We start from the raw sequence: 51,954 nt of genomic DNA on the forward strand, positions 1-51,954 counted from the left end.
TGGGAACGAACACCTCGTTCAGGGCCACGCCGAGGATCGCTGGCTCATCCGGCGGGCGGCCGGTGTAGGTGCTGTGGTAGATCGGTTTTTCGCGGCGGGTGATGCGCTCAACGGTGAACACCGGAAAACTGTCGACTTCGTTGTAATAGCCGGTATGGTCGCCGAACGGGCCTTCCTCGGCCATCTCGTCCGGGTGGATCACCCCTTCGAGGATGATTTCGGCACTGGCCGGTACTTGCAGCTCACTGCCCCGGCACTTGACCAGTTCGGTGCGCTGGCCACGCAGCAGGCCGGCAAAGGCGTATTCGGACAGGCTGTCGGGCACCGGGGTGACCGCGCCGAGAATGGTTGCCGGATCGGCGCCCAATGCGACCGCGACCGGAAACGGCTGACCGGGGTGCTTTTGCTGCCACTCGCGAAAATCCAGAGCGCCACCGCGATGGCTGAGCCAGCGCATGATGACCTTATTGCGACCGATCACCTGCTGGCGGTAGATGCCCATGTTCTGCCGCTCCTTGTGCGGTCCCTTGGTGACGACCAGGCCCCAGGTGATCAGCGGGCCGGCATCGCCTGGCCAGCAGGTCTGCACTGGAATGCGACCTAGATCAACGTCATCGCCTTCTTCGATTACCGCCTGGCAGGGGGCATCACGCACCACCTTGGGCGCCATGGACAGGACTTTCTTGAAGATTGGCAGTTTCGACCAGGCGTCCTTCAGGCCCTTGGGCGGGTCGGGTTCCTTGAGAAACGCCAGCAGCTTGCCGATCTCACGCAGTTCGCTAACGTCGCTGGCACCCATGCCCATGGCTACCCGCCCGGGGGTACCGAACAGGTTGCCAAGTACAGGCATGTCGAAGCCGATGGGGTTTTCGAACAGCAGGGCCGGGCCGGCCTTGCGCAGGGTGCGGTCGCAGATCTCGGTCATCTCCAGCACCGGTGAAACCGGGGTCTGGATGCGTTTCAGTTCACCGGCCTTTTCCAGGCCCTTGATGAAATCGCGCAGGTCGGAATATTGCATCTCAGCTTCAAGCCTCAAGCGGCAAGCTGCAAGCAGTCCGTGGATCGCTCCAGCTTGGGGGTGGTCAGATGCGCATTATGCCGGTAAAGCGGTCTGCCGGGTGGCAGAAAGTGCAACAGGCTGCAAGTGCGGTTAACACCTGCAGCCTGTGACTGGGCGTACAGCTTAGTTTTTACTGCGCTTCATCGACTGGAAGAACTCGTCGTTGGTCTTGGTGTCTTTCAGACGGTCGAGGAGGAATTCGATGGCGGCGATTTCATCCATGGAGTGCAGGATCTTGCGCAGAATCCACATCCGTTGCAGTTCGTCGTCGCTGGTCAGCAGTTCTTCGCGGCGGGTGCCCGAGCGGTTGATGTTGATCGCCGGGAATACGCGTTTCTCGGCAATCTTGCGATCCAGGTGGATCTCCATGTTGCCGGTGCCCTTGAATTCTTCGTAGATCACTTCGTCCATCTTCGAGCCGGTATCGACCAGCGCGGTGGCGATGATGGTCAGGCTGCCGCCTTCCTCGATGTTACGCGCGGCACCGAAGAAGCGCTTGGGCTTTTCCAGGGCGTGAGCGTCGACACCACCGGTCAGGACCTTGCCGGAGCTCGGGATCACGGTGTTGTAGGCGCGGGCCAGACGGGTAATGGAGTCGAGCAGGATGATCACGTCTTTCTTGTGCTCGACCAGGCGTTTGGCTTTCTCGATTACCATCTCGGCAACCTGGACGTGGCGGCTCGGCGGCTCGTCGAAGGTTGAGGCGACCACTTCGCCGCGCACGGTGCGTTGCATCTCGGTCACTTCTTCCGGGCGCTCGTCGATCAGCAGTACGATCAGGTGGCATTCGGGGTTGTTGCGTGCGATGTTCGAAGCAATGTTCTGCAGCATCAGCGTCTTACCGGCCTTCGGCGGGGCTACCAGCAGGCCGCGTTGGCCTTTGCCGATCGGGGCGCACAGATCGATGATGCGTGCCATCAGGTCTTCAGTTGAGCCGTTGCCGGCTTCCATCTTCAGCCGTTCGTCCGGGAACAGTGGGGTCAGGTTCTCGAACAGGACCTTGTTCTTGGTGTTTTCCGGCCTGTCGAAGTTGATCGAGTCAACTTTGAGCAGAGCGAAGTAGCGTTCACCATCCTTGGGAGGGCGAATCTTGCCGGAAATGGTGTCACCAGTGCGGAGGTTGAAGCGGCGGATTTGGCTGGGAGAAACGTAGATGTCGTCGGGGCCGGCGAGGTAGGAGGAGTCGGCCGAGCGGAGAAAACCAAAACCATCCTGCAGAATTTCCAAAACGCCATCGCCGTGAATATCTTCGCCGCTCTTGGCGTGCTTCTTGAGTATGGCGAAGATCACATCCTGCTTGCGTGATCGGCCCATGTTTTCAAGGCCCATCTGGTCGGCGATTTCAAGCAGTTCGGAAATGGGTTTTTGTTTGAGTTCAGTCAGATTCATAGGGTCGGTTAAATAGTGAGTTTTCGGCAGGACGGGTTTGTCCGAAGTCGCCCAGGTGAATGGGGGACAGTGATTCAAAGGATGCTAAGTAGGGAAGCCACAGCCGCAGGGAGCGGCAAGGGATTGGGCAAATCTAACACTGCCAGGCGACGACGTCCAGCCTGTATGCATAATCCCCGGCCGAAGCCGGGGAGAAGCGGGTCACAGATTGCTGTCGAGGAACGCAGCCAGCTGTGACTTGGACAGGGCGCCGACCTTGGTAGCTTCGACATTGCCGTCCTTGAACAGCATCAGAGTCGGGATGCCACGCACGCCGTACTTGGGCGGGGTATCGGTGTTTTCGTCGATGTTCAGCTTGCAGATTTTCAGCTTGCCTTCGTAATCCTTGGCGATTTCGTCAAGGACCGGTGCGATCATCTTGCACGGGCCACACCACTCTGCCCAGTAGTCGACTAGTACCGGGGCGTCGGACTTGAGGACTTCGGCCTCAAAGCTGCCGTCGGTGACATGCACGATCAAATCACTCATGTGTCTCTCCAAGGGAAATAAGGGTTGGAATGGCGTGCATCATAGCACCACCGTGCGGCCAAGCGGAAGGCGAGTCGGTTTGCCGCAGCGAGTGGGCAAAGGCGCGGGTTGCAGTGTTAGAATCCGGACAGACTTTTCAAGGGACATTGGTATGGCACAGACAGAACTGGCCGACTTTCCATTGATCGCCGCAATTGACCTGGGCTCCAACAGTTTCCACATGGTGCTGGCCAGGGTTGATCACGGCGAGATCCGAATTCTTGAGCGCCGCGGGGAAAAGGTCCAACTGGCCGCCGGGCTCAATGAGCTGGGCGAACTGAGTGAAGAGGCGATGCAGCGTGGGCTGGATTGTTTACGCCGTTTCGCCCAGTTGATCAGCGGCCTGCCCGATGGTGCGGTACGGATCGTCGGTACCAATGCCCTGCGTGAGGCGCGCAACCGGGCTCAGTTTATTCGTCAGGTGCGGCAGATTCTCGGTCATCGGGCTGAGGTGATTTCCGGGCGCGAAGAGGCGCGGCTGATTTATCTGGGGGTTTCGCACACCCTGGCCGATGATGCCGGCAAGCGCCTGGTAGTCGATATCGGTGGTGGCAGTACCGAGTTCATCGTTGGTGAGCGCTTTGAGTCGCTGCTGCGTGAAAGTCTGCATATGGGCTGTGTGTCCTACAGCCGTGACTTCTTTGCCGACGGGCGGATTTCAGCTGCCCGTTACGCCCAGGCCTATACCGCCGCGCGCCTGGAGCTGATGAATATCGAACAGGCCATCAGCCGTCTGGGCTGGCAGGAGGCGGTCGGCGCATCTGGGACCATTCGTGCCGTGGGCTTGTGCATTCAGGCGGCCGGGCGTGGTCAGGGCGAGGTAACGCTTGAGGGTTTGCAATGGCTCAAGCGCAAGGTACTCAAGGCCAGCCATGTCGACAAGCTGGAGCTGGATGGGCTCAAGCCAGATCGGCGGCCGATTCTGCCGGCCGGTCTGGCGATCCTTGAAGCCCTGTTTGACGCTCTGGGGGTACAAAGCATGACACATTCAGAAGGGGCGTTGCGTGAGGGCGTGCTGTACGACCTGATAGGCCGCCACCAACACGAGGATGTGCGTGAGCGAACCCTGAATGCGCTGGTCGAACGTTGTCATGTCGATCTGGAACAAGCAGCCCGGGTCGAGGCCAAGGCCATCAGCTTGCTGGGTAAGGTCAACGGGGCCTGGGGACCGTTCGATGCCAAGCAGGTCGAGCTGCTGCGTTGGGCTGCCCGGGTTCACGAAGTGGGGTTGGATATTGCCCACAATCAGTACCACAAGCACGGCGCCTATCTGATCGAGCATGCCGACCTGCCGGGATTTTCACGCCAGGACCAGCAGGCGCTGGCGTTACTGATCCGTGGTCAACGGCGCAATTTGCCATCGGCTGAGCGGCTGAGCGAGTTCGGCGATGACTCTGGCTGGCTGTTGCGGCTCTGTATGCTGCTGCGTCTGGCCATCCTCTATCACCACATCCGAGGCTTTCAGGATATGCCGGCCCTGACGGTCGAGGCCGGCGATGACTTCCTGATTCTGAACTTCCCGGACGGCTGGCTCGAGAGTAATCCCCTGACCCAGGCCGATTTCGCTCAAGAGGCCCAGTTCTGGGCCAAGATTGGTTATACGCTGACAGTGCGCTGAGGCGAGCTGGCCAGCTTTTCCAGCAGTGTCATCTGTGCACTGCGCGGATTCTGATTGCCGGTCGGGCTTGAACGCAGATAGCTGCCGTCAGGCTGCAGAATCCAGCTCTGGGTATTGTCGCTGAGAAACACCTGCAACTCCTGCTTGGCGCGGCTGACCAGTTTCTTGCCTTCCAGCGGGAAGCAGGTCTCCACCCGGTTATCCAGATTGCGTTCCATCATGTCGGCGCTCGATAACCAAACCTGCTCCTGGCCTTCATTGAGGAAGTAATAGACCCGGCTGTGCTCCAGGAACCGACCGATGATCGAACGGACCGTAATGTTGTTCGACACCCCGGGAATGCCCGGGCGCAGACAGCACATGCCACGCACGATCAGATCGACCTTGACCCCGGCCTGCGAGGCCTTGAACAGCGCCTTGATCACCTTGGCATCGGTCAGAGCGTTGACCTTGGCGATGATGTGCGCGGGCTTGCCGGCCTGGGCATTGAGGGTTTCGCGGTTGATCAGCTCAAGCAGTCGTTTCTTCAGGGTGAAGGGCGCCTGCAGCAGTTTCTTCATGCGCAGGGTCTTGCCCATGCCGATCAGCTGGTTGAATAGTTTGTGCACGTCTTCAGTCAGGGCCAGGTCTGAGGTCAGGATGCTGTAGTCGGTATACAGCCTGGCGTTGCCGGCGTGATAGTTGCCGGTGCCAAGATGGGCATAGCGGCACAGGGTTTTGTCCTCGCGGCGCAGGATCAGCATCATCTTGGCGTGGGTCTTGAAGCCGACCACGCCGTAGATCACTACCGCTCCAGCCTGCTGCAAGCGGCTGGCCAGTTGCAGGTTGGATTCCTCGTCAAAGCGTGCACGCAGCTCGATCACCACCGTGACTTCCTTGCCATTGCGTGCGGCATCGACCAGAGCGTTGACGATTTCCGAGTTGGCACCGGTGCGATACAGGGTCTGCTTGATTGCCAGTACGTTGGGATCCTGGGCGGCCTGGCGCAACAGATCGACCACCGGGCTGAACGATTCGTAGGGGTGCAGCAGCAGGATGTCCTGCTTGCTGATTGCCTGGAACAGGTTGTCGGCACTCGAGAGTAGCTTGGGAATCCCCGGGCTGAACGATGGGAATTGCAGATTGGTGTGGTTGGTCAGGCCGGTGATCGAGAATAGTCGGGTCAGGTTGACCGGGCCGTTGACCTCGTACAGCTCCGACTCGCTCAGACCGAACTGCCTGAGTAGAAAGTCTGTCAGCGGCTTGGGACAATTGTCAGCGACTTCCAGACGTACCGCATCGCCGTAGCGACGTGACAGCAGTTCGCCGCGCAGGGCCCGGGCCAGATCATCGACCTCGTCCGGGTCGACGATCAGGTCGGCGTTGCGGGTCAGACGGAACTGATAGCAGCCCAGCACCTTCATGCCGGGGAACAGGTCGTCAGCATGGTCGTGAATGATCGAGGACAGGAACACGAAGTTGTCACCGCCGTCGCACAGTTCGTCTGGCAAGCGGATCAGCCGTGGCAGTGAGCGCGGTGCCGGGATGATCGCCAACCCCGAGTCGCGGCCGAAGGCGTCCACGCCCTCGAGTTGAACGATGAAGTTCAGGCTCTTGTTGACCAGCAGCGGGAACGGATGGGTGGGGTCAAGGCCAATCGGGCTGATGATCGGAGCCACTTCCTGGCGGAAGTAGCGGCGGATCCACAGGGTCTGCTTGTGGGTCCACTGCCGCCGGCGCACGAAGCGAATGCCGTGTTCGGCCAGTTGCGGCAGCAGTACGTCGTTGAGCAGGGCGTACTGGCGGGCCACCTGCTGGTGGGCGATTTCGCTGATCTTGCTCAGTACCTGTTGCGGTTGCAGACCGTCGGGCCCGGTCTGCTCGCGGGCGAAGGTGATCTGCTTTTTCAGCCCGGCGACGCGGATTTCGAAGAACTCGTCGAGGTTGCTGGAAAAAATCAGCAGGAACTTCAGGCGCTCGAGCAGCGGATAGGATTCATCCAGTGCCTGCTCGAATACCCGGATATTGAACTGCAACTGCGACAGTTCACGATGGATATACAGCTCCGGGGCATTGATGTCGGCCGGGGTTACCGGTTCGACCGCTGCTGGGGCGGAAACACTGTGGACCACCCGGGCTGGCGCCTCACTGGTCTCTAGCTCACTGGTTGCAGCCAGTTCGTCCTGGTCAGTGGGTACGCTCTTGAGTTCCTGCATGACATCCTCGATAACTTGGGTTACTCGCGGTCGCGCAACTGGCGGGCCGCAGTCTTGGCAAAATAGGTCAGGATAGCGTCGGCCCCGGCGCGCTTGATCGCGGTCAGAGATTCGAGAATCACCGCTTCGCTGAGCCAGCCGTTGGCGATGGCGGCCTGGTGCATGGCGTATTCGCCGCTGACCTGATAGACGAAGGTCGGCACCTTGAAGGTGTTCTTGACCCGGTGAACGATATCCAGATAGGGCATGCCCGGCTTGACCATGACCATGTCGGCACCCTCGCTCAAATCCTGGGCCACTTCGTGCAGCGCTTCGTCGCTGTTGGCCGGGTCCATCTGGTAAGCCGCCTTGTTGCTCTTGCCGAGGTTGGCGGCTGAGCCGACTGCGTCACGGAACGGACCGTAGTAGGCGCTGGCATATTTGGCCGAGTAGGCCAGAATCCGGGTGTTGACGTGTCCGGCGGCTTCCAGGGCCTGGCGCATGGCGCCGACCCGGCCGTCCATCATGTCCGAGGGGGCAACAATGTCGGCGCCGGCTTCAGCATGCGAAAGCGCCTGTTTGACCAGTACCTCGACAGTGATGTCGTTAAGCACATAGCCGTTTTCATCAATGATGCCATCCTGGCCGTGGGTGGTGAACGGGTCCAGGGCCACGTCGGTGATAACCCCCAGTTCGGGGAAGTGGGCCTTGAGTTCGCGTACTGCGCGCTGAGCCAGACCGTCCGGGTTGTAGGCCTCGGCGGCATCCAGAGATTTGCGCTCCAGCGGTGTGACAGGAAACAGCGCTACGGCTGGGATTCCCAGTTTGACCAGTTCGGCGGCCTCTTCCAGCAGCAGATCAATCGACAGTCGCTCAACACCGGGCATAGAGGCTACTGCTTCGCGCTGATTGCGACCTTCAAGCACGAATACCGGGTAAATCAGGTCGTCGACACTCAGGCAAGTCTCGCGGACCAGGCGGCGGGTGAAGTCATCGCGGCGATTGCGACGCAGGCGGCTCAACGGAAACTGGCGGCTGGCTGGTTCGAAACTCACTGGAACTCCCGGGGTGTCACAGACACCTGTCTGGTTTACGTTATACGTCCAGATTATGACGGAATTGCGACAGCAAGCGTAAGGCCATCTGGTCCTCTTGGTCGGTGCTGGGATGGCGGGCGAGTTCGACCCGGTTGCGGCCCATTGCCTTGGCGCGATAAAGCGCCGCATCGGCAGCGGCCAGCAGCGTCTCGAAAGCGTAGCCATGATGTTCCGAGCAGGCCACGCCGAGGCTGATGCTCAGTGGCACCTCGTGGTCGGCCAGTTCCTGGGGCTGCAGGCCGACGCTGCGGCGGATGCGCTCGGCCACCTGACCGGCACTGTGCGTGTTCAGGCCGGGTAAGATCAGGGTGAATTCTTCGCCGCCAAAACGGCCGAGCAGGTCGTCGCTGCGTAATTGCTGACGGATGCGTGCGACCATATGACACAGCACTGCATCGCCGATCTGATGGCCGAATTGGTCATTGACCCGTTTGAAGTGGTCGGCGTCGAGCATGATCAGAGTAATCGGCTGCTGGGTTTGGCTGGCGTGTTCTAGCTGAGCCTGGGCCTGTTGCGAGAAGCTGCGGCGGTTGAGAGTGCCGGTCAGGGCGTCGCGTTCGGATAGTCGGCGCAGGTTCAGGGTGCTGCGATAGTGGCTCATCAGGATGAAGCCGCCGGCAATGCCGATCTGGGCCACCATCACGGCCAGCAGGGTCAGGTGCTGTAACGGGCTATCGGCCATCGGCTGGGCGGGCATGGCATCGTTGAGGCTGGCGATCGCCCGGACCATCAGACCAAAGCAACATAACAGGGTCAGAATACCGGTGAACCAGTAGGCGCCACGCAGGGGCGGTTCAACCTTGATCAGCAGTTCGCGGCTGCATAGCAGGCAGAGCAGGGCAAAACCCAGCGAGCTGACGCTGACCCGGGCAACCAGGCTGTCGATGGGAAAGCGCAGCAGCCAGAGCAGGAGCATCATCAGTAGTGCGCTGGCAATGGGCACGGCTCGGGGTTGGCTGAGACCTTTGAATGCGCGGATACCGAGCCAGATTATGCCCAGTCCGCCAGCCATCAGGCCATTGGCGAGGATGACCGACAGGCCGTGATGCAGGTAATCCTGATTGATGTTGAGCAGCAGGCCGAGCATCAAGGCGCTATTGCCCAACGCCCAATGCCGCAGTCCCTGCTGGTTGTCGGCATGCCAGGCGGCCATGCACAGCAGCAGGGTCATGCTCAGGGTGACCAGTGACAGGGTTATCGCCAGAGTGGTGATATCCAGTTCCACAGACATGCGGACACATCCTTGTCCGGAGCTAACCGGATCGCTGCAAGCGGCCAGGAGCTACAACCTATTCAGCCTAGTCGCTGAACGGTATTGGGGAAAGCGGCCTGGCGCCCTGTTGTTGGCAAAGTGTGCGGTGGTCTACAAAACGGCTGCATTCCACTACGCTCAAAGACTGCATGGGAGAGCGTTGGTTCGCCTGGATATAATGCTCGCCCTGTTTTTTGACCGGCGGTCATGGCGGAAGGTTCTATGCGAGTGTGGCAACGAAATGTACTGACGGGTGGATTGATCGGTCTGTGGCTGTCTGGTCTGGCCTGGGCCTTCTGGTGGTTCGAGGGGCGCTATGTGAAGACCTTTGATCGACCGGCCTTTTTCCACGGTGTGACAGTGACGCCGCCGTTTCCCACTGGTGCGGTGCAGGTGGTGCATGTCTGGCGTTCAGGCTGTCCCTGCAATGCCGGGCATCAGGACTATGTCAATGAAATGAGCGAGCGGTTCGCCGCCCAAGGCGTGCGCTTCGCCCGAGCCGGTCTGGCCGATGATCCTGGCTTGGGCGGGGTGCTCAAGGATCTTCCCTATTGGCCGATACCCGAGGCGTGGGCCAACTGGCCGGGTGCGCCGGCGGTGGCGATTTGGGATGCGACAGGTCACCTGGCCTATGTCGGCCCTTACAGTGACGGCGCGCACTGCAACAGCGACAGCAGTTTTATCGAGCCGGTGCTGGTGGCGTTGCTGCAGGGGCGCTCGGTGGCTATTACCCAGCAGGATACCGTGTCCTGTTTGTGTGATCTGTGAGCCTGAGCGTAACTCCCAAGTGTTACAGCGGGGGTGCTCAGCGGGGTGTTGATGCACCCAGACCCTTGGCCAGCAGTCGATCCAGAGCGTTGGCGAAGCTTTGCTTGTCCTTTTCGCTGAACGGTGCTGGACCGCCGCGTCCGGCCAGCCCGGCGCCGCGCAGTTCATCCATCAGGTTGCGTACGGCCAGGCGTTCGCCAATGCTGGCCTTGTCGTAGACCTGGCCGCGCGGGTTGATGGCGGTGATGCCGCGCCGTACCAGGCCGTCGGCCAGCGGAATGTCGGCGGTGACCACCAGGTCGCCGGCGTTGGCGTGTTCAATGATGTAGTGGTCGGCGGCATCGGCGCCGCCGGGCACTACGACCTGACGCATGCCGGGTGCGGGCGGCAGCCCCAGTGAACTGTTGGCCACCAGTACCAGTGCCAACTGCCGGCGTTTGGCGGCACGCATGACCACCTCGCGGATCGGGCGCGGGCAGGCGTCGGCATCTATCCACAGGGTCATGTGCGCTCCTTTAGCTGCTGAGTTCGGCTTGCAGGCTTTCCAGGGCTTCCTGGGCTTCCAGCCACTGCAGTTCCAGTTCGTCGATTTGCTGGCGACAGGCGCTCTGGTCGGCCAGCAGGGTTTTCAGCTTATCCTTGTTGTCGGCGCTGTAGATGCTGCTGTCAGCCAGCGCCTGCTCCAGCGCGTGCATCCGTTCCTGGGCCAGGCCCAGCTGTTTTTCCAGCTGGTCGGCGGACTTCTTCAGTGGCGCCAGCTTTTGTCGTAATTCGGCGGCCTGCCGGCGCAGGGCCTTGGGGTCCTGGCGCGCTGTCGGGTTGTCGGTCTCGGCCGGCTGGGCGTTTTTGGCCTGCTGTTGGCGGAACTGAGCCAGCCAGCGGGTATAGCTGTCCAGGTCCTGGTCGTAGTTTTGCAGCTTGCCATCGGCCACTAGCCACAGCTCGTCGGTGGTGGCACGGATCAGGGCGCGGTCGTGGGAGACCAGCAGCATGGCGCCTTCGAATGCCTGCAGGGCGATGGTCAGGGCATGGCGCATGTCCATGTCCAGGTGGTTGGTCGGTTCGTCGAGTAGCAGCAGGTTGGGCTTTTGCCAGGCGATCAGGGCCAGTGCCAGGCGGGCCTTTTCGCCGCCGGAGAAGTGCCTGACCGGTTGATCGATGCGCTCGCCGCGAAAGTCGAAACCGCCGAGAAAGTTGCGCAGGCTCTGTTCACGTTCCTGTGGCGCAATCCGAGCCAGATGCAGCAGTGGACTGGCCTCGGGGTCCAGGCTTTCCAGTTGATGCTGGGCGAAGTAGCCGATGGCCAGGTGCTCGCCGGTCTTTAGTTCGCCTGCCAGCAGCGGCAGTTCGGCGGCCAGAGTCTTGATCAGGGTTGATTTGCCGGCGCCGTTGGGGCCCAGCACACCGATCCGGGCACCGGGCGCCAGTTGCAGCTTGACGTCACTGAGGATCGGTTTGGCGCCATAGCCGAGAGTGGCTTGCTGCAGGTCTAGCAGCGGGGTGGACTGCTGGTCGGCCTCGCGGAAGCTGAACTCGAACGGTGAGTCGATATGGGCCGGGCTCAGGGCCTCCATGCGCTCCAGGGCCTTGAGCCGGCTCTGCGCCTGGCGCGCCTTGCTGGCTTTGGCGCGGAACCGGGCAATGTAGCTTTGCATGTGGGCTCGTTGGGCCTGCTGTTGCTCGAACGCGGCCTGCTGCTGGCTGAGACGTTCGGCACGGGTGCGCTCAAACTGGCTGTAGCCGCCGCGGTAGAGGTTGAGCTGACGGGATTCGACATGCACGATATGCTCGACTACGGCATCGAGGAAGTCGCGGTCATGGGAGATCAGCAGCAAGGTGCCGCTGTAGCCCTTGAGCCAGTCTTCGAGCCAGAGAATCGCGTCCAGATCCAGGTGGTTGGTCGGCTCGTCCAGCAGCAACAGGTCAGAGGGGCACATCAGGGCCTGGGCTAGATTCAGACGCATCTGCCAGCCACCGGAAAACTCGCCGACGCGCGCTTCGCACTGGGCTGGGGTAAAGCCCAGGCCGGCCAACAGGGTGCGGGCCCGGCTGTCAGCGCTGTAACCGCCATGGGCTTCCAGTTCGGCATACAGGGTGCCGAGGGCGTTGGCGTCATGGGCCTGTTCGGCGACGGTCAGTCGGCGCTGAATATCGCGCAGGCGCTGGTCGCCGTCGAGCACGTAGTCGACCGCCAGGCGCTCCAGGTCTTCGATTTCCTGGCGCATATGGGCGATCCGCCAGTCGGCGGGGACCTGACAGTCACCAGCGTCGGCGTGCAGTTCGCCGCGCAGCAGGGCGAACAGGCTGGATTTGCCTGCACCGTTGGTGCCGAGCAGGCCAATTTTCTGGCCGGCGTGCAGGGTCAGGTTGGCGTTTTCCAGCAGGCGCATGGCGCCGCGCTGAAGAATGAGGTTTTCGATCTTGATCATGGTCGCGGAGTATATCAGGCGTGGTGAAGCAGGCCCTATAGCGGAGGTGAGATGATGGATGACTTGCAGGGCTATGCTGTCAGGCTGTATCAGCACGAGGGGGTTGAGCCCTTGTTGTTGGCCTTGCAGGACGAGGTGGGGCTGGATGTATTGCTGTTGCTTAGCGCCTGCTGGTTGGGTGCGCGAGGTGTTGCGCCGGCAGCGGTGGACTGGGTTGCGTTGGCTGGGCGCTGTCAGCCCTGGCGCCAGGAACTGATTGAACCGCTGCGTCAGTTGCGGCGCTTGCTCAAGGGTGAGTCGGGAACGGAGTTGCTGCGAGCGCAGGTCAAGGCTTGTGAACTGGAGGCCGAGTGGCTGCAGTTGCGGCGCTTGGCATCCAGTCTGGAGAGCTTGCCGGGGGTGGATAGTCCATGCTGGCTGGCACAGTTGCACGCTTGTTGTCAGGCTCAGGGATCACAGCCCGACCGGGCGCGGTTGTGGCGCCTGGCCGAGTTGTGCCGCGAGCTGTCTGATTAGACGGGCTAGGCGCGGCTACCGCTCAGGCGGCTGTCGTGGGGTTTTTCGCGGCGCGAGCGGGGCGTGGTTTGACTGGAGCATCGCGCTTGTCGATGGCCTGGGTCACCTGGGTGTCGAGCCGGTCGAGGCTTTTGGCCAGGCGCAGGGTCTGGCGTACGTCGCTTTGCAACTGCCGGGTGTACTGCTCGGCGGCGCTGCGTGAGCTGTGCAACTGATCCAGTGCAGCCTGCAATTCGGCGACTTTGGTTCTGGCTTTGTCCAGGCTCTTGCGTCCGGCATCCTGCTGCTCGCGCTCGGCCAGCTTTTCCCGGGCTTCGGCCAGCTTGCCGTCGAGCTTGGCGTGTTGCTGGTTGAGCTTCTCCAGCGCCTTGCGGGCATCGCGCTCGGCCTTTTCGCAAGCCTCGGCCAGGTGTTCGTTGAGAGTACGGGTCAGGGTCTGCAACAGATGCAGTGGGGTGCTGACCCGGGGTTTACGGCCTTTGCTTTGCTCGGTCACGGCGTGCTCCTGCACTCAGGTGGTCAGCATGTCCTTGTGGGCGGTATGCAACACTTCGATCAGGCAGTCCTCCAGTTCGAAGCGCTCATGCAGTAGCCCGCCGAGCTGGCGTAACTCGCTCTGCAGCTCGGTTTCCTCAGCCAGGGTCGCGGCATCGCCGAAACGGTCGTTGAAGGCTACGGCGGTACGGGTGATGGTTTCGATCCGGGGATAAACCTGCTTGATCAGCGCCAGGGCGCCCTCGTCATTGAAGTCTTCGGCTTCGCGGATCAGTTGTTCGTAGATTTCGAAATGTCCAGCCGAGGTGTAGTCAACGAGTATGTCGCAGAACGACTCGAGAATGCGGTCGGGGTGCTGGTCGGGGGCTGGGCGGTCACGTAGTGTAGTGTATTCGAGCACCAGTTGCTTGCGCTCGGCGAGCCAGCGGTCGATCAGTTGATGAACGCCGCCCCAGCGTTCCTGGGATGTAGTGCAGCTCTCCAGCATCTTCCACCTCGGTCTCTTCAAGGTCGGTCGGCCGCAGGTCGGCCGACCGGGTTGATTTGCTGTTCTTCTACCTGTCGCAACAGGATATGCCCTGGCGCCTCACTCATCAAGCTACGAACGTCAGTCTTGGCGACGTAGCAGTTGCACCAGTGCGAACAGGCTGAAGGCAATGAAGCCCAGCAACGTGCCTTCGGGGATGCTCAGGCCGAGAAAAGTCCAGGAAACCTCGGCGCAGTCAGCGGTACCGCTCAGCAGCAAGCTCAGCATTTCCTGAAACGGCAACACGTCAATCATGTAGTCCAGGCTGGGCAGGCAGGCCGGGAGCTGGTCGGGCGGCAGGTACTGCAGCCAGACCTGGCGAGCAGCGATGGCAGCGCCGAACAGTGCGAACACTAGCGTGCCGAGGGCGTAGCCGCGAGAGGCCAGGCGGCGCCGGCCATCGGCCTTGGGCTGGGGGTTATGGATGACTGCCGCCAGGCAGACCAAGCCGATCAGAATTACCGCTACCCGTTGCACGATACACAGAGGGCAAGGCTCCAGTCCCATGCCGTGCTCCATGTACAGGGCAATGGCCATGAGCAGGACGCAGGCGATGAAGGCCAGCAGATAGAGAGGGCGTGAAGCGGGAAGGGTCATGCGTGCATCCGTCTGGTATGAGGGCTGGCGGATACCTTAGAGCATGCCGGGCGAGGTGACAAGAATGCGTTCAGGACACATTTTCGGACACGATTGACCGCATGTGCGGTCAATCGTGTCGGGGCGATCAGGCGTTGGCCTGTTCCTCGGCCTGGCGGCGCTGTTCGGCCTGGGCGAACAGGGCGTCGAAGTTGACCGGTGACAGCATCAGGGGAGGGAAGCTGCCACGCAGGACCAGATTGTCGATCGCTTCGCGGGCGTAGGGGAACAGGATGTTCGGGCAGAAGGCGCCCAGAGTGTGGCGCATGGCCGCTTCATCCAGGCCGCTGATGGCGAAGATGCCGGCCTGCTGAACTTCGGCGATAAAGGTGGTTTCGTTGTTGTCGCCATTGGTGACAGTGGCCGACAGGCTCAGAACTACCTCAAAGATGCCGTCTTGCAACTGATTGTGACGGGTATTCAGGTCCAGATTGACCTGCGGGTTCCACTGGCTCTGGAACACGGCGGGGGCCTTGGGCGATTCGAAGGACAGGTCTTTGACATAGATGCGCTGCAGGCTGAACTGCACCTGCGGCTGGTTGCCCTGGGCGCCGTTAGCGGCTGAATTGTTCTGGTTTTCCTCGGCCATGTTCGGTCCTTAATACGATTGTGTGTTGGTTAGTGTATCTGGGGTCAGGCCAGCAGCTTATCAAGTCTGCCACTGCGCTCAAGCAGCATCAGATCATCGCAGCCGCCGACATGGGTGCCCTTGATCCAGATCTGCGGCACTGATGTCCGCCCGGCCAGGCGTGCCATCTCGGCGCGTAGCGCCGGCTGGCCATCGACGATGATTTCCTGATATTGCACCTGCTTGCTGTCGAGCAACTGCTTGGCGCGGATGCAGAACGGGCAATAGTTGCTCGAATAGATGATCACGTCGGACATGGCTTACTTGACCAGAGGCAGACTGTCGGCGCGCCAGCCGCTGATGCCGCCGGACAGCCGGCTGACATTGTTGAAGCCGGCGGCCTTGAGCTGTTTGGCGCACGGGCCGGCATGCTGGCCGTTGGCGCAGACCAGGATCAGCGGTTTGTCCTTGTGTTTTTCCAGCTCAACCAGGCGCTTGGCCAGGCTGTCATGCGGAATGTTGAGCGAATCGACGATATGGCCAGCGGAGTATTCCTTTTTCGCCCGCACATCGACCACCAGGGCATGTTCGCGGTTGATCAGCGCAGTAGCCTGCTGGGTGGTCAGCACTTTGCCGGCCTTGCGCCCTTCGGTGACGATCAGCAGGGTCAGTACTACCAGAAAGGCGGTGGTCAGAATGTAATGGTTGCCGATGAACTCGATAAGTTGCTGAAAAAACTGCATTGAAGAGGTTTCCGGATGAATAAGAAAGTGGGCCAGTATACACAGCCTGTACGTTGTGCAGAACCTTTGCTCCCGGGCTTGCCGGACTGTGTCGATTGACTGGCTGCATAAGCCCTATTGGCTGGGCTGCATGACAGGCCGCATGCGGACAAGTAAACTGTGGCCAATCCGGCGGGCCGTCCCGAGTGCGGGCCCGCATCCCGTTTTCAGTTAATGATCTGCGAGTTGAGTCCTTATGACCACAGTTGCCCCCAAACCCCTGGTGCTGATGATCCTGGATGGCTTTGGCTACAGCGAGTCGCCCGAGTCGAACGCCATCATGGCTGCCACTACCCCAGTCTGGGATCGGCTTTGGGCTGAAGCTCCACGCACCCTGGTTTCGGGGTCGGGAATGGATGTGGGTCTGCCGGACGGGCAGATGGGCAACTCGGAAGTCGGTCACATGAACCTGGGTGCCGGACGCATCGTCTACCAGGACTTTACCCGGGTGACCAAGGCGATTGCCGATGGCGACTTCTTCAGCAACCCGCAGATTTGCGCGGCGGTCGATCAGGCGGTAGCCGGTGGCAATGCCGTGCATGTGCTTGGGCTGTTGTCGCCGGGCGGCGTGCACAGCCATGAACAGCAACTGGTGGCGATGGTTGAGCTGGCGGCTCAGCGCGGTGCCGAGCAGATTTACGTACATGCCTTTCTTGACGGCCGCGACACCCCGCCCAAGAGTGCCGAGCCTTCACTGCACCTGCTCGACAACACCTACCAGCGCCTGGGCAAGGGCCGCACTGCCAGTCTGATCGGCCGCTATTTCGCAATGGACCGCGACAACCGCTGGGATCGGGTCGAGGCGGCTTACAACCTGATCGTCGATGGCAAGGCTGAATTCACTGCGGCCAATGCCGTCGATGGTTTGATGGCCGCCTATGAACGCGGTGAAAGCGACGAGTTCGTCAAGGCCACCAGTATCGGTGAGCCAGTCGCGGTGGCCGATGGCGATGCAGTCGTGTTCATGAACTTCCGGGCCGACCGGGCCCGTGAACTGACCCGGGCCTTCGTTGAGCCGGCGTTCTCTGGTTTCGAGCGCGCCCGGGTGCCGCAACTGTCGGGGTTCGTCATGCTGACCCAGTATGCCGCCGATATTCCGGCGCCTTGTGCCTTCCCGCCGGCCAGCCTCAACAATGTGCTGGGCGAGTATCTGGCCAAGCAGGGCAAGACCCAGCTGAGGATTGCTGAAACCGAAAAGTACGCGCACGTCACCTTCTTCTTCTCCGGTGGCCGCGAAGAGCCGTTCGAAGGTGAAGAGCGGATCCTGATTCCCTCGCCACAGGTCGCTACCTATGACCTGCAGCCGCAGATGAGTGCGCCGGAAGTTACCGACCGGATCGTCGAGGCCATCGAACAACAGCGTTACGATGTGATCATCGTCAACTATGCCAACGGCGACATGGTTGGCCATACCGGGGTGTTCGAGGCAGCGGTAGCGGCGGTCGAGTGCCTGGATGGCTGCATTGGTCGCATTGCTGAGGCGCTGGCCAAGGTCGGTGGCGAGGCGCTGATTACCGCTGATCATGGCAATGTTGAGCAGATGGCTGACCACAGTACTGGTCAGGCCCATACCGCGCATACCTGTGAGCCGGTGCCGTTTGTCTATGTTGGTCCGCGTCAGGTCAGCCTGCGTGATGGTGGCATCCTCTCGGATGTGGCGCCCACCGTACTGACCCTGCTCGGGCTGGAGCAGCCGCCGGAGATGACTGGCCGCTCGATCGCCAGTCTGAATTGAGCCTGCGCGTATGCTGAGGCCATGGTGCTGGCGTATTGGGGTAGCGTTGCTGCTGGCAGCACTGGTCGGCGCGCCAGCGCTGCAGGCTGAGCCGAGCGATTCGCGCGAGGCCCGGGCCGAGCTGCGTCAGACCCAGCAGGAGATCGACCGGCTGAAGAAAATGCTGGACAGCCTGAAGCAGGAAATGGGCGGGCTGGAAGCGGATCTGCAGAAGAGCGAGAGCGAAATTGGCCGGCTGCGGCGCGAAAGCGGTGAACTGGAGCGCCAGATTCGCGAAGGTGAAAGCCGGCTGCGTGACCTGCGCGGCCAGGCCGCGGCCCTGCAGGTGGCGCTGGAGGCCCAGCAAGAACAGATTGCCAGGCAGCTACGGGCTGCCTACATGGCCGGCCAGCAGGATTACCTCAAGGTTATGCTCAATCAGGACGATCCGGCGCGGATGGCGCGGATGCTGCGCTATTACGAATATGTCGGCCGGGCCCGGGTCGATGAGATCGAGCGCTACACCGACACCCTGACCCAGATCCGTCAGGCCAGTGCCGCGATTGCCTCCGAGCAGGCCGGTCTGCAGCAGAACCGTGAGCAACTGGCCAGTCGCGAGCAGGCGCTGCAGGGCGAGCAGCAGAATCGTAACCGGGCGCTGGCCGGGTTGCGCAGTCGCAGTCAGTCGCAGAGCGAGCAGCTCAAAAACCGCGAGGCCGAGCGTGAGGCTTTGACCAATCTGATCAAGCGTTTGGACGAAGCGGTCACCAGTATCCCTACGCCCGCCGGCAACCTGCCTTTCGCCCAGGCGCGCGGCAAGCTGCCACTGCCGGTACAGGGGCAAGTTCAGGCTCGTTTCGGCAGTCAGCGTGGCGAGGACGCCCGGCTTAAATGGGATGGCCTGCTGATCGGTGCCAACGAGGGCGCACCGGTACATGCCATTCATGGTGGCCGGGTGGTGTTCGCCGACTGGCTGCGGGGCTCCGGGCTGTTGCTGATCCTGGATCACGGCGACGGTTATCTGAGTCTATATGGACATAACCAGAGCCTGCTGCGCGAGGTTGGCAGCTGGGTTCAGCCCGGTGAAGCGATTGCTACCGTGGGGCGCAGTGGCGGGCAGTCGAGCCCGGCGCTGTATTTTGCCATTCGCCACCAGGGCCGCGCCCTTGACCCGCTGGCGTGGTGTATGCTGTCTGGATAAAGCGGGCTGTGAATGTTCCCCGCTAACAGTGCCTTGGGAGAAGATGATGACCGTTGTGCGTACCCTGTTCGCTGCCGGCTTGAGCCTGGCGCTTGGCGTGGCCTCACTCCAGGCCCAGGGACAGGAGTCGGCGGCGCCGTTGCCGCTCAATGAGCTGCGTACCTTTGCCGAGGTGCTGGACCGGATTCGTAGCGCCTATGTTGAACCGGTGGACGACGCCACGCTGCTGGAGAACGCCATTCGCGGCATGCTTGAAGGGCTTGATCCGCATTCGGCTTACCTGGAGCCGGAGGCCTTCCAGGGCCTGCAGGACAGCACGACCGGGCAGTTTGGCGGGCTGGGCATCGAGATCGGACAGGAGGACGGCTTCATTCGGGTTATTTCGCCGATTGACGATACGCCGGCGGCCCGTGCCGGGATTGAGGCGGGTGATCTGATCATCAAGATCGACGATCAGCCGGTCAAGGGCATGAGTCTGGTCGATGCGGTCAACCTGATGCGCGGCGAAGCCGGCTCCAAGGTCACCCTGACCCTGGTGCGCGGCACCGGTAGCCCGTTCGAGGTGGAGCTGACCCGGGCGGTGATCCGGGTTGCCAGTGTGCGTTCCGAGGAGCTGGAGTCCGGTTATGCCTATTTGCGTATCACCCAGTTCCAGAACAATACCGGCGATGAGGTGCGTCGCAGCCTGGGCAGTCTCAACCCCAATGGCGAGCTCAAGGGACTGGTGCTGGATCTGCGCAACAACCCTGGCGGGGTGCTGCAGTCGGCGGTCGAGGTGGCTGACAGCTTTCTCGATCAGGGCCTGATCGTCTATACCCAGGGACGTCTGAGCAATGCCGAGATGCGCTTCAGTGCCACCAGCAACAATCCCAGTCGCGGCGTACCGCTGGTGGTGCTGATCAATGGTGGCTCGGCCTCGGCCTCGGAAATCGTCGCCGGCGCCCTGCAGGATCACGCCCGGGCGGTGATCATGGGTACCGACAGCTTCGGCAAGGGTTCGGTTCAGACGGTGTTGCCGCTGAACAATGACCGGGCGCTGAAGCTGACCACCGCGCTGTATTACACCCCCAATGGTCGCTCGATCCAGGCCCAGGGCATCGTGCCGGATATCCATGTCGAGCGCGGCCGGGTTACTCAGGAGCGGGAGGAGGCCGGTTATCGCGAGGCTGACCTGCAGCGCCACCTGGGCAACATCAACGGCGAGGAGCGCACTACCCGGCAGGTGCAGGCCGAGCGCAGTGAGCGGCGCCAGGATACCGATTATCAACTCAGTCAGGCCCTGAATCTGCTCAAAGGCTTGAATATCACCCGCAGTCGTCAATGAGGCTGTTGCTGTTCGGGCTGCTGGCTCTGCTGGCAGCCTGCTCGGACGCGCCTGCCCCTGCCGAGATACCAGCCCGCGACGCTGAGACGGAACTGCAGATTGAGCTGCAAGAGTCGCCACCGCCAGCGCTTGCTGGTCGCGGCGATAGCGCTGACTGGATGGCTATCGAGCATGCGGGCTGGCCCGAGCGGCCAGCCGAGGTGTTGGCTCCAGTGCTGCCTGATCCCGGTCCTGTGCTGGCTATCATTATCGACGATGTTGGTCATGCTTATGCCCAGGGCCGGCGGATCATCGATATGCCGGTACCAATCGCCCTCGCGATTTTGCCGCATACCCAGTTTGCCCAGCGGCTGGCGCAGGAAGCCGCCGAGGCCGGGCGCACGGTCATGCTGCATCAGCCGATGGAAAACGGCGCCGGGCTGGATATCGGCCCGGGTGGTCTCTACAGCGGTATGCCCGAGGAAGAGTTTGACCGGGTGCTGCGCGACAACCTCAACAGCTTTGTGCCGATTCAGGGGCTCAACAACCACATGGGCAGCCGTCTGACTGCCGAGCGTGAGCCGATGGACCGGCTTATGCATCATCTGCAGGGGCGTCAGTTGTTCTTCATTGATAGCCGTACCACCGCCGCGACCCAGGCGGCGTTTGCTGCCGAAGCGGCCGGTGTACGCCATCTGTCGCGTGATCAGTTTCTCGATCATGTGCGTGAGCCTCAGGCGATTGCCGCGGCCTTTGAGCAGGGGCTGCGGCTAGCTCGGCAGAATGGTCAGGCGCTGCTGATCGGGCATCCCTACCCGGAAACCCTGGATTATCTGGAGCGGGTATTGCCGGAACTGGAAGCGCGTGAAGGGGTGCGGGTGGTTGGTGTTGAGGAGCTTTTAGCGCGCAAGTACGCGCGCTGAGAGCGGTATCGCCGTGGACGATACCGCCTGGTCCGGTTACAGGCGCATTTCGATGCCGCGTGCCGCCATATAGGCCTTGGCTTCGGCGATGCTGTATTCGCCAAAGTGGAAGATGCTCGCCGCCAGTACCGCATCGGCGCCGCCCTGCAGTACGCCGTCCGCCAGATGCTGGAGGTTGCCGACCCCGCCCGAGGCGATCACCGGGATGTGCAGCGTATCGCTGATGGCGCGGGTCACGCCCAGATCGTAGCCGCTCTTGACCCCGTCCTGATCCATGCTGGTGAGCAGGATTTCGCCGGCGCCCAGATCCTCCATCTTCTTGGCCCAGGCCACGGCATCCAGACCGGTCGGCTTGCGCCCGCCATGGGTGAAGATTTCCCAGCGCCCGGGCTCGCCGTCGGCCGAAACCCGCTTGGCGTCAATGGCTACCACGATGCACTGTGAGCCGAAGCGGTCGGCAGCCTCGCCAACGAACTCCGGGTTGAATACCGCCGCAGTGTTGATCGAGACCTTGTCGGCGCCGGCGTTAAGCAGGTTGCGGATGTCCTGCACGGTGCGCACGCCGCCGCCGACGGTCAGCGGAATGAACACCTGGCTGGCCATGCGCTCGACCGTGTGCAGGGTGGTATCGCGTTCCTGGTGGCTGGCGGTGATGTCGAGGAAGGTGATCTCGTCGGCACCCTGCTCGTTGTAGCGCCGGGCGATCTCAACCGGGTCACCGGCATCGCGGATATTCTCGAACTTGACGCCCTTGACCACGCGACCGTTGTCGACATCGAGGCAGGGGATGATGCGTTTGGCCAGGGGCATTGCAGTTCTCCGGGGTGAGAAGGTTGATTCTACAGTTGGCGGCTGTCCGGCATGGCGTCATTGCGAGGCGCATCAGCGACGTGGCAATCCATGTCTGTGCTGCCAGGGTCGCATGGATTGCCGCGCCTTCGGCTCGCAATGACGTTACCGAGTGCCGGCCTTCGGCTCGCATGACGTTGGCGGGTGCCATGCTTTCGGCTCGCAATGACGGCCTGGGGCGGCTGAGGCTGTTCAGCCCTGCGCGCGGTCGCACAGGGCCTGCGCCTCGGCCACATCCAGCGTGCCTTCGTAGATGGCGCGGCCGGTGATGGCGCCGATGATGCCGGGGGCGTGGGCGTCGAGCAGGGTCTGGATGTCGCCAAGATTGTGGATGCCGCCGGAGGCGATCACCGGAATCGAGGTGGCATTGGCCAGCGCGGCGGTGGCCTCGACATTGCAGCCCTGCATCATGCCGTCTTTGGCGATGTCGGTGTAGACAATCGCGGACACGCCATCGGCTTCGAAACGCTTGGCCAGATCGATGACCTGAATGCTGCTGACTTCGGCCCAGCCATCGGTGGCGACAAAGCCGTCTTTGGCGTCCAGGCCGACGATCACCTTGCCGGGGAAGGCGCGGCAGGCCTCGCCAACGAATTCCGGCTGCTTGACCGCCTTGGTGCCGATGATCACGTAGCTGACTCCGGCCTTGACGTATTCCTCAATGGTTTCCAGCGAGCGGATGCCACCGCCGATCTGGATCGGCAGATTCGGGTAGCGCCGGGCGATGGCGGTGACCGCCTCACCGTTGACCGGCTTGCCCTCGAAGGCGCCGTTCAGATCGACCAGGTGCAGGCGCCGGCAGCCGGCGTCTACCCATTTGGCGGCCATCGCGACCGGGTCGTTGGAGAACACCGTGGCATCGTCCATCAGGCCCTGGCGCAGGCGTACACAGGCGCCGTCTTTGAGGTCGATAGCGGGGATGATCAGCATCAGTTTTTCCTTTGGAAACAGCGTGAGCGTACGGCTCGCAGCTCGGGTTATTACCAGCGCCCGTCCCAGGCCAGAAAGTTCTGCAGCAGTTGCAGGCCATTGGTATGGCTTTTTTCCGGGTGGAACTGGGTGGCGAAGACATTATCGTCGGCCACGGCGGCGGCGAAGTCGACCCCGTAGTGGCAACGCCCGGCGACGTGCTTGCCCGGGTCGGCGTAGAAACTGTGGACGAAGTAGAAACGCGCGTCCTGCTCGATGCGGTGCCACAGCGGGTGGTCGATGGTCTGCTTGACCTGATTCCAGCCCATGTGTGGCACTTTCAGGCGCTGGCCGTCGGCCTCGCGCAGTTCGTCACCGAAAAACCGTACCTGGCCGGGGAACAGCCCGAGGGCGTCGACGCCGCCATTCTCTTCGCTGTGTTCGAGCAGCATTTGCATGCCGACACAGATGCCGAGCAGGGGCTTGTCGGCGGCGACCTGGCGCACGACCTGATCCAGGCCGAGCTGGCGCAGTTCGCTCACGCAATCACGAATGGCACCGACGCCGGGCAGGATCACCCGGTCGGCGGCGAGAATCCGTTCGGCATCGCTGGTCACTTCGACCTGGCGGGCACCGACATGCTCCAGCGCCTTGGCGACCGAGTGCAGATTGCCCATGCCATAGTCGATAACGGCAACCACGGACATCAGAGGCAGCCCTTGGTCGAAGGCATCATGCCACTCATGCGCGGGTCCAGTTCCAGGGCCATGCGCAGCGCCCGGCCAAAGGCCTTGAACACCGTCTCGATCTGGTGGTGGGTGTTGACCCCCTTCAGATTGTCGATGTGCAGAGTCGCCTGGGCGTGATTGACGAATCCCTGGAAGAATTCCATGAACAGATCGACATCGAAGCCGCCGACGGTGGCACGGGTATAGGGCACATGCATGTGCAGGCCGGGGCGACCGGAGAAATCGATCACCACGCGTGACAGCGCCTCGTCCAGCGGCACATAACTGTGGCCGTAGCGGCAGATGCCCTTCTTGTCACCGATTGCCTTGGCGAAGGCCTGGCCGAGGGTGATGCCGACGTCCTCGACGGTGTGGTGATCGTCGATGTGCAGGTCGCCGCGGCAGTGGATGTTGAGGTCGATCAGACCGTGTCGGGCGATCTGGTCGAGCATGTGCTCAAGGAAGGGCACGCCGATATCCAGGTCCGCCTGGCCGGTGCCATCGAGGTTGATGGACACCTTGACCTGGGTTTCCAGGGTATTGCGCTCGACGCTGGCCTTACGCTCAGCCATGGCAGTTCTCCGCTGAATAATCTATCAAGGGCGTGCATTATACGGTTTGCGCCGGATAGGGGCTACTGGCGGGCCGATCAGGATTGACTATCAGGGGGACAGAGCAGACCAATGGTGGATGTCGAGGTGGTGGTAGTGGGAGCCGGGGTGGTCGGGTTGGCGATTGCCCAGTGCCTGGCTGCTGCTGGGCGCGAGGTGCTGGTGCTGGAGCGTGAGCCCTGGCCGGGGCAGCACGCCTCTAGTCGCAACAGCGAGGTGATCCATGCCGGGATCTACTACCCGCCAGGTTCGCTCAAGGCCCGCTTGTGCCGCGAGGGGCGTGATCTGCTGTATGCCTGGTGTATCGAGCGTGGGGTGGAGCATCAGCGGATCGGCAAGCTGCTGGTGGCGGTTGAGGAGAACGAGTGTCCGGCGTTGGCGCGGCTGCAGGCCAATGCGCGGGCCAACGGAGTCGAGCTGCAAGCGCTGAGCGGTGCCGAGGTGCTGGCGCTGGAACCGGAATTGCGGGCGGTGGCTGGGTTGTTTTCGCCGCTGACCGGCATCATCGACAGTCACGCCCTGTTGCAGTCGTTCGAGACTGCACTGCAGCAAGGCGGTGGTCAACTGAGCCTTAATACCGAGGTCAGACGCTTGCACCCTCAGGCAGATGGCTGGCAGGTTGAGGGCGACAGCGCAGGCCAGGCCTTTAGCCTGCGCTGTCGCTGGCTGATCAACAGTGCCGGGATCTTTGCCCAGGCGCTGACTCGGAGCATTGACGTCGAGCTGCGAACCGTACCGGCCTTGCACCTGTGTCAGGGGCGTTATTTCAGTTACAGCGGCCGTTCACCCTTTCGTCATCTGGTCTATCCAATGCCAGAGGTCAACACCGCCGGGCTGGGGGTGCATGCGACGCTGGATCTGGGCGGGCAACTGCGTTTCGGCCCGGATGTGCGCTATGTCGATAGCCTTGATTATCGGGTTGATCCGCAGCTGCGCGAGCAGTTTGCCAGGGCCGTGCAGCGCTATTGGCCTGGCTGCCAGGCCGAGCGCCTGCAGCCGGGTTATGCCGGTGTCCGCGCCAAGCTGTCCGGGGCCGGGGAACCGGCTGCCGATTTCATTCTCCAAGGTCCTGCCGAGCATGGCCTGGCCGGGCTGATCAACCTGTTCGGTATCGAGTCACCGGGGCTGACCGCCAGCCTGGCCATCGCCAATGAGGTCGCGGTCCGGCTCGGCAGGCTTTAAGCTAGGCTGAATCTAAAGCAAACATAGCTGCACGAAAGTCAATTTAGCTCGGTTGCCGCTGACCTGTTCTGGACCGTTAGATGCCAGGGATGGCATCTACGAGCCCCCAGGGACGGGTTCACGGCGTGTCCAGAACAGGTCAGCGGCAACTGAGCCAACACGGAACTCATCGAGTCAGTGTTTACCTAGCAACCAAGGAGAGAGCGATGAAGTCGCTGGCCAAACTGATAGGTCTGGTGGTGTTCGGGGTAGTGGTACTGGCGGTCGGGATTCTGTTTTTCCTGACCCGGATGTTCGACCCGAACGACTACAAGGAACACATCCAGCAAGCCGCACGGGACAAGGCCAGTGTCGAGCTGACCCTGGGCGGAGATATTGGCTGGTCGCTGTTCCCCTGGCTGGGTATCGAGCTCAAGGATGTTGGCGTTGCGCCGTTGCATGATCCTGATCAGCCCTTGGCCCAGGTTGGTTCACTGGGGCTGGGCGTTGAAGTTCTGCCGCTGCTGCGTCGGCAGTTGCGTATGAGCGACGTGATCCTCGACAGCGTCAGTCTCAATCTGATCAAGGATGCCGACGGCAAGGGCAACTGGGAGTCCATCGGTCAGTCGGCCGAGTCGCCCGCGCGCACGCCACAACCGCCAGCCGAGACCGAGCCGCCAGCCCGTCAGCCAGCGCCGCAGACCACTGCAGGCGAGCTGGATATTTCCATCGAAAGTGTGCGCATTACCAATGCGCGGATTCACTACGAAGACCGCCAGAGTGGTGAGCGCCTGCAGTTCGAGGATGTCAACCTGAGTACCGGGGCACTGGTCGAAGGTCAGCCGTTCGATCTGGCCTTTCTTGGGCTGATGCTCACCGAGCAGCCGGTCATGCGCACCCGCATCGATCTCAAGGGGGTAGCGCAGTTCGATCTGGGGCTCAAGCGTTACCAGCTTGAGGCGCTTAATCTCAAGATCGACGCCAGTGGTGAGCCGTTCTCCGGGCGGGCGGTCAGTCTGCAGTTGCAGGGTGATGCGCTGGTCGACCTGGCTGCCCAGGTGGCGGAGCTGAACCAGATGCGCCTGAGCCTGGCCGACATGCGCGCCACCGGGCAACTGCGGGCCAGTGAGCTGGACAAAGCCTTGAAGCTCGGTGGCCAGCTCGATGTGGCCGAATTCAATGCCCGCGAGTTGCTGCGCTCGCTCGGCCAGGAGGTGCCGGAAACTGCCGACCCGCGAGCACTGGAAAAAGTGGCTCTGACTGCACGACTCAATGGCAGCAGCAACAGCCTGATGCTGGAGCAGCTCAAGCTGGTGCTCGATGGCACCGAACTCAGTGGCAGTTTGGGAGTAGCTGACTTCGAGCGGCAGGCCCTGCGCTTTCAACTGACGGGCAACCAGTTGAATATCGACAACTACCTGCCGCCGAGTGAGAAGCCCACAACCTCGGCGGCCCCGGCCGGACGCCCGGGTGGCAGCAGTTCGACGGCTGAGCCCGAGCCCTGGAGCGATGAGCCGGTATTGCCGCTTGAGTTGCTGGCGCGGCTGGATGTCGATGGCAGCCTGGATCTGCAGCAGGTGCGTCTGACCGAGCTGGATATCGCGCCGTTCAAGGCGGCTGTGGTGGCCCGCAATGGCCGGGTCCGGTTGAATAATCTTGAGGGCGGGGTGTTTGGTGGCCAGTTCAAGGCTTCGGCTGAGATCGATACCCGCCAGACGCCGGTCAGCCTGAGTGTCAGCAAGCAGTTGACCGGTATGGACTCGCTGGCGGTGCAACGTGCCTATGAGGTCGCCGAACAGTTTCGCGGCCGGCTGGACCTGACCCTTGAGGCGCGCTCAAGCGGCAACAGCATCAAGCGCTGGATCGAAACCATGAACGGTAATGCCCGTTTCAGTGTCAGCGACGGTGCTCTGCTCGGGGTCAATCTTGAGCAGCAGTTGTGCCGGGCCATTGCCCTGGCCAACCGGCGCAGTCTGAGCGAAGCGCATGGCAGCGAAGATACCCCGTTCCGCAGCCTGAACGGCAGCTTCCGGATCGTCAGCGGTAAGGTCAGCGGTGATGATCTGGTCGCCGCGCTGCCGGGTATCCAGGTCAAGGGCCGGGGCGATATCGATCTGCCGCCGCAGCGTCTGGACTATCGCCTGGGGCTGTTGCTGGAGGGCGATACCCGGGAAATGCCGGATCCGGCCTGCCAGGTCAATCAGCGCTATGTTGGCATCGAGTGGCCAGTGCGCTGCCGTGGCTATCTGCATAATGCCGCCAGCAGTTGCAACGTGGATACCGATGGTGTGGCCCAGATTGCTGCCCGGTTGGTGGGCAGTGAGGCACAGCGCAAGGTTGAGGAGCGTCTGCAGGAGCGCCTGGGCGATCAGGCCCCGGCCGTGCGCGAGACCATTCGCGGGCTGTTCAACCGGTGAGTCCTGAAGCTTTTTCCCAGGCGGTATTGCAGTGGTACGACAGCCACGGGCGCAAGGATCTGCCCTGGCAGCAGGGGATTACCCCGTATCGGGTCTGGGTGTCGGAGATCATGCTGCAGCAGACCCAGGTGGCGACGGTGATCCCCTATTTCGAGCGCTTCATGCAGGTGCTGCCGGATGTGTTCGCCCTGGCCGCCGCGCCGGCTGACGAGGTGCTGCATCTGTGGACCGGGCTTGGCTACTACAGTCGGGCGCGTAACCTGCACAAGGCCGCGCAGCTGGTGGTGCAGCAGCATGACGGCGTGTTTCCGCACGACCTGGAGGCCCTGACTGAGCTGCCGGGGATCGGCCGCTCCACGGCCGGCGCCATCGCCAGCCTGAGCATGGGGTTGCGCGCGCCGATTCTGGACGGCAACGTCAAGCGGGTGCTGGCGCGTTATCACGCGGTCGAGGGTTGGCCTGGTGAAACCCGGGTGCAGGCCCAGTTGTGGCAGTTGGCCGAACGCTATACGCCGCAGCAACGGGTCAATCACTACACCCAGGCGATGATGGATCTGGGGGCCACGCTCTGTACCCGCAGCAAGCCGATGTGCCTAGTGTGTCCGCTGCAAGCTGGCTGTCAGGCCCGAGTGCTTGGTCAGCCTACGGCTTATCCGCACTCCAAGCCGCGCAAGGCATTGCCGGTGCGCCAATGTGTAATGCCGCTGCTGGTCAATTCGGGTGGTGACATCTGGCTTGAGCGACGCCCCGATTCGGGGCTCTGGGGTGGGCTTTGGTGCCCGCCTCAGCTCGATGATGGTGCACAGTTGGCTGACTGGCTCCAGCAACGTGGCTGGCAGGCTGGTGAGCCTGCGGTGCTGGAGCCGCTGCGCCACACCTTCAGTCATTTCCACCTGGATATACAGCCTCTGTTGTTGCAGGTCGGGCCTGGCGCTGGCGTGGCCGAGGGCGGGCAGGTCTGGTATAACCTGCGCCAACCGTCCCGCCTGGGCCTGGCCGCACCGGTCAAGAAACTGCTCAAACGGGTCGCCCCGCTGATCGACAAGGCTTGAGAGGAGTCTTCACATGACACGCACCGTGATGTGCCGCAAATACAAGCAGGAGCTGCCGGGTCTGGACCGGCCGCCGTATCCAGGGCCCAAGGGCGAGGCAATCTATCAGGACGTGTCCAAGCGTGCCTGGGACGAGTGGACCGCCCATCAGACCATGCTGATCAACGAGCGGCGGCTGAACATGATGGATCCGGAGGATCGCAAGTTCATCCAGCAGGAGATGGAGAAATTCCTGTCCGGGGAAGAGTACGCCCAGGCTGAGGGCTATGTGCCGCCAACCGAGTGATTCTGCTAAGCGGCTGAAAAAATAAAATATTTTTGTCCGGCCCGCTTGACAGTTCTAAGCATAAACCGTTTAATAGCGGCCCTGTCGCCCAGGTAGCTCAGTTGGTAGAGCAGGGGATTGAAAATCCCCGTGTCGGCGGTTCGATTCCGTCCCTGGGCACCATGATTAAAAAGCCCGCTGGCCTTGCCAGCGGGCTTTTTTTATTGCCATGGATCAGCGTTCACCATGCTGGCCTGTTTAATCTGGAAAGACTTTTGCATGCAAATTCGAGACATGACCCGATCAGGGTTCTTGGTCATGTCGGGAGCCTGTGCTAGTTTTGCCGGATGACAGGAAGATTGCAGAAGGAACTGTCGGTCAGCCGGCACCGGGTTCCGGTTCAATGAACATGACGCCAACGGCGTCCGACTGGATAACGACAAGTGACACCCCCTGCTCTGGAAGTACGTAACCTGCATAAACGCTACGGCGACCTTGAAGTACTCAAGGGCGTCGATCTGATCGCCCGGGACGGTGACGTGATCTCGATCCTGGGCTCATCCGGCTCCGGCAAGAGCACCCTGTTGCGTTGCATCAATCTGCTGGAGAACCCCCATGCCGGGCAGATCTTTGTTGCCGGCGAGGAACTCAAGCTCAAGTCTGGCAAGGATGGCGCACTGGTTGCCGCCGACAACAAGCAGATCAATCGCCTGCGTGCGCGGGTCGGCTTCGTGTTTCAGAGCTTCAACCTGTGGCCGCACATGAGCATTCTCGACAACATCATCGAGGCGCCGCGCCGGGTGTTGGGGCAGTCCAAGGCCGATGCGATTGCCGCCGCCGAGGTGTTCCTGGAAAAGGTCGGCATTGCCGACAAGCGTCATGCCTTTCCGGCCCAGTTGTCTGGCGGTCAGCAGCAACGGGCAGCGATCGCCCGGACCCTGGCCATGCAACCACGGGTGATCCTGTTTGATGAACCGACCTCGGCACTTGACCCGGAAATGGTCAACGAAGTGCTGTCAGTGATTCGGGCGCTGGCCGACGAGGGGCGTACTATGCTGTTGGTGACTCATGAAATGGGCTTTGCCCGCCAGGTGTCCAGTCAGGTGGTATTTCTGCACAAGGGGCAGGTCGAGGAAATCGGCACCCCGGAGCAAGTGTTCGAGCATCCGAAATCGGAGCGCTGCAAGCAGTTCATGTCCAGCCATAGGTAAGGAGCAATACCGATGAAAAGCTATAAGAAGATCCTGATGGCCGCTGCGGCCGCCGTGTTTATCAGCGCTCCGGCGCTGGCTGCCGAGAAACTGCGGATCGGTACCGAAGGTGCCTACCCTCCCTTCAACCTGATCGACAGCAGTGGCAACGTGGTTGGCTTCGATATCGATATCGCCATGGCCCTGTGCGAGAAGATGGAAGTTGAGTGCAGCATTGTTACCTCGGACTGGGATGGCATCATTCCGGCACTGAACACCCGCCGCTTCGACTTCCTGGTCGCTTCCATGTCGATTACCGACGAGCGCAAGCAGGCCGTTGATTTCACCGAGCCCTACTACACCAACAAGCTGCAGTTTGTTGCTCCCAAGTCGTCCGACTTCCAGACCGACGAGGCCAGCCTCAAGGGCAAGACCATTGGTGCCCAGCGGGCGACCATCGCTGGTCAGTGGCTGGAAGACAACCTGGCCGGAGTGGTCAATATCCGCCTGTACGACACCCAGGAGAACGCTTACCTGGATATGAGCTCCGGACGCATTGATGGTGTGCTGGCCGACAACTTCGTGCAGTACGAGTGGTTGCAGAGCGATGCTGGCGCCAACTTCGAGTTCAAGGGTGAGCCGGTCTTTGACAACGACCAGATCGGTATCGCCGTGCGCAAGGGTGATCCGCTGCGTGAGCGTCTGAACAAAGCGTTGCAGGAAATCCTCGAAGACGGAACCTACGAGCAGATCAACGCCAAGTACTTCCCCTTCAGCATTTATTGATCCGGCTGGCCGGGCCTGATGGCCCGGCCGTTCTGACGAGCGCCCATGTTCGATTTACACGGCTTTGGTCCGGCCCTGCTTGACGGGACCTGGATGACCATTCGTTTGTCCCTGGCAGCGGTTGCCCTGGGCCTGGTATTAGGCCTGCTCGGGGCCAGCGCCAAGATCTCCGACAAGATGCTGTTGCGTGGCCTGGGTGGTTTTTACACCTCGGTGGTACGCGGTGTGCCGGAAACCCTCTGGGTTCTGATGGCCTACTTCGGCACGGTGTCATCGCTGAACTGGCTGGGTAGCCATTTCGGCAATCCGGAATTCAGCTTCAGCCCCTTCGTGGCTGGCACCCTGGCCCTTGGTCTGTGTTTTGGTGCCTACGCTACCGAGGTGTTCCGCGGAGCGCTGCTGTCGATTCCGCCCGGGCAGAAGGAAGCCGGGCTGGCGCTGGGCATGTCGAATCTGCGTATTTTCTGGCGCATTACTCTGCCGCAACTGTGGCGGGTGGCGTTGCCGGGGCTGGGCAACCTGTATCTGATCCTGCTCAAGGATACCGCACTGGTTTCGTTGATTACGCTCAATGAACTGATGCGCCAGGCGCGTATTGCCGGGCAGGCGACCCGTGAGCCCTTTACCTTCTTCTTTGCCGCCGCGCTGATCTATCTGGCGCTGACGGTGATTATCATGATTGCGCTGCACTGGTTCGAGCGTCGCGCCAACCGTGGCTTTGTGAGGACTGAGCTATGAGCTGGCTGGAGCGTTGGGAACTGGTCGTGCGCTGGTGGCCGCAGCTGTGGAGCGGCGCCCTGATGACCCTGGAGCTGGTCGGCCTGGCAGTGGTGCTGGGGCTGATTCTGGCCATCCCGCTGGGGCTGGCGCGGGCCTCACGGCACTGGTATGTGCGCGTGCTGCCCTACAGCTACATCTTTTTCTTCCGTGGCACGCCGCTGCTGCTGCAACTGTTTCTGGTCTATTACGGCCTGTCGCAGTTCGAGGCGGTGCGCCAGAGCATATTCTGGCCCTACCTGCGTGAGCCCTACTGGTGTGCGCTGATCACCATGACCCTGCACACCACCGCCTATATCGCGGAAATCCTGCGTGGCGCGATTCAGGCCGTGCCGCCGGGCGAGGTTGAGGCCGCGCGGGCTCTGGGCATGTCGCGGCGTCAGGCCCTGCAGTACATCATTCTGCCGCGCGCCATCCGCATCGGCCTGCCAGCCTACGGCAACGAAGTGATCCTGATGCTCAAGGCCAGCGCGGTGGTCTACATGATCACCCTGATGGACATCATGGGCACCGTCCAGACCATCAATTCGCGGACCTACCAGTATGAGCTGTTCTATCTGGTCGCTGGTCTGATGTATCTGGTCATCACCCTGGCCTTCACCCAGGTGTTCAAGCTGATCGAGCGCTGGCTGAAAGTGGACGCCAGCCGCCGGCGCTAAGATCTCATGGACTTTGCGGCCCGGTTCGCCGCACTGGACGCTTGGCTGTGTGAACACCAGGCGCTCTGGCGAGCCAAACCCTTCACCCAACTGACTCTAGCCTGGGAAGCCGACTGGCCGGCATTGGCCGCCTGGTTGCGTGAGCGCAGCCTGGAGCAGGCCGAGCGCGAGCACAATCAGCCCTGGCAGTTGTCGGCACCTGCACCTTTTCCTGCTTTGGCTGCCCAGGCACAGGCCCTGAGTGCGGTCGAAGACTGGAGCGGTGCCGTTGTGGCCGAATTGCCGGAACTGCTGTCCCGGCATATCCCCGGGCGCAAATGGCAGCAAATCACGCGGTTTGCCGCTGCCAGTCGGCAGCGCTGGCAGCGCTCGCCCAGCCACTGGCTTGACTGGTGCGCCGGTAAAGGTCATCTGGGACGCTTGCTGGCCTGGCAAAGCGCTCTGCCGCTGACCTGTCTGGAACGAGATCCCCAGCTCAATTTTGACGGTGCAGCCATGAGTCGGCAGCAGGGCATTGCTGCCCGGCATCTGGATGCCGACGTGCTGCAACCGGCCGCCTGGCAGCAGCTGCGCCCCGAGCACAGTCTGTTGGCACTGCACGCCTGCGGTGAGTTGCACATGACGCTGCTGCGCGAAGGCGCGGCGCGCGGTTGTGCCCAACTGGCGGTCTCTCCCTGCTGCTACAACCGCATCAGCCGCAGCGAATACCAACCCATGTCGCAACGAGCGGCCCGCTCGGCTCTGCGCCTGAGCGAGGAGGACCTGCGTCTGCCACTACAGGAAACCGTGACCTCGGGCCAGCGAGTGCGGCGTCTGCGTGATCAGTCCATGGCCTGGCGCCTGGCCTTCGATCTTTGGCAGCGTCAGGCCCGAGGGGTAGACAGTTACCTCAGTACGCCCTCGCGCCCGGAGAGCGTCATGAATCAAGGCTTTGAGGCTTTTTGTCGCGACATGGCGGCACATCACCAGCTGGAGCTGCAGCCGCCAGCCTGCTGGGCTGAGCTTGAACAGCAGGGCTGGCAACGGCTGGCTGTGGTGCGCAACCTCGAATTGGTGCGGGCCCTGTTTCGTCGGCCGCTGGAAATCTGGCTGTTGCTCGACCGGGCGCTGTTTCTTCAGGAGCAGGGCTATCAGGTGCAACTGGGCCAGTTCTGCCCACCTGCGCTGACGCCGCGCAATCTGCTGATTGTTGCCGAGCGCAACTAAGCGTTTGCCAACATCCTATCACCACACTTCCCACGGCTTGCGCACAGGGTTATCCACAGGAATGGCTGGGTTGTGGTTATCCACGCTTGCTGTGTATAACTGTGTGGGTGACGTCTTGGTAACCTCGTGAAAGCCAGATATTACAAGGCTTTCAGCGCTCTGGCTGAAAAGTGATCTTTGTTGATTGTGCAGAAAAAACAAGGAGTTGAGGGGGCTTTGTCAAGCGCTTTTAGAGAAATAATTCACAACCTTGGTATGGTTGTGCATAGCCTCCTGAAGTCGCAGAAAACCGGTCTGTGGCTTTACACCGACCGCAGTCCCTATATAATGCATCCCGCGCCGGTATAGCTCAGCTGGTAGAGCAACTGACTTGTAATCAGTAGGTCCCGGGTTCGACTCCTGGTGCCGGCACCAATTAAAACAGTAGCATAGGCTCATCGCAATGGTGGGCCTTTGTCGTTTCTGGGCCTTGGGGAACCGTTTGGGGTACCAGATCCTTTATGGAACTGAGTCGCCCGTCTTCGATTTTTTGAAACCAATTTCGCTACCTTTTCGACCTTTCTCCATCGCTCAAATCAGGTGTCATAGGGGCTCCGCAATCACCAGGAGAAAACTATGATCTTAATAACCTTTGCGCACGATCACATCCTTGGAAAGCGTAGGGGGCGATGACGTGATGATGTCTGATGAAGTGCTGAAAACGACGCAAGAGATTTGTGCAAAACTTCAGATCAGCCGACAAACCCTGTGGCGACTGCAGAAATCGCACCCAACGATGCCGGGCCTTTACATGGTTGGAAGGACAGCGCGCTGGTCCGAGCGCGAGCTGATGGAATGGCTTGGGAACGGTGTAAAACACTGAACTCGACGCCCCAGGGAAGGGGCAAACCTGACAGGACGTAAAGACTGCCAAAAAATACTTCCGTTGTGGACGCCTCAGGGCAAAGTCAAAGGCCTACCCAGGCGTCAGCTCTTGAGGTCCTTTTCAGTGCCGTATTTCTTGTCAAGGTGCTTTGCCACATGCCAGCCGATGATGCTGACCAGTGTGAGCAGCCCCACAAGTGTAACTGTAACGTACACGATGGCCATGCCTACTCTCCTCGCTGGATTGCGCTGATTAAATTTACCACAAAGGCAGCAATCAGCATAAAGCTGCGGCAGCTAGGCAAAATGCCACAGCAATCGGGGCTTTTTTGCTATGCTAATGGCCTGGGCCGCAGGACTTTGTTGGTGACGGCTTGCCGTCGCCTCCCCCTGCGGACGTTTCATTCAGCCACCTCTTGGAGTCGTAATGAAACAACACGTGGTGGTTGAGGACTGGGATGGCGATGGCGGTATCCGGATTCCTGACGAAGTTCTGCAGGAAATGGGGCTTGGCGTTGGGGACTCGCTCTACCTGTTCGAGGAGTACATGGGCACAACACGCTGCCTAGTACTCAGCAAGACTCCTCGCAACATTAAGCCGATTGAGAGTAAGGAGGCCTTAGGCAAGGAAGAGTGAACCGATGCCCGCTGCTATGGGGTCCGGTACCTGCAGTAGCCTCTCTGCGACTTTTTGCCGTCGTACCCCACAAAGGTCGCTGTCCCGGGTTTCGTTGTGTGATGCCTGGATTGCCGTTTCTGACGCACATTTAGCTGTTCCGCACCTTACGCTCGCGAAGCAATAATACTCGCCTGCTCATAGATATGCTGACGCCACTCGGTTGGCTCCTGCACATCGATACTGGCCCCGAAACCCATTATCCACCACAGCGTTTGCTGATCGTTCGGCACGCTACCTTTCAGTTGTACCCAGCCTTCGGCATCTGGTTCGGACAGGGTTTGATCCATGCACAGCGGCGTTTCGGCTAGCAGCCAGGCCACCGCTGAAGTGATGCGTGCCACCAGTCTGACCGGCTCTTTGGCCAAGGGAAAGCCAAAGGCCCCTTGGTCTATGTAAGTCTGCACATTGAAGTCCGGGCGAGCCCGATAGAGGCGAGCGCTGGGAGTGACGTTGCGGAATCGATGCAGGGCGAACTGGCGGACATCATCATGCTCATTGACTGTTGCAAGCAGGTACGAGCTGCTGTCACGGGTCACCAGTCCCAGCGGGTGCAGGGTGAAGTTCTTAACCTCACCTTTGACGCGGCTCAGGTACTCGACATCCACAGCATAACTGTTCAGCAGGGCATCGGTGAGCTGTTCCCAGATCGTTGGACTTATCTCGGCGGCTATCAATGATTTGCCATTGGGGATAGCCCGCACACGTTGGCTCCACTGCGCAAAGCCATTCGCTTGCATGCCTTCCAGATGCTTGCGTGCGCCTTGGAACTTGTAGCTGATTTTGTCCATCGCAACCTTTGGCAGAAGTCCCCGAACAGCTTCTTCGGCCAGCACCAGCGTCAGGGCCGTGACGGTATCCAATGCCGGTAGGTCACTGGTGTAGTTCCTCATGTAGCTCCATCGATAAGGTTTTTCATCCTTGCAGCAGGCTAGCGGGAAATGCTTCGCTAGCTTCTCCAGATCGCGCTGTAGTGAGCGGTCCGTCACATGATAGCCTTGTTCCTCAAGGCGCAACTGAATCGTCGTGGTGCTTAGGTTGTACGGGGAGCGAGGCAGCATCTGCAGGATTGCAAGCTGGCGGAACAGGGTGGTGCGCTGACTCATAGATTTGCTCCGGCGTAGGCGGGGTGCGACGTATTTAGTCGCATCATGCCTGTAGGCTGTCGGGCAAGGCAACCTTGGAGAACCGCAATGCATGGAAAGGCCACCATCAATTAGTTTGACCGGCTCATTTCGTGCAAGAAAGGCGAAGCTGCGCGTATCGCGCAGCCTGCCTGCAGGAACTCATGGCCGAGGTGTATGTGGCGGGGGCGGTTGGTTGAAGACACCCAGACCAAATAACGCCACAAGATCGCTCTGGATTGCTTCCCTTTGCCACTAATCTGAAGCATCATCGTGCCAGTAATGATGAGATAACTAAAAGACACGGACCGTTGGTGTAGCGCCTTCTAGACCGGTTATGTGTCGCTGCAGAAGTAAAAGGATGCCCCATGCAAGCCGCCCTCTACGCCCCAGGCGCCCGTGTTGTAATTCGTGACTGTGAGTGGATCGTCCGCCGGGCGGATGCCAGCGATGATGGCGGCTATATCCTCACCGTGGATGGCTTGTCCGAGCTGGTCACCGGCAAAAGTGCCCGCTTTCTCACCCGCCTGGAAGAACAGGCAGACGCCATTCGCGTGCTCGACCCGGCAGAAACCCGCTTTGAACAGGATCTGAGTCCCGGCTTTGAAAAAAGCCGCTTGTTTATCGAAACCCAGTTGCGCCAGATCACCCCGGCAGATGACAAGATCCACCTCGGCCACAAAGCCGCCATGGACCCGGTTCCCTACCAACTGGACCCGGCGCTGCAGGCCCTCAAACAGAATCGCCAACGCATATTGATTGCCGATGCCGTGGGCCTGGGTAAAACCCTCGAAGCCGGCATCCTGATGACCGAGCTGATGCGTCGTGGCCGCGGCAAGCGGATTCTGGTACTGACCCTGAAAAGCATGATGACCCAGTTCCAGAAGGAAATGTGGAATCGCTTCACCATCCCGCTCACCCGACTGGACTCCGCCGGCCTGCAGCGCGTGCGCAACCACATACCCGGCAATCACAACCCGTTCTACTACTACGACAAGTCGATCATCTCCATCGACACCCTCAAGCAGGACAACGAATACCGTCGCCATCTGGAACAGGCCTACTGGGACATTATCGTCATCGACGAGGCACACAACGTTGCCGAGCGCGGCAGCAGTTCCCAGCGCGCCCAGCTGGCACAACTGCTGGCCGGGCGTTCCGACACCCTGATCATGCTCTCGGCCACACCCCACGACGGCAAGGCAAAAAGCTTCGCCAGCCTGATGAACATGCTCGACCCCACGGCCATTTCTGACCCGGACGACTACGCCAGGGAAGACTTTCGTGACAAGGGACTGGTGATCCGCCGCTTCAAGAAGGACATCCGCGATCAGGTGCAGCAGGAGTTCAAGGAGCGACAGGTCAACGACATCTACCTGAAGGCCAGTCTGGAAGAAGAGGCCGCCTACCAGGCCCTGCTGGAGGTGCCCTTTACCTATCGGGGTGAGCACAATGCCGAACGTAATGGCCAACTGGTGCGTATCGGCCTGCAAAAAGCCATTTTCAGCTCACCGGCCGCCGCAGAAGTGTCGGTCCGGCAGCGCATCAAAAAGCTGACCGGCAATGCCAACCCCAGTGCAGACGAACAGCAGGAAGTGCAGGCCCTGCACAGCCTGCTGCTGGCCCTGCGCAACATCACCCCGGCCAGCTTCCACAAATACCGGGATTTGCTCAAGCTGCTCAGCAGCAGGGAGTACGGCTGGAAGAAAACCGACACCGACGACCGTCTGGTGATCTTCAGCGAGCGCATCGAAACCCTCAACTGGCTGCATGGCCAACTGCAGGGCGACCTCAATCTGAAAGATGATGCCATCCGTATTCTGCATGGCGGCATGGGCGACATCGAACAGCAGGCCATTGTCGAGGACTTCGGCAAACCGGAGAGCAAGCTGCGTGTACTACTGTGTTCCGACGTCGCCAGCGAAGGCATCAACCTGCATTACCTGTCGCACCGGCTGGTGCACTTCGATCTGCCCTGGTCGCTGATGGTGTTCCAGCAGCGCAATGGACGGGTAGACCGATATGGCCAGGAACACACGCCGATCATCACCTACCTGATCAACCAGAGCGATAACCCCAAGGTGCGCGGCGACCAGCGCATACTGGAAATCCTCAAGGACAAGGACCAGCAGGCCTACAAGAACATCGGTGATCCGGCCACCTTTATGAAGGTGCATGATCCTGATGCCGAAGCGGCCTTGACCATGCAGGCGATGGCCGATGGCACCGATGCTGCGGCCTTTGACCAGCAATATCAGGCAGACCAGAGCAACGAAGGCGACGACCTGCTGGCGCTATTCCTCAACCCCGAGGCAGCCGCCCCGAAAACGCCCGGGCAACAGGAGCAACACACCGCTGAGCGTTACAGCCTGTTCCCCAGTGACTACGAATTTGCCCGTCAGGCGCTGGAAGCCCTCAACCGCGAGCGCAAGCAGGTCAGTTTCAGCGCCAATAACGAGCGCCAGACCCTGACCCTGACCCCGCCGGACGATCTGGACTACCGCTTTCGCTTCCTGCCACCGGAAATCAGCCCGGAGGACGGCAGCCTGGTGCTCACTGCGGACAAGCAGCGCTTTGCCGAGGAAATCCGCCGCAGCCGGCAGGACGAAAACGCCTGGCCCAAACTGCATTACCTGTGGCCCCAGCACCCGGCCATCGAATGGCTGCAGGACAAACTGCTGGCCCAGGTCGCCCGCCACAGCGCCCCGGTACTGGCATTGCCGGATACCCCACAGGTCAGCGCCGCCCTGCAACCCGGCGAAAGCGTGTTTTTACTCAGCGGTCTGATTCCCAACCGCAAGGCCCACCCGGTGATCTGGCAGTGGTTCGCCATTACCACCCGCAACGGCGCGGTGACGGGCTTGCAAGCGGCCGAAGACTGGCTGAAAACCCTGCAACTGGACAACCGGCTGCCCAACCGTGCCCAGCCAGTCAACCTCGGCCCGCTGGAAGCCCTGCGTCAGCCGGTGATTGACGCAGCCAAAGCCGCCATGCAGCAACGCCAGCAAACCTACAGTGCCGACAGCCAGCCGCGTTTGCAGCAGCAACTGGCCAGCCTGCAAGCCCTGAAAGACCGTCAGGTACGCCAGCTCGATCTGCAACTGCAGGGCTCTGGCCAGGCTGAACACTTCAAGGCCGCCCGCCGCGAAGAACGCATGAGCCGTATCGAGCGCATCTTCGAGGACTACCAGTGCTGGGTCCGCGACACCCTCAGTATCGAGCCGGTGCCCTTTATCCAAATTATCGCCGTGTTCACCCGCGAAAGCGCCTGAACCACAGGATCAACAGGAACACCCCATGGCCGTACACGACAGCGTCGCCACCTTTATCGGACTGACCAACGACAACGAGTTCTTCAGCGCCCACTACCTGGCCGAAGTGTTTCAGGGTGACTTTGCCGACATCATCAAGGACTGGGAGGCGCGTGAAGACGCTGCCAAAGCACAGGGTCAGGCTTACACCACGCCGCACCGCGCCCTGCGCAACCTCAACCAGAGCTACTTCGCCCTGCGCCACAAGCTCAAAAGCGAGCGCAGCGTCGCCGAGCGTATCCGCCTTCAGCGCGAGTTCTACAAAGACCTTCTCGGCACACTCGGCATCCCCTGGCAGCCACAAAACCGCGCTATTGCCCCCAACACCGAACTGCCGGTGCTCAGCGCCATAGGCGACCAGCTTTGGGTGCTCGGCGCACTGGATGCCAACAACGAAGGCGAAGACCCGCTATCGCTGCGCCTGCACAGTAACCAGTTCTTCGGCCCCGGCCCGCACCACGACAAACTGAAAAATACCGACTGGTACAGCATCCTCAACGAGGCGCTATTCCGTCAGGTAGCCGCCCATAACGACAACCCGCCGCGCTGGGTGCTGCTGCTGTCCGACCGTCAGGGCATCCTTATCGACCGCTACAAGTGGTCACAGAACCGCATGCTGCGTTTTGACTGGGAAGAGATTCTCGGCCGCCGCGACGACAACACCCTCAAGGCCACCGCCGTGCTGCTGCACCGCGACAGTCTGGCGCCAACCGAAGGCCAATGCCGCCTCGACAGCCTGGACGAAAACAGCCACAAGCATGCCTTTGCAGTGTCCGACGACCTCAAGTACGCCCTGCGCCAGGCCATTGAACTGCTCGGCAACGAAGCCGCCGCGCAGCTGATTGAGCTGGCCCGCGAGCGCAAGGAGGGCATTTTTACCGGCAGCAACGCCCTGGATGCCGAACAGCTGTCCAGGGAATGCCTGCGCTATATGTACCGCCTGCTGTTCCTGTTTTATATCGAAGCGCGGCCAGAGCTGGGCTACCTGCCCAGCAGCGATGAAACCTGGCGCATGGGTTACAGCCTCGACAGCCTGCGCGATCTGGAAAGCGTACGGCTGACCACCGAAGACAGCCGCCGCGGGCACTACTTCCACCACAGCCTGCAACGCATGTTCGCGCTGATTTATCAGGGCCACAGCGGCAATCGCCAGGCCGACCAGCTGCACGCCAGCACCACCAACGCCTTCTCCCTGCAAGGGCTCGACAGTCACCTGTTCGACCCGGCCAGCACCCCGCTGCTGAACCGCGTCACCTTCAGCAACGACACCTTGCAGCAGGTGATCCAGAGCATGTCGCTGACCCGCCCGCAAAAGGGCAAACGCCGCCGTGGCCGCGTCAGCTACACCCAGCTGGGTATCAACCAGCTCGGTGCCGTGTACGAAGCCCTGCTCAGCTACCGAGGCTTTTTCGCCAGCGAAGACCTGTACGAGGTCGCCCCCAAGGGCCAGAACATCAACCCGGACGATCTGGACACCGGCTACTTCGTCACCCAAAGCCAGCTCGACGAATTCGACGATAAAGAACGCGTCTACGACCTGATCGACGGCAAAAAAAGCCTGCGCGTCCACCCCAAGGGCAAATTCATCTACCGCATGGCCGGTCGCGACCGCGAAAAGTCCGCCAGTTACTACACCCCGGAAGTGCTGACCAAAAGCCTGGTCAAATACACCCTCAAAGAACGCCTGGGTGATGATGTCAGCGCCGACGACATCCTCAACCTGACCATCTGCGAACCCGCCATGGGCAGCGCGGCCTTCTTGAACGAAGCGGTCAACCAGCTCAGTGAGGCCTACCTCACCCGCAAACAGCAGGAACTCGGCCAGCGTATCCCCCACGAAGACTACCAGCGGGAACTGCAGCGGGTAAAAATGCACATTGCCGACCACAACGTATTCGGCGTCGACCTCAACCCCATCGCCGTCGAGCTGGCCGAAGTCTCCCTCTGGCTCAACGCCCTGTCCGGCGGCCACCATGTACCCTGGTTCGGCTACCAGCTGTTCACCGGCAACAGCCTGATCGGCGCCCGCCGCGAGGTCTTCCCCGCCAGCGCCCTGAAAAAGCAGCACAAGGACAGCCTCTGGTTTAACCAGGCCCCGCGCCGTTTAACCCCGCACAGCCTGCTTGAACCCGCAGGCGAGGGTGCCCGGCGCAGCAACGAGGTCTATCACTTCCTGCTGCCCGACCCCGGCATGTGCGACTACAACGACAAGGTCGCCAAACAACTGCGCCCGGATGCCTTCAAAGCCATCAAGGACTGGAAAAAGACCTTCTGCGCGCCGCTCGAAGAGCAGGAAATCCGCACCCTGCAAAGCCTCAGCGACGCCGTGGACCGCCTCTGGCGCGAACACACGCACATGCTCGAACAGCACCGCCGGCGCACCGAAGACAGCTATGCCCTGTGGGGCCAGCCACACATGGCCGAACACCTCACCAGCACCCATGCCAAGGACCAGCTGCGCAGCACCGGCATCTTCAACACCAACGCCCGCATCGCCTCGCCCTACCGCCGCCTGAAACTGGCCATGGACTACTGGTGCGCCCTGTGGTTCTGGCCGCTGGACAAAGTCGAGCAACTGCCCGACCGCCAGAAATGGCTGTTCGACCTCAATACCCTCCTCAACAGCGCCGGCACCTTCGAATTCGCCCCGGCGCAATCCCCCCTCTCCCTTGAAGGGAGAGGGGTCGGGGGAGAGGGTGACGACGACCTCTTCGCCAAACCCATCAACGACCTGTTCGCCGCCGACGACCCCCAGCAAAGCCTGCGCGCCGAAACCCGCGCCGCCCGCGAGGTCAGCACCCAGCAGGGCGAACTCAACCTGGAAAAGCTGTTCAGAAACCCCTTCTTCAACACCCTGGCCATTGCCAACGAACTGGGCGAACACTTCCGCTTTTTCCACTGGGAACTGGCCTTCGCCGACATCTTTGCCAAGCGCGGCGGCTTCGACATCACTCTGGGCAACCCACCCTGGCGCAAGGTGGAATGGCAGGAAGGCGGCGTGCTGGGTGACTATAACCCGCGCTTTGTGCTGCACAAACTCAGCGCCAAGCAGCTGACCGATGAGCGCGAAGCCGCCTTTGAGCGCAGCCCGCAGCTGCAGCAGGCTTGGTTTGCCGAACTGGCGGAAGCGGAAGGTTCGCAGGCGTTTTTGAACGCCACCCAGAATTACCCGCAGCTCGCGGGGCAAAAGGCCAACTTGTACCGATGCTTTCTGCCTCGCGGTTGGACGAATGTGAATGGCCAGGGAGTCTGTGGCTTTCTACACCCGGAAGGCATATACGATGACCCTAAGGGTGGAGAGTTCCGCCGAGAACTATATCTTCGTCTAAATAGCCACTTTCAATTCCAAAATCAGCGGATACTGTTCCCAATTGCGCATCGCGCGAAGTTCAGTATCAATGTGTACGGTCCAATCTGTGCAACGCCAAGCTTTCACAACATGGCGAATCTCTTCGTCCCCCAGACCATAGATGCCTCCTTTACACATGATGGTCGCGGGCTGGTGGGTGGTATCAAAGACGAAGAAACTGGTCACTGGAACCAAAGTGGTCACTTAGACCGCATAATCGATATTGGTGAGGAAGAATTGGCGCTTTTTGCCCAACTCTATGACGAGTCCGGAACTAGTCCGCTGGAGGCCCGGTTGCCAGCAATCCACTCAAAACAGTTGCTGGAAGTTATGGGCAAATTTGCCAAATGCAGTGTTCGGTTAGGTGATTTACAGGGACAGTACTTTGCCACAATTATGTTTGACGAAACAGCTGCTCAAAAGGATGGAACTACGCAGCGGAAAACATTATTTCCCAAATCTTCGGGGCAATTGATACTCTCTGGCCCCCATTTTTTTGTTGGCAGCCCGCTTTATAAAACTCCGCGAACGGTATGTACAGAGAAAGGCCACTACGACATCCTCGACCTGCAAACCCTGCCGGACGACTACCTGCCGCGCACCAACTACATCCCCGCCTGCGACCCTGCCACCTACCGCGACCGTACCCCGCGCGTGCCTTGGGTGGAAGAGGGCGAGCACCGGAAGGGATTGGTGACGGATTATTACCGTTTAGCGTTGAGAGCGATGATTAGTATCGGGGCGGAAAAGGGGCTAGTGCCCGCTGTGATACCGCCGGGTATCGGACATACCAACGGAGTTCGGACATACAGCTTCACCGATCAGGAATTGTTGATCTTGGTAGCTGGAGCCTGTTATTCGCTTGTTTACGATTTCATGATGAAATTGTCTGGGCGTACAAACCTTCACCAAAGTATTGAGGACTACGCTCTACCCGATAGTCTGCGCGGTGATAGTCGTTTGACTGTTCGAGTCCTTGGCCTATCCGCTTTAACTAGTTATTACGCTGATCTCTGGCAATCCAACTGGCAAGACAATTTCCGCCAACAATGCTGGGCCGCCACCCGCGTACCCATTGCCGCACTGCCACAGGACTTCTTCGCCAACCTCACCCCCGAGTGGCAACGCCACAACGCCCTGCGCACCGACTACGCCCGCCGCCAGGCCCTGGTAGAAATCGACGTCCTCGTCGCCCAGGCCCTCGGCCTCACGCTGGAAGAACTGCTCACCATCTACCGCGTCCAGTTCCCCGTCATGCGCCAGTACGAAGCCGACACCTGGTACGACCAGCGCGGCCGCATCGTCTTCACCCCCAGCAAAGGCCTGGTAGGCGTCGGCCTGCCCCGCAAGGCCCGCAACAGCGACCTCGCCGACGGCACCCACTACGCCATCGACACCCCCAACCACACCACCCAGGGCATCGCCCTGGGCTGGGAAGACATCCAGCACCTGACCGAAGGCACGGTCAGCAAAACCTTTACCGACGACACCCTCCCCGGCGGCCCCCGGGAAACCACCATCACCTACCACGCCCCCTTCTTCAAACCCGACAGGGAAGAGGATTACCGGGTGGCGTGGGACATATTTGAGGCGACACTATGATCTTATTGGCATTGCAAGAAGAAATTAAAACCCTGATTGAAAAGCAGCAAGGTCTGATGACCAGGCTGAAGGATGAAGAGGCTATTTGGAAGTCAGAAGCAACCGGTACTTCCTTTTCCCCTGCTGAACTGGATAAGCAAATTTCTGCGTTGGCCAGTGACAACGTAAAAGTCCAGGCCCTTGAGTCCACGATCGCGGTGATTGGGACCATGAAGGCGGGTAAGTCAACCACCATCAACGCGCTGATCGGTGAGGAGGTATTGCCGCACCGATTGACGGCCATGACCACTCTCCCAACACTTATCCGGCATAAGCCAGGGCAGAAAGAGCCGGTACTTAAGCTGCACAAGCTTGATGTTTTCAAGGCGCTGCTTGCCGAGGTAAATGCGCAAGCTGCAACCGTCGAAGAGCAGGGCGCTGACTTATCCAAAATAAATGAAGCCCTCGATACCATTAAAAATAGATCAGGTGACATCAGGGCTGAGTATGTTGGTAAAGATGAGATACATCAGGCCTTGTTTCTGATCAACGATACGTTGCGGCTTGCAGGGCATGATGGTTTCAACGTCAATCTTGATAACTACTTAACGCATTTTACTGATATACAAAGTCTACCAACGGTAGAAATCGAATTCCGTTGTTTGGCAGGAAGCCCTGAGGGGCGACATGCCGGCTCGCTGGCTTTGCTGGATACCCCTGGTCCTAATGAAGCCGGTCAAAGCACCGTTTTGAAAAGGATATTGTCGGAGCAAATTGAGAAAAATGCATCCATGGTGTTGCTGGTAATGAACTACACGCAACTAAACACTGAACAAGATTTGGATATCAGGAATCAGATCCGGGGCATTAAAGAGGTGTTCCGTGAGCGCTCATTTGTGGTGGTGAACCGGTTTGATGAGAAAAAGCATAACGACCTTGATGCAGATAGAACCAAAAAGCTGTCTAGTGACTTGTTGAATGATAGTGTCGATGATGATTTCATCACGCCCGATGAGGTATTTCCGGTTTCGTCTCATTACGCATTTATCGTCGAACGGGTAAATCAGCAAATTGATGAAGGTGTTCCGATATCGGCTTTTATAAAGGATGAGATAAATAAGGATTTTATCAAGGCGGCTTTTGGTGAGCTGGATGATGATGAGGCCGATGAGCTGACATACGAGCAAATCAAGGTTAAAAGTGATCGGTTGTACAAACGCTCGGGTTATGCTGTGTTTACCAGGAATATGCTCGAAAAAGCCTACACAAAAGCGGGTGAGAACAGTCTACAAGCAGCGCTGGCTAGGTTGAAAGAGAACTCTGGAAAAATCGACAGATTTACTGCTGTTGTGCGTGGTGGTCTTGCGCAAGAAATGGATGCACTTACCAACAGTATTGAGAGAACCCAAAAACTGGTTCAGTCCATTCAATTCATCTATAACAAGCTTGATGAGGTCAAGGGGGTTGGTATTGCTGAATATCGCGCCAATGCCCAGGCTACCTTGAAGCAGCATGTCGGCTCAGTTAAAGATCAAATTAGTGTGGAGTTTTCCAGAGAGCGCGCCAAGTTAATTGGTAAGCTTAAAAGTGAGGTGGACGAAAAGTCCACTCAAAAGGAACAGCAGCAGCGGCGTCATTGGTCTGGTGCGGCAAAAAAAGAGCTGTTAATTATTGAGAGTGATTTGAATAATTTGCACGCTCAGATAGAAAAGCACTCGCAAGGTGATGGTGTTCTTGAGTTTGGTAGCGATCGGAATGCCGCAGTGAAATTCGCTGAAAAAGCCAGTGCAGTTCTGAACTCTATTTTTATGTCAATGGTGAATTCCCTGCAGCAACAGTTAAATGAACTTGAAGATAATACTAAACATGAGATCCAGGTTCAGCTCTTTGGTCAGCTTGAACAGCTGTGTACGGACTACGAAGTCGAAATGCGGGGCAAAGGGTTTGAATTTAATGTGAGCCTCGCGGATAGTTTTAATCTGGATGTGCTGGGTGGAGGCGGTTTTAATTTAAAGCCATCAGATGCTGTCGAATCCTATAGCGAGACCGTTACACATTCATGGAAAAAGAAAGTCAAGAGAGAAGGTTGGCTGCACAAGACGTTAAAAGTCTTGAGCTTTGGGAAGAGAAGTGATTACGCTGAAGTGGTAGAAACAAGCACACAAGACGTTAAACGCTACAAAGTTGTTTTGAATGACTATGTTGAAGAAGCGCAGGCGCTTGCAGATGGCTTTTATGCAGATGTTGAAGCTCGTCTCGCCAAGCAGTTTGAGGATAAGCTTGTTCCGGCCGTTGATGAGGTTTTTGCCAAGGTGATTTCAGATGTAAAGGGGATTGAGGAGGCACTGGAAAATTCAAAAAAGCTCAAGGATGAAAGTGTCTCTATCATATCGAGGGTGAAGGAAATGATGGACACGGTAAAGAAGGATAATCTTGTCTGTTTAAAGCGAATTGAAATTGCCATTCGCGGGATTGATGCACTTAAATTTGGGAAGTAGAGGTGGTTATGAACGATATTGAATCTGCTTGCCTTGATGGTCTTTTACAAAAATATCCGCATCTTGAAGAAAAGGCTATTGTGGATTTTATCAATGGTTTGAGTGTGATGTCTGATCACATTGACGTCAAATCGCAAACGTCTGCCAAAGGCTTTTCTGCACGCTTTTTTGATAGGATTACAGGCCGCAGCAGAAAGCGTCAGGAGTTGATCGATACCAGTGTTGAGACTAGTTTTGTATTTATAAAGGATTACCTGGTAAATAACGAGGTACGCCTCGCAAGAAATGAAGTCTTTTTGCAGCAGGTGATGGATGGGGTTGCCTTGGTTTCAGCCAAGTTGCAAGAGATCGCTGGCGACACATCGCGCCTTCGCGACAATGTGCAGGCGTTGGCGGATAGATTGTCTGTTATGGAGCACTTCTTGGCGCATAAAATTGATGGCCTAGAATTACATAATAGAGCAATGGCGGAAAAATCACTTGCGCTTAGTATCTTTGAGTCGTGTGATGACCTGTTTACGCCTGAACAAAGTCTATGGATGTTGCTTACGCGCCTTAAATTCGGCGATTTCGGTTTGTGGGTTGCATCCAGGGACAAAGATCCTACGCATGGCAAGACCGTTGAAACAGTTTTGCAGTCCTTGAAAATGGACTGCATCAGAATTCTGTCGGCAAAAAACGGGCGTGGACCCGATGAACTGGTTGACCGTAAGACCCTATTTACTACGCTCAATGCTACTGATGAGATGCTGAGAGAGGCATTGTGTCTTGTCAGCGATAATCAGAGCAGTGAATTGGAGTCTGTGATTATGGCTGTCAATAGTGATTCTGTGCCTGAGATCGAGGCAGAAATGCCGTTCATATTCTCAAATGTCAGCATTGTTGAGGAAATGTCCTGTCTGCTGAGCTCAGGGGGGCAGCATGCTGCAATCAACTAAGCTAGGGCTGGTTCTCTCTGGAGGTGGCGCTAAAGGAGCTTTTCAGGCAGGTGTCTTGCGTTACCTCGCTGAACAGAATATTCAGCCTGATGCTGTTTCTGGCGCCAGTATTGGTTCGCTGAATGGTTCTGTTGTGGCTGGCTCAAGGAATGTTCAGGAGGCGGCAGAGACACTTGAAAAAGTATGGCATGAGGTTGCAGAGAACTCTCCGCTTAAGATGGATTTTGTTGCTTTACTTGCCTTCATGATGAGAATTGCTGCTGCCGCGTTAGGCGGCCCAATAGGGCGGAAAGCTGCAGCGTCAACACAGATTCTAGGAAGTGTGCTGCCGGAAAAGTATCACAAGTATATCGGTACTCCAGCTTTTTTTGATAATTCGCCCAGTGTCGATATCCTCAAGCGTTATGCGGGTTTAGATTCGAAGGATATGGCTCTGCCTTTTTGGGCCTCTGTGTATGAAAGTGACGGTATTATAAAAGATATTTCGCAATTCATTGCTTCTAGTCTGGATGTTTATAAGGAATCAAAAGCATCCAGTTTTATTCTAATAAATAATCTTTCTCCGGATGCTAAGTTGAAAGCATTGTTGGCCTCCTCGGCAATTCCTTTAGCCTACGAGGCGCAACGAATTGACGGGAAAAAGTTTTACGACGGTGGTATGGGCGGAGGCAGTAATTTTCAGGGCAATACACCCATAGTGCCCCTCATAGAAAATGAAAAATGTAGTCATATTATTGTGACCCATTTGCAAGATGGGACATTTTGGGATCGCAATAAATTTCCTAACACCAGCATTCTGGAAATTCGGCCTAGAGGAATATCCAAGGGCTCGCTAGATATGCTGAATTTTGAGCGCGGGGCCATTCTTGAATGGATGGAGCAGGGCTACCAGGACGCCAAGGCCAGCATAGAGCCTGTTGCCGAAGGCTTGGCTGCTTTCCGCCGTAGTCGCGAAACTCATGCAGCGTTGAGTGACTCTGCTTCCAATATGGCAGATGCATTGCAGTGGCTGAAAGATTGAAAGTGGCTTTCCCTTGTTGTCATTTGCCTTGGTCAATTGCCTTGCCCGTAGGGAGGTAGACCGAGATACACCGTTTCAATACCCTTTGCCCGCTGCTAGACTCGGCTAAGGTAAAAACTTTTATATTAGGTGGCCTGGGTGGCTCAAAGCGTTGAGTGGCGGTTCTATGGCAGGCATCTTGAGCTGGAGCAGATGCAGCGAATACTGGCGCGCAGGCGCTGGTTTTTTCTGCAGATTTCCGGTCGCCGGCGCATCGGCAAGACTGCACTCATCCAGCAGGCGCTGAAAGCACGAAGCCAGGACAAGACACTGTATATCCAGATCCCTGACTCTGATGCGGTCGGGGTGGTGGCAGCCTGCAATGGCTATCTGGAGACCTTCGGTCTGCCCCGGCGGGTGAAGAGCCTGGCGGATATTGCAACCTTGATTGAGGCGCTGGTGCGCCAGGGCTATGTGGTTGCTCTGGACGAGTTCCAGTACTTTCATCGCAAGCAGCTGAGTGATTTCTGCTCCTACCTGCAGGCTGCGGTGGACCGTCTGGCTGCTGCGCCGGTGCAGGAGGTTTCCGGCGGTTTGATTGTGCTGGGATCCTTGCATGCGGAAATGACTGCCCTGCTGGAGGACCGGGATGCCCCGCTATTCAACCGGACGACGGACACCATAGAGCTCTCCCACCTGGACGTGCGGTCCATTCTTGAAATCCTTGCGTCGCATGCAGATACCGATCCGGACAGATTGTTGTTTCTCTGGAATCTGTTTGAGGGGGTGCCGAAGTTTTACCGGGATGCCTATGAGCAAGGTGTGCTGTCGGCCTCACGCAGCGAGCTGCTGGCGCGGCTGTTCTTTGCCAGCTCGTCACCATTGCGCAACGAGGCGGACAACTGGTTCCTGCGGGAGCTGCGTGGGCGCTATGACATGGTGTTGCAGTATCTCTCGGCCCATCCCGGTTGCAGCAACGCCGATATCGAGGCGGCCTTGGCGGATATTTCGGGGCCGGGTGAGGTAAAGCAGATTGGCGGGTATCTGAAGGTGCTGGCTGAGCGCTACCAGATGATTGAGCGGCGTTTGCCGGTCTTTGCACGGGCCAAGGCGCGATCAGGGCGCTATTACATCAAGGACAACTTTCTGCGTGCCTGGTTGGGCGCCTTGCAGAAACCGGTGGCTGCGGCTGCATTTCGTCCGCTTGAGCAATTGATCAGTCAGGCGGATCAGCGTCTGTGCGAGGTGGAGGGGCATGCCCTGGAAGATCTGGTCGCACAGATTTACGAGGAGCACAGCCGACTTGGCATCGCTTCCTTTCCGTTGACTGAACGGGTGTCGGGGTATTGGGATCGGGCCGATGTTGAAATTGATCTGGTCGCCATCAACGAGGATGAGCGTCGTATCCGGTTCGCCAGTTGCAAGCGCAATGCTGACAAGTTGCCAGCTTCGATCGCCGCGTTGAAGCTTGCAGCGGGGCGGTTTCTGGCGGTGCAAAAACGATTTGCCGGCTGGACGGTGGAATATGCTGCTATTGCACCGACCATCCCGGATGAACTGAAGCGGCAGTTGGAGGCAGAGGGTGTGGTGGCCCAGAGCCTGTCGGATTTGATTGCGGTTTATCACAACTGAAACGGAATAACGGATAAGGATATTTATGATCCCCGGTTTGCTGGCCACTGAAGTTGCCGCCGCCCTGCGCGAGTTTATCGTCACCGGTTTTGAAACCGAGACCGCCCCCTTCGCCGGTGAGTTTCGACGGCTGGTTGAGGAGCAGCAGGCGGGTGAGGCCTTTATCAAGGGGCCTTATGTGTCCATTGGGCTGCCATTTCTCACTGGTTCTTCCGGCCGGGATTTTTTTCAGGGCTTTGAAACCGAACATCCGCCCTTTGCCCACCAGGAACAGGCCTGGCAGCGTCTGGCTTCTGACCGCCTGGCTGCCAATACACTGGTTGCCACCGGCACCGGCTCGGGCAAGACCGAGTGTTTCCTCTATCCGCTGCTGGATCATTGCCTGCGTGCACGCGGGGCTGGCATCAAGGCGATTGTTATCTACCCGATGAATGCGCTGGCCAGCGATCAGGCCAAACGTTTCGCCAGGGAAATTCATCGCCAGCCGGCGCTGAAGGGGCTGCGTGTTGGGTTGTTTGTCGGCGGGGATGCACTGGGTACCAAGGTGATGCTGGCCGATCAGGTGATCACCGACAAGGAAACCCTGCGCAACAATCCGCCGGATATCCTGCTGACCAACTACAAGATGCTCGATTACCTGTTGATGCGCCCGCAGGACCAGAAACTCTGGGCGCACAACGGTCCGGATACCCTGCGTTATCTGGTCGTCGATGAGTTGCATACCTTTGATGGTGCGCAGGGAACCGATCTGTCGCTGCTGATACGCCGGTTGCGCGCACGCTTTGACATGTCCCCCCGGCAGTTGGTGTGCGTCGGCACCTCTGCAACACTCGGCGGTGAGGACAGCATCAAAGGCTTGCTTGGCTATGCGGCGGATATTTTTTCTACGCCGTTTACCCGTGAGGCGGTGATTGCCGAGCAGCGTCAGTCTGATTCCGAGTTCCTCGACAATCTGGCTTTTCTTGGCCTTAACAGGAAAGTATCCCCGGATGATCTTTCACGTGCCCTGCAGGAAAGCTTGCAGGTTTATCTGCTGAAGGCCTACGAGCTGTTTTTCAGTCAGGAGCCGGCCAAACCGCTGGATTCCGATGAAGGCCGGATTCAGCTGGGCCGTGAACTCAGGCAGCACGGTCAACTGGCCAATCTGTTGCGACAGTTGAAATTGCTGCAGGGTACGCCGCGTTTTCGTGAGTTGTTGCAAAAACTTGCTTCGCAGATCCCGCCCCTGTTCCAGCGTCAGCCAGAGCAGGTTTTGATTGCTCTGTTGGCATTGTTGTCGCACGCCCGCAATGAAGTGGGCATGCCGCTGGTTCAGTTGCGCCTGCAGCTGTTGTCGACTCCCCCTGATTAGGT

Annotated in this window: 45 protein-coding genes and 2 tRNA genes (1 of these 47 cut by a window edge); 27 read left to right on the forward strand and 20 right to left on the reverse strand. The window is 59.5% G+C overall.

What is annotated here, in order from left to right; genetic code table 11:
• The 3 genes from ubiD to trxA form a co-directional block, all read right to left on the reverse strand.
• Positions 1-1,018 carry the 5' portion of a 4-hydroxy-3-polyprenylbenzoate decarboxylase gene (ubiD, locus tag C2846_RS09555; RefSeq protein ID WP_080049254.1) on the reverse strand. 449 nt of this gene lie to the left of the window's left edge, so 1,018 of the gene's 1,467 nt are visible here — the first part of the coding sequence; its start codon is at positions 1,016-1,018; its stop codon lies beyond the left edge, outside the window.
• 165 nt (positions 1,019-1,183) lie between these two features.
• A complete protein-coding gene (gene rho / locus C2846_RS09560) occupies positions 1,184-2,449 on the reverse strand; it encodes a transcription termination factor Rho (protein ID WP_080049255.1) in 1,266 nt (421 codons plus the stop codon).
• A 201-nt stretch (positions 2,450-2,650) separates the two neighbouring features.
• The gene (gene trxA / locus C2846_RS09565) at positions 2,651-2,977 is read right to left on the reverse strand and encodes a thioredoxin TrxA (protein WP_080049256.1); all 327 of its coding nucleotides are present in this window, start codon (positions 2,975-2,977) and stop codon (positions 2,651-2,653) included.
• A 151-nt stretch (positions 2,978-3,128) separates the two neighbouring features.
• On the opposite strand from trxA, the gene ppx reads away from it, so the two are divergent.
• Positions 3,129-4,634 (forward strand): exopolyphosphatase, encoded by a 1,506-nt coding sequence (ppx, locus tag C2846_RS09570; protein WP_080049257.1) that lies wholly within the window; start codon positions 3,129-3,131, stop codon positions 4,632-4,634.
• Here the strand turns inward: ppx and ppk1 are convergent.
• The 3 genes from ppk1 to C2846_RS09585 are packed head-to-tail and all read right to left on the reverse strand — an operon-like array spanning position 4,613 to position 9,136.
• Positions 4,613-6,829: a polyphosphate kinase 1 gene (gene ppk1 / locus C2846_RS09575; RefSeq protein ID WP_080049258.1), complete on the reverse strand. Its 2,217-nt coding sequence runs from the start codon at positions 6,827-6,829 to the stop codon at positions 4,613-4,615. The genes ppx and ppk1 overlap by 22 nt on opposite strands.
• Positions 6,830-6,849: 20 nt before the next feature.
• A complete protein-coding gene (gene hemB, locus C2846_RS09580) occupies positions 6,850-7,863 on the reverse strand; it encodes a porphobilinogen synthase (protein WP_080049259.1) in 1,014 nt (337 codons plus the stop codon).
• Positions 7,864-7,903: 40 nt separating this feature from the next.
• On the reverse strand, positions 7,904-9,136 hold the full coding sequence (locus tag C2846_RS09585) for a GGDEF domain-containing protein (protein WP_119701332.1): 1,233 nt from the start codon (positions 9,134-9,136) through the stop codon (positions 7,904-7,906).
• Between the two features lie 249 nt (positions 9,137-9,385).
• Between C2846_RS09585 and C2846_RS09590 the strand changes: the two genes are divergently transcribed.
• Positions 9,386-9,925, forward strand: coding sequence for a DUF6436 domain-containing protein (locus tag C2846_RS09590; RefSeq protein WP_231705578.1), 540 nt, complete (start codon positions 9,386-9,388; stop codon positions 9,923-9,925).
• Between the two features lie 37 nt (positions 9,926-9,962).
• On the opposite strand, the gene C2846_RS09595 is transcribed toward C2846_RS09590, so the two are convergent.
• Positions 9,963-10,430, reverse strand: a complete 468-nt coding sequence (locus C2846_RS09595; protein WP_080049262.1) for a YaiI/YqxD family protein — start codon at positions 10,428-10,430, stop codon at positions 9,963-9,965.
• A 10-nt stretch (positions 10,431-10,440) separates the two neighbouring features.
• A complete protein-coding gene (locus C2846_RS09600) occupies positions 10,441-12,354 on the reverse strand; it encodes an ATP-binding cassette domain-containing protein (protein WP_119701333.1) in 1,914 nt (637 codons plus the stop codon).
• Positions 12,355-12,405: 51 nt separating this feature from the next.
• Here C2846_RS09600 and C2846_RS09605 point away from each other — a divergent pair, with 51 nt between their 5' ends.
• The gene (locus C2846_RS09605; RefSeq protein ID WP_119701334.1) at positions 12,406-12,870 is read left to right on the forward strand and encodes a TIGR02444 family protein; all 465 of its coding nucleotides are present in this window, start codon (positions 12,406-12,408) and stop codon (positions 12,868-12,870) included.
• A 22-nt stretch (positions 12,871-12,892) separates the two neighbouring features.
• On the opposite strand, the gene C2846_RS09610 is transcribed toward C2846_RS09605, so the two are convergent.
• From C2846_RS09610 to C2846_RS09635, 6 genes are all read right to left on the reverse strand, one after another.
• Positions 12,893-13,366 carry a hypothetical protein gene (locus C2846_RS09610; RefSeq protein WP_080049265.1) on the reverse strand — a complete coding sequence of 158 codons (474 nt, stop codon included), beginning with the start codon at positions 13,364-13,366 and terminating at the stop codon, positions 12,893-12,895.
• Between the two features lie 15 nt (positions 13,367-13,381).
• The gene (locus C2846_RS09615; protein ID WP_080049266.1) at positions 13,382-13,852 is read right to left on the reverse strand and encodes an Rsd/AlgQ family anti-sigma factor; all 471 of its coding nucleotides are present in this window, start codon (positions 13,850-13,852) and stop codon (positions 13,382-13,384) included.
• A 120-nt stretch (positions 13,853-13,972) separates the two neighbouring features.
• On the reverse strand, positions 13,973-14,488 hold the full coding sequence (locus C2846_RS09620; protein WP_080049267.1) for a disulfide bond formation protein B: 516 nt from the start codon (positions 14,486-14,488) through the stop codon (positions 13,973-13,975).
• A gap of 127 nt (positions 14,489-14,615) precedes the next feature.
• Positions 14,616-15,116, reverse strand: coding sequence for a protein-export chaperone SecB (gene secB / locus C2846_RS09625; RefSeq protein WP_080049268.1), 501 nt, complete (start codon positions 15,114-15,116; stop codon positions 14,616-14,618).
• A gap of 44 nt (positions 15,117-15,160) precedes the next feature.
• Positions 15,161-15,412 (reverse strand): glutaredoxin 3, encoded by a 252-nt coding sequence (gene grxC / locus C2846_RS09630; RefSeq protein WP_080049269.1) that lies wholly within the window; start codon positions 15,410-15,412, stop codon positions 15,161-15,163.
• 3 nt (positions 15,413-15,415) lie between these two features.
• Positions 15,416-15,838 carry a rhodanese-like domain-containing protein gene (locus C2846_RS09635; protein ID WP_080049270.1) on the reverse strand — a complete coding sequence of 141 codons (423 nt, stop codon included), beginning with the start codon at positions 15,836-15,838 and terminating at the stop codon, positions 15,416-15,418.
• A gap of 235 nt (positions 15,839-16,073) precedes the next feature.
• On the opposite strand from C2846_RS09635, the gene gpmI reads away from it, so the two are divergent.
• Genes gpmI through C2846_RS09655 form a run of 4 tightly spaced genes read left to right on the forward strand, consistent with a single transcriptional unit; the run spans position 16,074 to position 21,018 of the window.
• Positions 16,074-17,612 (forward strand): 2,3-bisphosphoglycerate-independent phosphoglycerate mutase, encoded by a 1,539-nt coding sequence (gene gpmI, locus C2846_RS09640; protein ID WP_080049271.1) that lies wholly within the window; start codon positions 16,074-16,076, stop codon positions 17,610-17,612.
• A gap of 10 nt (positions 17,613-17,622) precedes the next feature.
• Positions 17,623-18,792 carry a murein hydrolase activator EnvC family protein gene (locus tag C2846_RS09645; protein WP_119701335.1) on the forward strand — a complete coding sequence of 390 codons (1,170 nt, stop codon included), beginning with the start codon at positions 17,623-17,625 and terminating at the stop codon, positions 18,790-18,792.
• Between the two features lie 46 nt (positions 18,793-18,838).
• The gene (locus tag C2846_RS09650; protein ID WP_420849036.1) at positions 18,839-20,116 is read left to right on the forward strand and encodes a S41 family peptidase; all 1,278 of its coding nucleotides are present in this window, start codon (positions 18,839-18,841) and stop codon (positions 20,114-20,116) included.
• A complete protein-coding gene (locus tag C2846_RS09655; RefSeq protein ID WP_119701337.1) occupies positions 20,113-21,018 on the forward strand; it encodes a divergent polysaccharide deacetylase family protein in 906 nt (301 codons plus the stop codon). Before C2846_RS09650 ends, C2846_RS09655 begins: the two co-directional genes overlap by 4 nt.
• 36 nt (positions 21,019-21,054) lie before the next feature.
• On the opposite strand, the gene hisF is transcribed toward C2846_RS09655, so the two are convergent.
• From hisF to hisB, 4 genes are all read right to left on the reverse strand, one after another.
• Positions 21,055-21,828: an imidazole glycerol phosphate synthase subunit HisF gene (gene hisF, locus C2846_RS09660; protein ID WP_080049275.1), complete on the reverse strand. Its 774-nt coding sequence runs from the start codon at positions 21,826-21,828 to the stop codon at positions 21,055-21,057.
• Positions 21,829-22,059: 231 nt separating this feature from the next.
• Entirely contained in the window at positions 22,060-22,797 is a 738-nt protein-coding gene (gene hisA, locus C2846_RS09665; RefSeq protein WP_119701338.1) for a 1-(5-phosphoribosyl)-5-[(5-phosphoribosylamino)methylideneamino]imidazole-4-carboxamide isomerase, read from the reverse strand.
• Between the two features lie 50 nt (positions 22,798-22,847).
• Positions 22,848-23,483: an imidazole glycerol phosphate synthase subunit HisH gene (gene hisH / locus C2846_RS09670; protein ID WP_119701339.1), complete on the reverse strand. Its 636-nt coding sequence runs from the start codon at positions 23,481-23,483 to the stop codon at positions 22,848-22,850.
• The gene (gene hisB, locus C2846_RS09675) at positions 23,483-24,076 is read right to left on the reverse strand and encodes an imidazoleglycerol-phosphate dehydratase HisB (RefSeq protein ID WP_080049278.1); all 594 of its coding nucleotides are present in this window, start codon (positions 24,074-24,076) and stop codon (positions 23,483-23,485) included. The genes hisH and hisB overlap by 1 nt, the downstream gene beginning before the upstream one ends.
• Before the next feature lie 111 nt (positions 24,077-24,187).
• Between hisB and C2846_RS09680 the strand changes: the two genes are divergently transcribed.
• From C2846_RS09680 to C2846_RS09735, 12 genes are all read left to right on the forward strand, one after another.
• A complete protein-coding gene (locus C2846_RS09680; protein ID WP_119701340.1) occupies positions 24,188-25,297 on the forward strand; it encodes an NAD(P)/FAD-dependent oxidoreductase in 1,110 nt (369 codons plus the stop codon).
• 206 nt (positions 25,298-25,503) lie between these two features.
• On the forward strand, positions 25,504-27,693 hold the full coding sequence (locus tag C2846_RS09685; RefSeq protein WP_165443799.1) for an AsmA family protein: 2,190 nt from the start codon (positions 25,504-25,506) through the stop codon (positions 27,691-27,693).
• Positions 27,690-28,745 carry an A/G-specific adenine glycosylase gene (gene mutY / locus C2846_RS09690; RefSeq protein ID WP_080049281.1) on the forward strand — a complete coding sequence of 352 codons (1,056 nt, stop codon included), beginning with the start codon at positions 27,690-27,692 and terminating at the stop codon, positions 28,743-28,745. Before C2846_RS09685 ends, mutY begins: the two co-directional genes overlap by 4 nt.
• A 13-nt stretch (positions 28,746-28,758) precedes the next feature.
• The gene (locus tag C2846_RS09695) at positions 28,759-29,031 is read left to right on the forward strand and encodes an oxidative damage protection protein (RefSeq protein WP_080049282.1); all 273 of its coding nucleotides are present in this window, start codon (positions 28,759-28,761) and stop codon (positions 29,029-29,031) included.
• An 86-nt stretch (positions 29,032-29,117) separates the two neighbouring features.
• Positions 29,118-29,193, forward strand: a tRNA-Phe gene (locus tag C2846_RS09700).
• Positions 29,194-29,453: 260 nt separating this feature from the next.
• Positions 29,454-30,221, forward strand: coding sequence for an ABC transporter ATP-binding protein (locus C2846_RS09705; RefSeq protein ID WP_080049283.1), 768 nt, complete (start codon positions 29,454-29,456; stop codon positions 30,219-30,221).
• Between the two features lie 12 nt (positions 30,222-30,233).
• Positions 30,234-30,986 carry an ABC transporter substrate-binding protein gene (locus C2846_RS09710; RefSeq protein WP_080049284.1) on the forward strand — a complete coding sequence of 251 codons (753 nt, stop codon included), beginning with the start codon at positions 30,234-30,236 and terminating at the stop codon, positions 30,984-30,986.
• 45 nt (positions 30,987-31,031) lie between these two features.
• Complete coding sequence (locus C2846_RS09715) at positions 31,032-31,724, forward strand: ABC transporter permease (RefSeq protein ID WP_080049285.1); 693 nt, start codon at positions 31,032-31,034, stop codon at positions 31,722-31,724.
• Complete coding sequence (locus C2846_RS09720) at positions 31,721-32,422, forward strand: ABC transporter permease (RefSeq protein WP_080049286.1); 702 nt, start codon at positions 31,721-31,723, stop codon at positions 32,420-32,422. The genes C2846_RS09715 and C2846_RS09720 overlap by 4 nt, the downstream gene beginning before the upstream one ends.
• A gap of 6 nt (positions 32,423-32,428) precedes the next feature.
• The gene (locus tag C2846_RS09725) at positions 32,429-33,628 is read left to right on the forward strand and encodes a methyltransferase (RefSeq protein ID WP_119701342.1); all 1,200 of its coding nucleotides are present in this window, start codon (positions 32,429-32,431) and stop codon (positions 33,626-33,628) included.
• 338 nt (positions 33,629-33,966) lie between these two features.
• A tRNA-Thr gene (locus tag C2846_RS09730) sits at positions 33,967-34,042 on the forward strand.
• A gap of 262 nt (positions 34,043-34,304) precedes the next feature.
• On the forward strand, positions 34,305-34,490 hold the full coding sequence (locus tag C2846_RS09735) for a helix-turn-helix transcriptional regulator (protein ID WP_338067866.1): 186 nt from the start codon (positions 34,305-34,307) through the stop codon (positions 34,488-34,490).
• 104 nt (positions 34,491-34,594) lie between these two features.
• Here C2846_RS09735 and C2846_RS18950 read toward each other — a convergent pair whose 3' ends face one another.
• Positions 34,595-34,717: a hypothetical protein gene (locus tag C2846_RS18950; RefSeq protein ID WP_276310925.1), complete on the reverse strand. Its 123-nt coding sequence runs from the start codon at positions 34,715-34,717 to the stop codon at positions 34,595-34,597.
• A 202-nt stretch (positions 34,718-34,919) separates the two neighbouring features.
• Here C2846_RS18950 and C2846_RS09740 point away from each other — a divergent pair, with 202 nt between their 5' ends.
• Positions 34,920-35,129, forward strand: a complete 210-nt coding sequence (locus C2846_RS09740; protein ID WP_119701344.1) for an AbrB/MazE/SpoVT family DNA-binding domain-containing protein — start codon at positions 34,920-34,922, stop codon at positions 35,127-35,129.
• A gap of 146 nt (positions 35,130-35,275) precedes the next feature.
• Here the strand turns inward: C2846_RS09740 and C2846_RS09745 are convergent, their stop codons facing one another.
• Positions 35,276-36,274, reverse strand: a complete 999-nt coding sequence (locus C2846_RS09745; protein ID WP_119701345.1) for a helix-turn-helix transcriptional regulator — start codon at positions 36,272-36,274, stop codon at positions 35,276-35,278.
• A gap of 386 nt (positions 36,275-36,660) precedes the next feature.
• Between C2846_RS09745 and C2846_RS09750 the strand changes: the two genes are divergently transcribed.
• The 7 genes from C2846_RS09750 to C2846_RS09780 all read left to right on the forward strand — a co-directional run bounded on the left by C2846_RS09750 (position 36,661) and on the right by C2846_RS09780 (position 51,952).
• The gene (locus C2846_RS09750; RefSeq protein WP_119701346.1) at positions 36,661-39,564 is read left to right on the forward strand and encodes a DEAD/DEAH box helicase; all 2,904 of its coding nucleotides are present in this window, start codon (positions 36,661-36,663) and stop codon (positions 39,562-39,564) included.
• A 25-nt stretch (positions 39,565-39,589) separates the two neighbouring features.
• Complete coding sequence (locus tag C2846_RS09755; RefSeq protein WP_119701347.1) at positions 39,590-44,554, forward strand: Eco57I restriction-modification methylase domain-containing protein; 4,965 nt, start codon at positions 39,590-39,592, stop codon at positions 44,552-44,554.
• Positions 44,551-47,031 (forward strand): dynamin family protein, encoded by a 2,481-nt coding sequence (locus tag C2846_RS09760; RefSeq protein ID WP_119701348.1) that lies wholly within the window; start codon positions 44,551-44,553, stop codon positions 47,029-47,031. The genes C2846_RS09755 and C2846_RS09760 overlap by 4 nt, the downstream gene beginning before the upstream one ends.
• Before the next feature lie 8 nt (positions 47,032-47,039).
• Positions 47,040-47,969, forward strand: coding sequence for a diguanylate cyclase regulator RdcB family protein (locus C2846_RS09765; RefSeq protein WP_119701349.1), 930 nt, complete (start codon positions 47,040-47,042; stop codon positions 47,967-47,969).
• The gene (locus tag C2846_RS09770; protein WP_119701350.1) at positions 47,953-48,990 is read left to right on the forward strand and encodes a patatin-like phospholipase family protein; all 1,038 of its coding nucleotides are present in this window, start codon (positions 47,953-47,955) and stop codon (positions 48,988-48,990) included. The genes C2846_RS09765 and C2846_RS09770 overlap by 17 nt, the downstream gene beginning before the upstream one ends.
• Positions 48,991-49,128: 138 nt before the next feature.
• On the forward strand, positions 49,129-50,601 hold the full coding sequence (locus tag C2846_RS09775) for an ATP-binding protein (RefSeq protein ID WP_205890154.1): 1,473 nt from the start codon (positions 49,129-49,131) through the stop codon (positions 50,599-50,601).
• Between the two features lie 25 nt (positions 50,602-50,626).
• Positions 50,627-51,952 (forward strand): DEAD/DEAH box helicase, encoded by a 1,326-nt coding sequence (locus tag C2846_RS09780; RefSeq protein WP_119701352.1) that lies wholly within the window; start codon positions 50,627-50,629, stop codon positions 51,950-51,952.
• Positions 51,953-51,954: the final 2 nt, after the last annotated feature.

It is taken from the genome of Pseudomonas jilinensis (assembly GCF_003586265.1).
Classification (GTDB): Bacteria; Pseudomonadota; Gammaproteobacteria; order Pseudomonadales; family Pseudomonadaceae; genus Halopseudomonas; species Halopseudomonas phragmitis.

What these genes read in the sequence shown, in the direction of transcription:
- rho (WP_080049255.1), bottom strand. Translation starts at nt 2,449, where the DNA reads ATGAATCTGACTGAACTCAAACAAAAACCCATTTCCGAACTGCTTGAA.
- trxA (WP_080049256.1), bottom strand. Translation starts at nt 2,977, where the DNA reads ATGAGTGATTTGATCGTGCATGTCACCGACGGCAGCTTTGAGGCCGAA.
- ppx (WP_080049257.1), top strand. Translation starts at nt 3,129, where the DNA reads ATGGCACAGACAGAACTGGCCGACTTTCCATTGATCGCCGCAATTGAC.
- ppk1 (WP_080049258.1), bottom strand. Translation starts at nt 6,829, where the DNA reads ATGCAGGAACTCAAGAGCGTACCCACTGACCAGGACGAACTGGCTGCA.
- C2846_RS09585 (WP_119701332.1), bottom strand. Translation starts at nt 9,136, where the DNA reads ATGTCTGTGGAACTGGATATCACCACTCTGGCGATAACCCTGTCACTG.
- C2846_RS09595 (WP_080049262.1), bottom strand. Translation starts at nt 10,430, where the DNA reads ATGACCCTGTGGATAGATGCCGACGCCTGCCCGCGCCCGATCCGCGAG.
- C2846_RS09600 (WP_119701333.1), bottom strand. Translation starts at nt 12,354, where the DNA reads ATGATCAAGATCGAAAACCTCATTCTTCAGCGCGGCGCCATGCGCCTG.
- C2846_RS09605 (WP_119701334.1), top strand. Translation starts at nt 12,406, where the DNA reads ATGATGGATGACTTGCAGGGCTATGCTGTCAGGCTGTATCAGCACGAG.
- C2846_RS09615 (WP_080049266.1), bottom strand. Translation starts at nt 13,852, where the DNA reads ATGCTGGAGAGCTGCACTACATCCCAGGAACGCTGGGGCGGCGTTCAT.
- C2846_RS09620 (WP_080049267.1), bottom strand. Translation starts at nt 14,488, where the DNA reads ATGACCCTTCCCGCTTCACGCCCTCTCTATCTGCTGGCCTTCATCGCC.
- secB (WP_080049268.1), bottom strand. Translation starts at nt 15,116, where the DNA reads ATGGCCGAGGAAAACCAGAACAATTCAGCCGCTAACGGCGCCCAGGGC.
- grxC (WP_080049269.1), bottom strand. Translation starts at nt 15,412, where the DNA reads ATGTCCGACGTGATCATCTATTCGAGCAACTATTGCCCGTTCTGCATC.
- C2846_RS09635 (WP_080049270.1), bottom strand. Translation starts at nt 15,838, where the DNA reads ATGCAGTTTTTTCAGCAACTTATCGAGTTCATCGGCAACCATTACATT.
- gpmI (WP_080049271.1), top strand. Translation starts at nt 16,074, where the DNA reads ATGACCACAGTTGCCCCCAAACCCCTGGTGCTGATGATCCTGGATGGC.
- C2846_RS09645 (WP_119701335.1), top strand. Translation starts at nt 17,623, where the DNA reads ATGCTGAGGCCATGGTGCTGGCGTATTGGGGTAGCGTTGCTGCTGGCA.
- C2846_RS09650 (WP_420849036.1), top strand. Translation starts at nt 18,839, where the DNA reads ATGACCGTTGTGCGTACCCTGTTCGCTGCCGGCTTGAGCCTGGCGCTT.
- C2846_RS09655 (WP_119701337.1), top strand. Translation starts at nt 20,113, where the DNA reads ATGAGGCTGTTGCTGTTCGGGCTGCTGGCTCTGCTGGCAGCCTGCTCG.
- hisF (WP_080049275.1), bottom strand. Translation starts at nt 21,828, where the DNA reads ATGCCCCTGGCCAAACGCATCATCCCCTGCCTCGATGTCGACAACGGT.
- hisA (WP_119701338.1), bottom strand. Translation starts at nt 22,797, where the DNA reads ATGCTGATCATCCCCGCTATCGACCTCAAAGACGGCGCCTGTGTACGC.
- hisH (WP_119701339.1), bottom strand. Translation starts at nt 23,483, where the DNA reads ATGTCCGTGGTTGCCGTTATCGACTATGGCATGGGCAATCTGCACTCG.
- hisB (WP_080049278.1), bottom strand. Translation starts at nt 24,076, where the DNA reads ATGGCTGAGCGTAAGGCCAGCGTCGAGCGCAATACCCTGGAAACCCAG.
- C2846_RS09680 (WP_119701340.1), top strand. Translation starts at nt 24,188, where the DNA reads ATGGTGGATGTCGAGGTGGTGGTAGTGGGAGCCGGGGTGGTCGGGTTG.
- C2846_RS09685 (WP_165443799.1), top strand. Translation starts at nt 25,504, where the DNA reads ATGAAGTCGCTGGCCAAACTGATAGGTCTGGTGGTGTTCGGGGTAGTG.
- C2846_RS09695 (WP_080049282.1), top strand. Translation starts at nt 28,759, where the DNA reads ATGACACGCACCGTGATGTGCCGCAAATACAAGCAGGAGCTGCCGGGT.
- C2846_RS09710 (WP_080049284.1), top strand. Translation starts at nt 30,234, where the DNA reads ATGAAAAGCTATAAGAAGATCCTGATGGCCGCTGCGGCCGCCGTGTTT.
- C2846_RS09715 (WP_080049285.1), top strand. Translation starts at nt 31,032, where the DNA reads ATGTTCGATTTACACGGCTTTGGTCCGGCCCTGCTTGACGGGACCTGG.
- C2846_RS09720 (WP_080049286.1), top strand. Translation starts at nt 31,721, where the DNA reads ATGAGCTGGCTGGAGCGTTGGGAACTGGTCGTGCGCTGGTGGCCGCAG.
- C2846_RS09725 (WP_119701342.1), top strand. Translation starts at nt 32,429, where the DNA reads ATGGACTTTGCGGCCCGGTTCGCCGCACTGGACGCTTGGCTGTGTGAA.
- C2846_RS09735 (WP_338067866.1), top strand. Translation starts at nt 34,305, where the DNA reads ATGATGTCTGATGAAGTGCTGAAAACGACGCAAGAGATTTGTGCAAAA.
- C2846_RS18950 (WP_276310925.1), bottom strand. Translation starts at nt 34,717, where the DNA reads ATGGCCATCGTGTACGTTACAGTTACACTTGTGGGGCTGCTCACACTG.
- C2846_RS09740 (WP_119701344.1), top strand. Translation starts at nt 34,920, where the DNA reads ATGAAACAACACGTGGTGGTTGAGGACTGGGATGGCGATGGCGGTATC.
- C2846_RS09745 (WP_119701345.1), bottom strand. Translation starts at nt 36,274, where the DNA reads ATGAGTCAGCGCACCACCCTGTTCCGCCAGCTTGCAATCCTGCAGATG.
- C2846_RS09750 (WP_119701346.1), top strand. Translation starts at nt 36,661, where the DNA reads ATGCAAGCCGCCCTCTACGCCCCAGGCGCCCGTGTTGTAATTCGTGAC.
- C2846_RS09755 (WP_119701347.1), top strand. Translation starts at nt 39,590, where the DNA reads ATGGCCGTACACGACAGCGTCGCCACCTTTATCGGACTGACCAACGAC.
- C2846_RS09760 (WP_119701348.1), top strand. Translation starts at nt 44,551, where the DNA reads ATGATCTTATTGGCATTGCAAGAAGAAATTAAAACCCTGATTGAAAAG.
- C2846_RS09765 (WP_119701349.1), top strand. Translation starts at nt 47,040, where the DNA reads ATGAACGATATTGAATCTGCTTGCCTTGATGGTCTTTTACAAAAATAT.
- C2846_RS09770 (WP_119701350.1), top strand. Translation starts at nt 47,953, where the DNA reads ATGCTGCAATCAACTAAGCTAGGGCTGGTTCTCTCTGGAGGTGGCGCT.
- C2846_RS09780 (WP_119701352.1), top strand. Translation starts at nt 50,627, where the DNA reads ATGATCCCCGGTTTGCTGGCCACTGAAGTTGCCGCCGCCCTGCGCGAG.